At 73.5% G+C, this 40,527-nt stretch carries 34 protein-coding genes and 1 tRNA gene; 17 read left to right on the forward strand and 18 right to left on the reverse strand.

Annotation, left to right across the window (positions count from 1 at the left end; translation table 11 throughout):
* Window positions 1-470: 470 nt before the first annotated feature.
* Complete coding sequence (locus tag ACFWI8_RS30695; protein ID WP_387098253.1) at window positions 471-1,694, reverse strand: pyridoxal phosphate-dependent aminotransferase; 1,224 nt, start codon at window positions 1,692-1,694, stop codon at window positions 471-473.
* 91 nt (window positions 1,695-1,785) lie between these two features.
* Here ACFWI8_RS30695 and ACFWI8_RS30700 point away from each other — a divergent pair, with 91 nt between their 5' ends.
* Window positions 1,786-2,436: a winged helix-turn-helix transcriptional regulator gene (locus tag ACFWI8_RS30700; RefSeq protein WP_387098255.1), complete on the forward strand. Its 651-nt coding sequence runs from the start codon at window positions 1,786-1,788 to the stop codon at window positions 2,434-2,436.
* Window positions 2,437-2,441: 5 nt separating this feature from the next.
* Here the strand turns inward: ACFWI8_RS30700 and ACFWI8_RS30705 are convergent, their stop codons facing one another.
* The gene (locus ACFWI8_RS30705; RefSeq protein ID WP_387098257.1) at window positions 2,442-3,884 is read right to left on the reverse strand and encodes a protein kinase; all 1,443 of its coding nucleotides are present in this window, start codon (window positions 3,882-3,884) and stop codon (window positions 2,442-2,444) included.
* 151 nt (window positions 3,885-4,035) lie between these two features.
* Here ACFWI8_RS30705 and ACFWI8_RS30710 point away from each other — a divergent pair, with 151 nt between their 5' ends.
* On the forward strand, window positions 4,036-5,277 hold the full coding sequence (locus ACFWI8_RS30710) for an amidohydrolase family protein (protein WP_387098259.1): 1,242 nt from the start codon (window positions 4,036-4,038) through the stop codon (window positions 5,275-5,277).
* On the opposite strand, the gene ACFWI8_RS30715 is transcribed toward ACFWI8_RS30710, so the two are convergent.
* The 5 genes from ACFWI8_RS30715 to ACFWI8_RS30735 form a co-directional block, all read right to left on the reverse strand.
* Complete coding sequence (locus ACFWI8_RS30715; RefSeq protein WP_387098261.1) at window positions 5,274-6,437, reverse strand: endonuclease/exonuclease/phosphatase family protein; 1,164 nt, start codon at window positions 6,435-6,437, stop codon at window positions 5,274-5,276. The genes ACFWI8_RS30710 and ACFWI8_RS30715 overlap by 4 nt on opposite strands.
* A 60-nt stretch (window positions 6,438-6,497) precedes the next feature.
* Complete coding sequence (locus ACFWI8_RS30720) at window positions 6,498-6,965, reverse strand: hypothetical protein (protein ID WP_387098263.1); 468 nt, start codon at window positions 6,963-6,965, stop codon at window positions 6,498-6,500.
* Window positions 6,966-6,980: 15 nt separating this feature from the next.
* On the reverse strand, window positions 6,981-7,796 hold the full coding sequence (locus tag ACFWI8_RS30725) for a class I SAM-dependent methyltransferase (protein ID WP_387098265.1): 816 nt from the start codon (window positions 7,794-7,796) through the stop codon (window positions 6,981-6,983).
* Between the two features lie 16 nt (window positions 7,797-7,812).
* Window positions 7,813-8,580, reverse strand: coding sequence for a phytanoyl-CoA dioxygenase family protein (locus tag ACFWI8_RS30730; RefSeq protein WP_387098267.1), 768 nt, complete (start codon window positions 8,578-8,580; stop codon window positions 7,813-7,815).
* 211 nt (window positions 8,581-8,791) lie between these two features.
* The gene (locus ACFWI8_RS30735) at window positions 8,792-9,892 is read right to left on the reverse strand and encodes an alkene reductase (RefSeq protein WP_387098269.1); all 1,101 of its coding nucleotides are present in this window, start codon (window positions 9,890-9,892) and stop codon (window positions 8,792-8,794) included.
* 64 nt (window positions 9,893-9,956) lie between these two features.
* Between ACFWI8_RS30735 and ACFWI8_RS30740 the strand changes: the two genes are divergently transcribed.
* The 4 genes from ACFWI8_RS30740 to ACFWI8_RS30755 all read left to right on the forward strand — a co-directional run bounded on the left by ACFWI8_RS30740 (window position 9,957) and on the right by ACFWI8_RS30755 (window position 13,859).
* Window positions 9,957-10,325: a MerR family transcriptional regulator gene (locus ACFWI8_RS30740; protein ID WP_311596794.1), complete on the forward strand. Its 369-nt coding sequence runs from the start codon at window positions 9,957-9,959 to the stop codon at window positions 10,323-10,325.
* Between the two features lie 87 nt (window positions 10,326-10,412).
* Window positions 10,413-11,381: an aldo/keto reductase gene (locus tag ACFWI8_RS30745; RefSeq protein ID WP_387098271.1), complete on the forward strand. Its 969-nt coding sequence runs from the start codon at window positions 10,413-10,415 to the stop codon at window positions 11,379-11,381.
* A 421-nt stretch (window positions 11,382-11,802) separates the two neighbouring features.
* Entirely contained in the window at window positions 11,803-12,450 is a 648-nt protein-coding gene (locus tag ACFWI8_RS30750) for a PadR family transcriptional regulator (RefSeq protein WP_387098273.1), read from the forward strand.
* A gap of 203 nt (window positions 12,451-12,653) precedes the next feature.
* The gene (locus ACFWI8_RS30755) at window positions 12,654-13,859 is read left to right on the forward strand and encodes an FAD-dependent monooxygenase (RefSeq protein WP_387098275.1); all 1,206 of its coding nucleotides are present in this window, start codon (window positions 12,654-12,656) and stop codon (window positions 13,857-13,859) included.
* 258 nt (window positions 13,860-14,117) lie between these two features.
* Here ACFWI8_RS30755 and ACFWI8_RS30760 read toward each other — a convergent pair whose 3' ends face one another.
* The 8 genes from ACFWI8_RS30760 to ACFWI8_RS30795 all read right to left on the reverse strand — a co-directional run bounded on the left by ACFWI8_RS30760 (window position 14,118) and on the right by ACFWI8_RS30795 (window position 21,495).
* Window positions 14,118-14,546: a hypothetical protein gene (locus tag ACFWI8_RS30760; protein WP_387098277.1), complete on the reverse strand. Its 429-nt coding sequence runs from the start codon at window positions 14,544-14,546 to the stop codon at window positions 14,118-14,120.
* A 298-nt stretch (window positions 14,547-14,844) separates the two neighbouring features.
* A tRNA-Cys gene (locus ACFWI8_RS30765) sits at window positions 14,845-14,919 on the reverse strand.
* 115 nt (window positions 14,920-15,034) lie between these two features.
* Window positions 15,035-15,793, reverse strand: a complete 759-nt coding sequence (locus tag ACFWI8_RS30770; RefSeq protein WP_387098279.1) for a GntR family transcriptional regulator — start codon at window positions 15,791-15,793, stop codon at window positions 15,035-15,037.
* Between the two features lie 20 nt (window positions 15,794-15,813).
* Complete coding sequence (locus tag ACFWI8_RS30775; RefSeq protein WP_387098281.1) at window positions 15,814-16,854, reverse strand: Gfo/Idh/MocA family protein; 1,041 nt, start codon at window positions 16,852-16,854, stop codon at window positions 15,814-15,816.
* Between the two features lie 858 nt (window positions 16,855-17,712).
* Window positions 17,713-18,621, reverse strand: coding sequence for a sugar phosphate isomerase/epimerase family protein (locus tag ACFWI8_RS30780; RefSeq protein ID WP_387098283.1), 909 nt, complete (start codon window positions 18,619-18,621; stop codon window positions 17,713-17,715).
* On the reverse strand, window positions 18,618-19,400 hold the full coding sequence (locus ACFWI8_RS30785) for an ATP-binding cassette domain-containing protein (RefSeq protein ID WP_387098285.1): 783 nt from the start codon (window positions 19,398-19,400) through the stop codon (window positions 18,618-18,620). Before ACFWI8_RS30785 ends, ACFWI8_RS30780 begins: the two co-directional genes overlap by 4 nt.
* Before the next feature lie 5 nt (window positions 19,401-19,405).
* Window positions 19,406-20,473 carry an ABC transporter permease gene (locus ACFWI8_RS30790; protein ID WP_387098286.1) on the reverse strand — a complete coding sequence of 356 codons (1,068 nt, stop codon included), beginning with the start codon at window positions 20,471-20,473 and terminating at the stop codon, window positions 19,406-19,408.
* Window positions 20,474-20,493: 20 nt separating this feature from the next.
* Complete coding sequence (locus ACFWI8_RS30795) at window positions 20,494-21,495, reverse strand: substrate-binding domain-containing protein (protein WP_387098288.1); 1,002 nt, start codon at window positions 21,493-21,495, stop codon at window positions 20,494-20,496.
* Between the two features lie 236 nt (window positions 21,496-21,731).
* Between ACFWI8_RS30795 and iolC the strand changes: the two genes are divergently transcribed.
* The 6 genes from iolC (at window position 21,732) to ACFWI8_RS30825 (ending at window position 28,462) form a co-directional block, all read left to right on the forward strand.
* Window positions 21,732-22,781, forward strand: a complete 1,050-nt coding sequence (gene iolC / locus ACFWI8_RS30800; RefSeq protein WP_387098290.1) for a 5-dehydro-2-deoxygluconokinase — start codon at window positions 21,732-21,734, stop codon at window positions 22,779-22,781.
* Entirely contained in the window at window positions 22,778-23,656 is an 879-nt protein-coding gene (locus ACFWI8_RS30805) for a deoxyribose-phosphate aldolase (RefSeq protein ID WP_311596814.1), read from the forward strand. Before iolC ends, ACFWI8_RS30805 begins: the two co-directional genes overlap by 4 nt.
* A gap of 75 nt (window positions 23,657-23,731) precedes the next feature.
* The gene (gene iolB / locus ACFWI8_RS30810) at window positions 23,732-24,655 is read left to right on the forward strand and encodes a 5-deoxy-glucuronate isomerase (protein ID WP_387098292.1); all 924 of its coding nucleotides are present in this window, start codon (window positions 23,732-23,734) and stop codon (window positions 24,653-24,655) included.
* Window positions 24,652-26,532, forward strand: coding sequence for a 3D-(3,5/4)-trihydroxycyclohexane-1,2-dione acylhydrolase (decyclizing) (iolD, locus tag ACFWI8_RS30815; protein WP_387098294.1), 1,881 nt, complete (start codon window positions 24,652-24,654; stop codon window positions 26,530-26,532). Before iolB ends, iolD begins: the two co-directional genes overlap by 4 nt.
* A gap of 50 nt (window positions 26,533-26,582) precedes the next feature.
* Window positions 26,583-28,079, forward strand: a complete 1,497-nt coding sequence (locus ACFWI8_RS30820) for a CoA-acylating methylmalonate-semialdehyde dehydrogenase (RefSeq protein WP_387098296.1) — start codon at window positions 26,583-26,585, stop codon at window positions 28,077-28,079.
* 191 nt (window positions 28,080-28,270) lie between these two features.
* Window positions 28,271-28,462, forward strand: a complete 192-nt coding sequence (locus ACFWI8_RS30825) for a MerR family transcriptional regulator (protein WP_387098298.1) — start codon at window positions 28,271-28,273, stop codon at window positions 28,460-28,462.
* On the opposite strand, the gene ACFWI8_RS30830 is transcribed toward ACFWI8_RS30825, so the two are convergent.
* Window positions 28,419-28,985: a DedA family protein gene (locus tag ACFWI8_RS30830; RefSeq protein ID WP_387098300.1), complete on the reverse strand. Its 567-nt coding sequence runs from the start codon at window positions 28,983-28,985 to the stop codon at window positions 28,419-28,421. The genes ACFWI8_RS30825 and ACFWI8_RS30830 overlap by 44 nt on opposite strands.
* 188 nt (window positions 28,986-29,173) lie before the next feature.
* Here ACFWI8_RS30830 and ACFWI8_RS30835 point away from each other — a divergent pair, with 188 nt between their 5' ends.
* Window positions 29,174-29,395 (forward strand): heavy-metal-associated domain-containing protein, encoded by a 222-nt coding sequence (locus ACFWI8_RS30835; protein ID WP_387098302.1) that lies wholly within the window; start codon window positions 29,174-29,176, stop codon window positions 29,393-29,395.
* Window positions 29,396-30,332: 937 nt separating this feature from the next.
* Here ACFWI8_RS30835 and ACFWI8_RS30840 read toward each other — a convergent pair.
* Together ACFWI8_RS30840 and ACFWI8_RS30845 are read right to left on the reverse strand one after the other, a co-directional pair.
* Window positions 30,333-31,655 carry a citrate synthase gene (locus ACFWI8_RS30840; protein ID WP_387098304.1) on the reverse strand — a complete coding sequence of 441 codons (1,323 nt, stop codon included), beginning with the start codon at window positions 31,653-31,655 and terminating at the stop codon, window positions 30,333-30,335.
* 140 nt (window positions 31,656-31,795) lie between these two features.
* A complete protein-coding gene (locus ACFWI8_RS30845; protein WP_387098305.1) occupies window positions 31,796-34,060 on the reverse strand; it encodes an ATP-dependent RecD-like DNA helicase in 2,265 nt (754 codons plus the stop codon).
* Between the two features lie 160 nt (window positions 34,061-34,220).
* On the opposite strand from ACFWI8_RS30845, the gene ACFWI8_RS30850 reads away from it, so the two are divergent.
* The 4 genes from ACFWI8_RS30850 (at window position 34,221) to ACFWI8_RS30865 (ending at window position 40,289) form a co-directional block, all read left to right on the forward strand.
* The gene (locus tag ACFWI8_RS30850; RefSeq protein WP_387098307.1) at window positions 34,221-36,605 is read left to right on the forward strand and encodes a PEP/pyruvate-binding domain-containing protein; all 2,385 of its coding nucleotides are present in this window, start codon (window positions 34,221-34,223) and stop codon (window positions 36,603-36,605) included.
* Window positions 36,602-37,540 (forward strand): hypothetical protein, encoded by a 939-nt coding sequence (locus tag ACFWI8_RS30855; protein WP_387098309.1) that lies wholly within the window; start codon window positions 36,602-36,604, stop codon window positions 37,538-37,540. The genes ACFWI8_RS30850 and ACFWI8_RS30855 overlap by 4 nt, the downstream gene beginning before the upstream one ends.
* A 123-nt stretch (window positions 37,541-37,663) precedes the next feature.
* Window positions 37,664-38,332, forward strand: coding sequence for a DUF4142 domain-containing protein (locus tag ACFWI8_RS30860; protein ID WP_387098311.1), 669 nt, complete (start codon window positions 37,664-37,666; stop codon window positions 38,330-38,332).
* 115 nt (window positions 38,333-38,447) lie between these two features.
* On the forward strand, window positions 38,448-40,289 hold the full coding sequence (locus tag ACFWI8_RS30865; protein WP_387098312.1) for a DUF1996 domain-containing protein: 1,842 nt from the start codon (window positions 38,448-38,450) through the stop codon (window positions 40,287-40,289).
* The last annotated feature ends 238 nt before the right edge of the window (window positions 40,290-40,527 follow it).

Below are 40,527 nucleotides of genomic sequence, written 5' to 3' on the forward strand. Positions count from 1 at the left end.
GCCGAGGCCCAGCCGGCCAGCCGGCGCGGGTGGGGCGGAGCCGCTCACCCGGCGGATCAGCCGGCCGCCACCTGCGGCACGGCCGCACGGCCGCCGCTGCGGGCGGGCCCGACGCGGCCGAGGACCAGCGGCCGCTGCGGCGCCCGTGGGCCGCCCCCACCCGACCGGACCTCCGGCCCGATCCCCAGCGAACGCGCCGGCCCCTCGTCCGCGACGCGACTGCCGCCGCAGGCAAGCCGAACGCGGCGGCCGAGGCCCAGCCGGCCAGCCGGCGCGGGTGGGGCGGAGCCGCTCACCCGGCGGATCAGCCGGCCGCCACCTGCGGCACGGCCGCACGGCCGCCAGTGCGGGCGGGCCGACGCCGATCCTGCGGCGCCCGTAGGCCGCGCCCACCCGACCGGCCCTCCGGCGAACACGCCGGCCCCTGGTCCGCGACGCGACTGCCGCCGCAGGCGGGCTCGGCGCGGCGGTCAGCCGGCCGTCGGCTGTCGGTAGCTCGCGAGGAAGCGGCCGATGCGGCTGATGGCGGATTCCAGGACGTCGGCGTGTGGCAGGGTGAGGATGCGGAAGTGGTCAGGGCGGGGCCAGTTGAAGCCGGTGCCCTGGACCACCTGGATCTTCTCGCGGAGCAGCAGGTCGAGCACGAACCGCTCGTCGTCGACGATCGGGTGCACCTTGGGGTCGATCCTGGGGAAGGCGTAGAGCGCGCCCTTCGGCTTGACGCAGGAGACGCCGGGGATCTCGTTGAGCTTCTCCCAGGCCACGTCCCGCTGTTCGCGTAGCCGGCCGCCGGGCAGCACCAGGTCCTCGATGGACTGCCGGCCGCCGAGGGCGGCCTGGATGGCGTGCTGCGCGGGGGTGTTGGCGCACAGCCGCATGGAGGCGAGGGTGGTCAGGCCCTCCAGGTAGTTCTTCGCGTGCTGGCGCGGGCCCGAGACGACGACCCAGCCGCTGCGGAAGCCGGCCACCCGGTACGCCTTGGACAGGCCGCTGAAGGTGAGGCACAGCAGGTCGGGGGCGAGCAGGGCGGCGCTGTGGTGGACGGCGTCGTCGTAGAGGATCTTGTCGTAGATCTCGTCCGAGAACACCATCAGGTGGTGGCGGCGGGCGAGGTCGAGGATGCCCTCCACGATCTCGCGCGGATAGACCGCCCCGGTGGGGTTGTTGGGGTTGATGATGACGACGGCCCGGGTGCGGTCCGTGATCTTGGCGGCCATGTCGGCCAGGTCCGGGTACCAGTCCGAGGACTCGTCGCAGAGGTAGTGCACCGCCTTGCCGCCGGCCAGCGTCGTCACGGCTGTCCACAGCGGGAAGTCGGGGGCCGGGATGAGGATCTCGTCACCGTCCTCGACGAGCGCCTGCACCGCCATGGACACCAGCTCGGAGACGCCGTTGCCGAGGAAGACGTCGTCCACGTCGACGTCCGTCATGCCGCGCTCCTGGTAGTGCTGGGCCACGGCCCGGCGCGCGGGGAGGATGCCACGGGAGTCGCTGTAGCCGTGGGCCTTCGGGAGGGTCCTGATGATGTCCTGCAGGATCTCCTCGGGCGCCTCGAAGCCGAAGAGCGCCGGGTTGCCCGTGTTGAGCCGCAGCACGCTGTGACCCGCCTCTTCCAGGGCGTTGGCGTGCTCGATCACCGGCCCGCGGATCTCGTACAGGACCTGGCTGAGCTTGCTCGACTGCCGGAACTCCATGGCGCCGGACCTCCCTGTGGCGTGTGCGTCCACTTGGTTCTACCAAGTGATGACTTGGAAAGTCCAACCAAAACTTCCTACACTGATCGCCATGCCACGCCGAAGCTACGACCAGTACTGCGCCATCGCCCGGGCTCTCGACACCATCGGTGACCGCTGGACCCTGCTGATCGTGCGGGAGTTGCTGGCCGGCCCGCGCCGCTACACCGACCTGCACGCCGACCTGCCGGGCGTCAGCACCGACGTGCTGGCCTCCCGGCTCAGGGACATGGAGCGCGACGGTCTGCTCACCCGGCGCCGCCTGACCACGGGCGGCGCCGCCACCGCGTACGAACTCACCCCGCAGGGGCGCGGCTTGCTGCCGGTGCTGGGTGCGCTCGCCACCTGGGGCGGACCGGCACTCGACGAGCGCCGTCCCACCGACGCGGTGCGCGCCCACTGGTTCGCCATCCCGTTGATGGACCGGCTCCGCCCGCTCGCCGCGGAGCACCGGGGCGTGATGGAGGTGCGGCTGCCCGAGGGCGTCTTCCACCTGCTCCTCTCCGACGGCCAACTCGCCTACCGTGACGGCCCGGTCGAGTGGGCCGACGCCCGCCTCACGCTGGACACCGACACCTGCCGGGCGCTGGCCGCCGGCTCCCTCACCGCCGAGGACGCGATCGCGGCCGGCCGCCTCGACCTCACCGGCGACACCCCGCTCGCCGACGCGGTGCGCGGGGCGACCGCGTTGACGCGGAGCTGAACCGGTCAGCTCCGCAGGATCCTGCCCTGCCCGTCCGTGGCGTTGCGGCTCGCGAGCAGCACGATCCCGTCGACCAGCGCCCAGATCCCGCAACCGCCGCAGGTGAACAGCTGGGCGAGCCCGATGCCGACGTGGCCCAGGTAGAAACGGCCGATGCCCAGGCTGCCCAGGAAGATCTGCAACAGGCCGGCGGCGATCCGCGACTTGTTGGAGAGCGGCCTGCCGTAGGCGTCGACGCCGAACGGCGCGTACGCGAAGTACCCGCCGGTCACCATCGGGTAGCCCATCCCCTGCAGGGGCAGCGGCCCGGTCGAGCCGCCCGGCACCGGATAGCCGGGCGCCGGCGTGCCGTACGTGTACGACACGGGCTGGGGCTGCGGCTGCGGCTGCGGCTGCGGGTAGCTCAGGGGCAACGCCGGCGCGGGGGCCGGCGGTGGGGTGTGCTGCCGCGGCGGGGGCGGCGGCCCCGAGGAAGCCGTCATCGTCGGCATGTTGTACGGCGTGCCGGACGGCACCGGCGGCCCGGCCTTCGGATCCGCGAGCTCGGGACCGCCGAGCGCGAGCAGCCCGGCAGCCTCCTTGCCGAGCCGCGCGGTGAGCGCGGCCGGCAGCCACACGCCCTCCTCGGCGTCCGGGTCCACGTGCCTGGCCGCCTCCTCCGCCACCTCGCGGGGCGTCGGCCGGCGCGTCGACTCCTTGTCCAGGCAGCGCTCCACCAACTCCCGCAACGGCCCGGTCAGCCCGCCGAGGTCCGGCCGCTCGGCGATCACCCGGTGCATGAGGGTGTGCGCCGCCGAGTCACGGTCGCCGAACGGGCCGGTCCCGGTGGCGGCGTACGCCAGCACCGCGCCGAGACCGAACACGTCGCTCGCCTCGGTCAGCCGCTCGCCGCGCACCTGTTCGGGCGCCATGTAGCCGGGCGAGCCCACCGCGATCCCGGTGCGGGTGGCGACGCTGGCGTCGGCGGCGCGGGCGATCCCGAAGTCGATGACCCGCGGCCCCTCCAGAGTGAGCAGCACGTTGGACGGCTTGAGGTCGCGGTGCAGCACGCCCGCGCCGTGGATCGCGTCCAGCGCGCTCGCCAGACCCTCCGCCAACCGCCACACGGAGAACTCGGGCAGGGCGCCGTGCAGCTCCTCCACCACTCGGGTCAACGCGGGGCCGGGCACGAAGCCGGTCGCCAGCCAGGGCAGTTCGCCCTCGGTGTCCGAGTCGAGCACCGGCATCGTCCACTCGCCCGACACCCGCCGGGCCGCCGCGACCTCCTGCCGGAACCGGCGGCGGAACTCCGGTTCGTGCGCCAGGTGCGGGTGGATCAGCTTGATCGCGACCGTCCGCCCCTCCGGTGTCCGGCCGAGGAACACCTGGCCCATCCCGCCCATGCCCAGGCGTCCGAGCAACCGGTACTCACCCAGCGTCCGCGGATCACCGGTACCCAACGGATTCATGCGTCACCCGCCCTCGTCCCCCAACGCCCCCGCCACACCGTGACGCACATTCTCCATCCGGGCGTTCCACACGGGGGTCCCCGGCACGTCACGGTATGGCGACGGCTACGCTCCGTCGCGCACGCCCCGGAACGTGATAAACCGGGCAGCCATGGAACGTCTGCTGATCCGCACGGCCCTGCTGATCGACACCGACCCCGAGGCCGTCGCCCTCCCGGCCCACGACCTGCTGATCGAGGACGGCCGCATCGCCGCCGTCGGCCCCGGCCTCGCGACGCCGCGCGAGGCCACGGTCATCGACGGCCGCGAGCTGATCGTGCTCCCCGGCTTCGTCGACGCCCACCGCCACGTCTGGCAGGCCGCGCTGCGCGGCGTCGCCGCCGACGACTCCGACCTCGGCGGGTACCTCACCCGCGTACTCGGCGAGATCGCACCCCGCTACCGCCCCTCCGACGTCCACGTCGGCACGCTGGCCGGCGCGCTGGAGTGCCTGGCCTCCGGGATCACCACCGTCCAGGACTACGCGCACATCCTGTTCACCCCGGACCACGCCGAGGCCGCGATCCTCGCCCTGCGCGGCGCCGGCGTCCGGGCCGTACTCGCCCTCGGCCAGCCGCCGTTCGGCGAGGGGCTGACCCCGGACCAGGTCCGCGCCGTCCACCGCGAGCACTTCGCGACGGCCCCCGACGACCTGGTCACCCTGGCGCTCGCGCCCCTGGGCCCCGCCTACTCCCCCATGGAGTCCGTCGAGGAGTACTGGGGGCTCGCCGCCGAGCTCGGCCTCCGCCTCTACACCCACATCGCCAGCGGCCCGGTCGCGGAACGCCCGATCGCCGCCCTGCGCTCGGCCGGCCTCCTCGGCCCGAACATCACCTTCGCGCACGGCAACTCGCTCCCCGACGACGAGATCGCGCTGATCGCCGGGGCCGGCGCGGCCGTCGTCGCCTGCCCCGTCGTCGAGGCCCGCATGGGCTTCGGCCCGCCGCTCCCGGACCGGCTGCGCGCGCACGGCGTCACCGCCGCGCTCGGCGTCGACATCGTCAGCGCCACCGCCGGCGACATGTTCTCGCTGATGCGCGCCGCCCTGGCCGGTGGCCGCCTCTCCCCCGCCGACGTCCTGCGCCAGGCCACCATCGGCGGCGCCACGGCCCTGGGCCTCGCCGACCGCGTCGGCTCCCTCGGCGTCGGCAAGCAGGCCGACCTCGTGCTGCTGCGCGCCACCGACATCAACCTGCTCGGCGGCCGCCACGACCCCGTCGCCACGGTCGTCACGGCCGCCCACCCCGGCAACGTCCACACCGTCCTGGTCGCCGGGCAGCCCGTCCCGCTCGACGTGCCCGCCGACCTCACCACGGCGCTGGCGGCCTCGGCCGCGCACGTCACGGCCGGCTAGCCGGCCGTCGCCCGGACCTCCCGGCACTCCTTCTCGACCGTGCCCTGGTAGAGGCACACCCGCACCACCGGCGAACTCGCGGTCCCGGCGGGCGCGTTGAAGGTGTAGCAGCGGTCGGCGAAGGCCGGGTCGTTGCCGGTGAGGAGGCGGGTGGAGCCGGAGTTCGCGGAGACGTAGGCACGGACGCCCCAGCCGTCGGCGAGGTTGTCGCAGACCCGGAGCCGGACGCTGTTGTCGGCGTAGGCCGTGGCGTTGGCCCAGCCGGCGTCCTGGCCGGCGCCGGCCAACACCGTGCCGGTGGTGGCGAGTCGGGGCTCGTGCACCGCCACGTCGACCACCACCGGGCGGTGGTCGGAGGCCGAGGTCGTCACGGTCCTGGCCGCCGTCACGTCGAACGACGGGGTGGCGTAGACGTAGTCGATCCGCGCGTCGTCCCCGTTGCCGGGCAACGTCACTGTCCCGGCACCCGTGTTGGGGTTGAGCTGCGTCCAGGCGTCGAGCCAGCCGGGGGCGGCGAACCAGGGCCGGATCTCGTTGTCGGGGCGGGCGTTGAGGTCGCCGGTGAGCAGCATCGGCGTGCGCATCGTGGTGGACGCGGAGACCCGGTCGACGACCTCACGCGCCTGCCGGTTGCGTCGTTCGGTCGCCTCCGCGCCGACGCCCGAGGACAGGTGCGTCGTGTAGACCCGCACGTCCGTGCCGCCGACGTCGATCCGCACCCCACCGAGGCTGCGCCGCACGGCGGTCGTGTCCGCCGGGTACTGCGGCAGCAGCGCGGTCAGCCGCTCCAGGATCGGGTACCGGCTGAGGATCAGGTTCCCGGCCGAGCCGCCGAACGCGTTGTCGTCGCTGCGCGCGAAGTGGGCCTGGTAGCCGGGGAAGGCGTCGAGCAGCGTCTGCCACTGGTTCTCGCCGCCGATCGCGCGGTTGTCGTGCAGCTCCTGCAACGTGACGACGTCCGGGTTCTGCTGCCGGATCACGGACACGATCCGGCTGAAGTCCGTGACGCCGTCCGTGCCCTGGCCGCCCTGCACGTTCCAGTTCAGCACCCGCAACGACACCGGGGCGGCCGCCGCCTGGTCCGAGCCGGTCGTGACCACGCCCAGCACGGCGAGCAGGGCCGCCGCCAACGCACCCACGAGTCCACGCCTTCGACGCACGATCGCCTCCACTCGTCGATTGTCATGTCGGCGACAGGATGTGCTACGCGGGTAGCGCGGTCAAGACCGCGAGGCCGACACCGGGGAGACGGACACCGCCGCGGCCTGACGGGCGAGGGCACGCCGGGCGAGGGAGGCACCGGTGAGGCAGGCCAGCGACGCGGAGATCAGGCCGAAGAACACGGGGTTGACCCAGATGGGGACGATCTCCGTGCCGTCGCACACGACACTCAGCGGGATCACGCTCTCGGAGTCGGGTAGGCGCGTGGGGCCACCGACCGCGAAGTGGCACAGGTTGTCAGGTCGGAAGCTGCTCGCGTAGGTCCACTGCGCGTAGAGGAGGAAGAGGACCGAGCCGCCGGCGGTGATGCCGGCGAGGTGGGTGAACGGCTTGGGGCTGGCGAGGCGCGGCCGGCCCCCCTCCCGCAGGCGGCGGACGGTGTGGGCGACGAGGCCGAAGGCGGACATGAGCAGGACCACGGGCGCCGCGTAGACCACGAAGGCCGAGAGGACCAAGAGGATCTCCATGCCGCATTGTGGGCGCTAGGCGCGCCCCCTCGCCAGCAGCGCCGCGTGCGGCAGCAGCAACTCGCCGTCCTCGGTGAGGAATTCCACGGCCAACCGCTCGAAGCGGGATCTGATCTCAGCGACGACCGGCGCTGGTTGGCGGGTGATCAGCTGGCCGATGGTGGCGACGCCGGCGGCCGGTCCTGTCCACCACTCCTCGGGGGTGGTGCGGTGGTCCCAGCGCAGCGTCGCGCAGGAGGCGCGCGTGAGGCCGGCATCGGTCAGCAGCGCCGCGAGGCCCTGCTCGGTGCGCGGGAAGTCGTCCTCGGCCGCCAGCGCCGGCAGGTCGGCGGGGCGGGTGACGCCGGCGGCCTCGACGGCGCGGCCGAGCAGGGTCTGTCCCGGGGCGGCCGGGGCGGCCCAGACGGTGACCGCGAGGCGCCCGCCGGGGCGGGTGACGCGGCGGAGTTCGGCCAGGGCGGCGCGCGGCCGGCCCACGTGGTTGACGACGAAGTTGCCGACGACGGCGTCGAACTCGCCGTCCGCGAAGGGGAGGTTCGGCAGCGTGGCGAGCCGCACGTCGGCGCCCGGCGCGGCGCGGGCGGCCGACTCCACCATGCTGCGCTCGGCGTCCACCGCCGTCACCCGCGCGCCGCGGCCGGTGGCGGCCACGGCGACGGTCCCGGTTCCGGTGCCGACGTCGAGCAGCCGGGTGCCGCGACCGACCTCCGCGGCGTCCAGGAGCCGCGGCACCGGGTGGGCGCAGAGCCGCGCGAAGCCGGCCGCGTAGGCCGCAGCCCGCCCCGCCCAGGCGCGCCGCTCGGACTGGTCGAACGCGGTCGTCGAGGCCATCGCCGTGCCCCCCTTCTCAGCCGGCCGCTCGGCCCAGCGCCTCGACGACGGGGCGGGCCACCGGGCTGGGGGAGGCAGCGTCCAGGTCGAGCGGTGCTGTCGGTTCGAGCGGGGGCTGGGCCATGAACCGGGGGACGGTGCCCCGGTGCGGCTGGGCCGCGTGCACCAGGAACGGGTGGCACAGGAACACGTCGCCGGTCCGGCCCGTCGCGGTGACCTCCGGGCGCCCCTCGCTGGCGACCACCGCGTCACGGCACAGCTCGAACCACTCGCGCCCGGCGTCCCCCGCGTCCGCCAACAGCGGTGGCACGTCCCGGTGTGAGCCCACCCGGATGCGCGTCGGCGCGTCGTCAGGACCCACCTCGGAGAAGAGGAAGAGCATCAGCAGGGCACGCCCCCGGGAGCGCAGGTTGAGCCGGTAGTCGCCCGCCTCGCCGGCGAAGCTGGCCTCCACGTGCCAGCCGTCGTCGCCCGGCTCCTGGTCGCTGGGGAAGCGCACCGGAAAGGTGCCGAGACCTCCCGGCGCCCGCCACCGGCCCGGGCCCACCAGCTGGTCGAACGCCTCGTGCAGCACCGGGGCGTTGGCCGCGGCGCGGAAGGGCGGGGTGGCGAAGCCGCCCAGCCGGATCACCGGCTCGGTCCATGTCGTGGGGTCGTCCCGGTCGCGACCGGTCGCCTCCCACAGCTCGGCCAGGCACCGGTCGGCGATGTCGGCGGGCACGGCGCCGGCCACCCGGACGAAGCCGTTCTCGACGAATTCCTCGATCTCCGTGGGTGTCAGCACGTGGCCAAGTCTCGGCCCGGGCGCGCGGGCACGACAATCGAATTCCGCCCGGGGGCGCCGCCTGGACTCCGCGGGACGGGCCCTTCCGCTTCCGCCCGACCCGCGCTCGCCGACGCCGGACGGACCAGCGAGTCCGGGCACGCCGCCATGGCGCTGCGCGAGCGGCTCGGCCTTCCGCTGCCGCGCTGGGCCGCCCGCGAAGGATCGCCCCTCATGCCGCCAGCGTCGGGTAGTCGGTGTAGCCGGTCGGGCCGCCCACGTACATCAACTGCCCGTCGCGGAGCGGGTTGAGGGGCGCCCCGAGGCGCAGGCGTTCGACGAGGTCTGGGTTGGCGATGAAGGCGCGGCCCAGCGCGATCACGTCGGCGCCCGCGGCCAGCAGCCGTTCGCCGGCCGCGCGGCCGCCGTCGGCGGGCAGTGGGCCGCCCCAGCCCAGGTTGGGGTTGGCCATCAGGGTGCCGGGCCACCGCTTGGTGAGCTCCTGGTACAGGGCGTCGTCCGCATCCGCGAAGACGACGTGGAGATAGGCGAGTTCGAGGTCCGACAGGGCGTCGACCAGGGCCGGGTAGAGCTCCTCTGTCTCGCCCTCGGCGATGCCGTTGACGGTGTTCCGCGGCGAGATCCGCAGGCCGACCCGGTCCTGACCGATCGCCTCGGCGACGGCCCGGACCACCTGCACCGCGAACCGGACCCGGCCGGCGACGGAGCCGCCGTAGGCGTCGGTGCGGTGGTTGGTGTTGGCGGCCAGGAACTGGTGCAGTAGATGGCCGTTGGCCGCGTGCACCTCGACGCCCTCGAACCCGGCGGCGCGGGCGTTGCGCGCGGCGGCGGCGAAGTCGGCGACGGTGGCGCGGATGTCGTGGAGACTCATCTCGCGGGGCGTGACGGACGGTTGGCGGCCGGTCGGGGTGTGGATCGTCTCCGGCAGCGGGATCGGCGACGGGGCGACGGGGACCAGCCCGCTGTTGTCCGGGTGCCCGACCCGGCCGCCGTGCTGGAGCTGCACGAACATCCGGCCGCCGGCGGCCCGCACCGCGTCGGTGACCCGGCGCCAGCCGGCGACCTGGGCCCCGGTGTGCAGCCCCGGGATGTCGGGGTAGGTCTGGCCGGTCGCGTTGGGGGTGGTGGCCTCGGCGATGATCAGGCCGGCCGAGGCCCGCTGCGCGTAGTAGGTGACCATGAGGTCGCCCGGCACGCCGTCCGCTCCGGCGCGGTTGCGGGTCAGCGGCGCCATGACCAGGCGGTTGGGGAGGTCGAGCGGGCCGAGGCGGGTGGGTTCGAGGAGGGCGGCGGATTCCGGTGCGTGCGTCATGCCGGTACGGTAGAACTTGACATCAATGTCAGATTCAACTCCGACTCTTCGCCGAGGGGGCACCATGCGCGTCGGTGAGCTGGCCCGCCGCACCGGGGTGAGCGAGCGTTCGCTGCGCTACTACGAGCAGCAGGGCCTGCTGCGGGCCGAGCGCACCCCGGGCGGCCACCGGGAGTACGGCGACTGGGCCGTGGACCGGGTGGTCCGGATCCAGGCGCTCTACGCGGCCGGGCTGAACAGCGCGACCATAGCGCGGCTGCTCCCCTGCATGCGTGACACGGACGGCGGCCTCTCGGAGCGCGGCGACGAGAAGCTGGTGGCCGAGCTGACCGCGCAGCGGCACCGCATCGACGGCCTCATCAGGGACCTGCTGCGCTCCCGCGACGTGCTGGACGAGGCGATCGACACGGCCTCGGCGGATCTCGCCCGCTGACCTGGCGCCCGACCGTCGCCTCCCTCGGCCCACGGTGCGAGGATGCGGTCGTTGATCGCTGGTGTGCGACGAGGAGGGGTCGGCGGAATGAGGACCAACAGACTGGGCCGCAGCACGGTCGAGGTGACGGAGCTCGGCTGCGGCGGCGGGCCGCTCGGCGGCCTCTTCGCCTCGCTCGACGACGAGACCGCCGCGGCCACGCTGGCCGCGGCCTGGGACGCCGGGATCCGCTACTTCGACACCTCCCCGCACTACGGCATCGGCCACTCGGAGCGCCGCGTCGGCGCCTTCCTGCGCCACATGCCGCGTGCCGAGTTCACCCTCTCCACCAAGGTCGGCCGCCTCCTCGTCCCGCAGGACACGGCGGGGCGCGTCGACGAGTTCAACGTGCCCGCCACCCACCGCCGGGTGTGGGACTTCTCGCGCGACGGCGTGCTCCGCAGCGTCGAGGACTCGCTCGCCCGCATGGGCGTCGACCGCGTCGACACGCTCTTCCTGCACGACGCAGAGGAGCACTTCGACGCGGCGCTGCGCACCGGCTACCCCGCGCTCGCCGAGCTGCGCGAGCAGGGCGTGGTGGGCGCCATCGGGGCCGGCATGTGGCACACCGGCATGCTCACCAGGCTGGTGCGGGAGACCGACGTCGACGCGGTGATGCTCTCCGGCCACTACACGCTGGTCCAACACGGCGCCCTCGACGACCTGTTGCCGGCCTGCGCCGAGCGTGGCGTCTCCGTCCTCGCCGCCTCGGTCTTCAACTCGGGGCTGCTCGCCACCCCACGCCCCACCGAGGCCGCGACCTTCGACTACGCCCCCGTGTCCCCCGAGGTCCTGCGCCGCGCCCACCGCCTCGCCGACGTCTGTGAGGCACACGGCGTGACCCTGCCGCAGGCGGCGATGGCCTTCCCGCTGCGCCACCCCGCGGTCGCGGGCGTCGTGGTCGGCATGCGCTCCCCCGAGGAGGTCGGGCGGAACGCCGCCCTGTTCGCCGCGGACGTGCCCGAGGCGCTGTGGGACGACCTGCGCGCCGAGGGCCTCATCGACGAACGGGCGTAACGCCGCCAGGAGGGCCGCCCCGCGAGCAGGCACGCGCGCAGGGCCCTCCGCGATGCCACCGGCCGGAACCGGCCCACGATCCGAGGACCGAAGGAACGCGGAGGGACGTCCAGCGGTAGGGCTGCTCGTCTCCTCGTCCGTTGTCTGCTCGTCGTTCGCACGGGCTTCGCTGGCGAACCGGGTCAGCCGGTCCACCAGGTCACGTAGCACATCCGTCGGGCACCGAACGTGTGTATCGCGTCGGAGGTCCCCACCGCACGGTCCCCGAGGGTTCCCGCGATCAGTCGGTGCCCCTTCCTCCCCTCAGCCAGTCCCCGCATGGCTCACGAGGCCGGACAGATCACACCACGACGACTCGCCCCGCGCGGCGATGCGCCGCGGCGGTATACTCGTTGACAAGTACTCGCCTACGAGTGGAGGCATGGTGGCCAAACGACGCAAGGTGGGCAATCTGCTCGCGCTCGCGGTGCTCTCCACCGTCGTGCAGCGGCCCATGCATCCGTATGAGGTGATGTCGCTACTCAGGGCCCGGGGCAAGGAAGCCGACATGGAGATCAAGCTGGGCTCCCTCTACACGGTCATGCGAAACCTGGCCAAGCACGGCTTCGTCGAGGTCGTGGGCACCACACGGGAGGGGGCCCGTCCGGAGCGTACGGTCTACCGGATCACGAAAGCCGGGCAGGCGGAGATGGTGGACTGGGTCCGCGAGCTGGTCTCGACGCCGCAACCGGAGCCGCGGCGATTCACGGCCGGCCTTTCGGTACTCGCGGCGCTCAGCCCCGAGGAGGCCACCGCCCTGCTGCGGCAGCGGCTCGCGCTGCTGGAGCGGGAGTGCGCCGCCCGCCGCGAGTCGCTGACCCACGATCTCCAGACCGTGCCGCGCCTGTTCCTGATCGAGGACGAGTACGAGCTCGCCACCCACGAGGCGGAGGCGGCATGGGTGCGCTCGCTCCTCGACGACCTCAGCTCGGGTACCTTCCCCGGCCTCGCCGAGTGGCGACGCTGGAAGGCCACTGGCGAGATGTCCCCCGCGATGGCCGAGTTGGCGGAACGTGGGGCCGAGGAGTGACCCACAGGCCCGGCGGGGTGTTGCAGCACCGCCGCCGGGCCCTTCGATCCCGAACCGACCGCGCGAGGCGAATCCGGCCGCGAGATGGACACGCGCAACGATACGGAGTCCCCCGCGTAACGGTTCACCGCGCCCTCGGGCGCGAATCAGCCGGCCGGCGCCGCGACCTCGCGGCCCGACCAGAATCCCGACAGGGGGAAACCATGGAGAAGGCAGAGAACGCGCTGGTCATCGGCGGCGGAGTCACCGGCCCCGTGACAGCGATGGCGCTGCGCAGGGCGGGCGTCGACGCCACCGTCTACGAGGCGTACCCACGCCGGTCGGAAGGCATCGGCGGCACCCTCTCGATAGCGCCGAACGGGCTGGCCGCCCTGGAGCTGGTCGGCGCCAGGGCGGCGGTGGAGGCGGTTTCCGAGCCGATCCCGTGGACGGCCATGTCGTTCGGCCGCCGCAAGGTCCGGTTTCCCCAGTTGGAGGACGTGCCGGCGCAGCGGCAGATCCTCCGCGACGACCTGCACCGCGTGCTGCATGACACCGCCGTCGCCGAGGGCATCCGCATCGAGCACGGCAAGCGTCTTGAGTCCGTCGAGGAGCACGCCGACGGCGTCACGGCGCGGTTCGCCGACGGCACGACGGCCACCGGCGACATCCTCGTCGGCGCCGACGGCGTCCACTCCACGGTCCGCGGGCTGATCGATCCGGCGGCCCCCGGCCCCGAGTACACCGGGGTCCTCGGCTTCGAGGCCCTGGTGGACCGGCCGGTCCCGGCCGAGGCTGGCGTCATGCACTTCACCTTCGGCCGGCGCGCCTTCTACCTCTACTGGAAGACCCTTGACGGCCGTACCCGTTGGGCGGCGAACCTGCCGCACGCCGAGCCGCTGCGGCTGACCGAGGCGCGCGCGGTGCCGGCCGAGGAGTGGCTGAAGGTGCTGCGCGAGACCTACGGCGACGACGACCCCGCCGGCGACCTGCTCCGGCATATCGACGCCGACCGACTCCACATCACCGGCGCGACCCACATCATGCCGCGCGTGCCGCGCTGGCACCGCGGCCGTCTCGTCCTGGTGGGCGACTCGGTGCACGCGCCGTCCAACAGTTCGGGCCAGGGCGCCTCGCTGGCCATGGAGAGCGGTATCGAACTGGCCCACTGCCTCCGGGACCTGCCGAACCCGGACGCGGCGTTCGCCGCCTACGAGCGCAGCCGTCGACCGCGGGTCGAGAAGATCGCCGCCGACGCACGGCGGATCAACCAGGCGAAGGCGCCGGGCCCCCTGACGCGGATGGTGATGCCGGTGGTGATGCGGCTGCTCGTGCGGTTCGCGATGAACCCGGAGCGTAGCCTCGGTCCGACGCACCGCTACCGCATCCGCTGGGAGGAGTCCGCCGCCGCGCCGACCGCCGCGCGATGATCACGCGCCGCGCCAGAAGGAGTGGTTGAACTCCACAGCGAGAAGCGGATACCGCCCTGCGCACTCCCCGCGGTGTCCGACCGATCCTGCCGTCCTCCGGCCAGGACGCGCCGTGAGGGGAGGGCCCGGCGACCCAGCCCTACGCGCCTCGAAGGCCACCATCAGCACGGACATCCCTGTTGACAGAAGCCATCAGCCCGCGACCGCATGGCCTTGCGCGAAGGGTCCCGGACCGGTGACGGTCCGGGACCCTTCCGCCTACGCGTCGGTCGCCCAGCGCCAGGTTCCGCCCCGGCAGGACACGACGACGCCGCCATCCCGTACATGCAGGACGTCGTCGTCCTCGTCCCACGTCATGCGCAGGACCTCGTCCTGCGGGTCCCCGCGAAGCACCCTCCTCCACAGCGGATCGGAGGACGCTCCCGGCGTGTGCAGCGCGATGGACCGTACGTCGTCGAGCGTCAAAGTCGCCGGTCCCAGAGGGCGGTACGGCGCTGTCTCCGACTCGGCGTACGCGGCGGCGAAGGCCAACTCCACGCGCAGGGTCTCGCACGTGGGCAGCACGGACAGCCGAAAGCCCTCGGACTCGACGTCGATCTCACCGACGCCGGGAACTCTCCACCCCGAGATCTCCCGCCCGGCCGGGCCGGGCTCGTCGTCGAGGACCGGTGTGCAGCCAACCCACATGGGTGCACCCTCCACTTCACAGCACTCGGGGAGCGCGGGGTGGGAGAGGTCCCGCCCCTCCTGCCCCACGCTCCCCGAGTCTCATGTCAGCTGATGTCGGCTCTCGGCTCTGGGCGGAGCGTCACAGGGGTCGGTCCATCCAAGCACCTCGCCGACCAGGAGGGGAGCGGGATTCTTCGCACCGATCGCGCGTACGACCATCCACTGCGCCAAGGGGGCCGCGGTCGTCTCCGTCGTGCATGGACGGTGCCACCCGCCATACGTCCATGCCTTGCGGAGGGGACGTCGCGGTGGCTCGTGGAGGCCGTGACGAGAATCGAACTCGTGTAATTCGCTTTGCAGGCGAATCCCTGAACCACTCGGGCACACGGCCGGGCGCTTTCGCGTACTCACGACTCTGCCGCCCCACCGGTGGGGGGTCAACGGATCCGGGTGATCCGCAACGGGAACGGCACGGTGGTACACGCGCCGTTCATGAACGCCCCGGCTCAGGGTCGGATCAGGAGCTGGAGTTCGAAGGTGTAGCGGGACGCGCGGTAGAGGTGGGTGCCGTACTCGACGGCGCGGCCGGTGTCGTCGAAGGCGGTGCGCCGCATGCTGAGCAGCGGCGCGCCCGCGGACTCGCCGAGGAGACCGGCCTCCTCGGCGGTGGCGGCGCGGGCGCCGATGGACTGGCGGGCGCTGTGCAGGGCGGTGCCGGCGGCGCGCATCAGCCGGTAGAGGCCGGTGGCCTCCAGGTCCTCGCGGCCGAAGTCGTACAGCTCGCGGGGCAGGTAGTTGCACATGTGCGCCAGCGGCTCGCCGTGGGCGAGGCGGAGCCGCTCGACGCGCTTGGTCTCGGCGCCCTCGGCGATGCCGAGGGCGGCCGCGACCTCGGCCGGCGCCGGGACGGTGGCGACGTCGAGAACCCGGGTGGCCGGCCGCTGCCCGGCGGCCTCCAGGTCCTCGTACAGGCTGCTCAGCTCCAGCGGCCGCCGCACCTGGCTGTGCACCACCTGGGTGCCGACGCCGCGGCGGCGAACCAACAGACCCTTGTCGACGAGGGCCTGGATGGCCTGGCGGACGGTGGGCCGGGAGAGGCCGAGCCGCGCGGCCAGGTCGATCTCGTTGCCGAGGCGGGTGCCGGGCGACAGTCTGCCCTGCTCGATCGCCGCCTCCAACTGCTGCGACAGCTGGTAGTAGAGCGGCACGGGGCTGTTGCGGTCGATGCTGAAACTCACGTCCACCGCGGTTCCCTCCTCGGTCATCGGGTGCTGAATATACGACCTCAGCGGTAGAAGGCCGGGCGGTCGACCATCTCCACGGCGACGCGCTGCCCGGTGCGTTGGGCCGCCACGCCGGCCTCGCAGGCGGCGGCGACGGCGTAGCCGTCCCAGGCGCTCGGCCCGGTGACCTCCCCGCGCCGGGTCGCGTCGACCCACTCCTGCACCTCGCGGTCGTAGGCGTCGGCGAACCGCGCGATGTAGTCCTGCGCGATGGGTCCACCCCAACGGCCGGCGGTGTTGGTGAGCAGGCCGTGCGCCTCGCCGATGCGGGCGGTGCCGTTCTCACAGACGGCCTCGGCCTGCACCTGGTAGCCGAAGCCGGCGGCGGCGAAGATCTCGACGTCGACGAGGACGCCGGCGTCGGTCTCGAAGACGACGAGCTGCGGGTCGCCGATGCCGGGGGCGGCGTGCCGGCTCGGGGTGGGCCGCAGCACGGTGACGGCGGCGATCTCCTGGTCGAGCAGCCAGCGGGCGGCGTCGAACTCGTGCGCCACCGAGTCGTTGATCAGCATCGGCTCGGTGAAGTAGGAGTGGACCGAGACGTTGCGGTGCCGGCAGTGCAGCATCAGGGCCCGGCCGAGCTCGCCGGCGGCCAGTACCTGCTTCAGCTGGGCGTACTCGGCGTCGTAGCGACGCATGTAGCCGACCTGGATGCGGCGGGTGCCGTGCGCCTGCTCGGCTTCGAGGACGCGGAGGGCGCCGGCGGTGTCGGGGGTCATCGGCTTCTCGCACAGCACGGGCAGCCCACGGTCGAGCGCGGCGAGCAGCGTCTCCTCGTGGGCCGGCCCCGGCGAGGCGATCAGCACCGCCTCGACGCCGGGCGCGTCCAGCGCGGCGCTGGCGTCGGCGTGCGCGGTGCAGCCGTCGATGCCGGCGGCGAGTCCCTTGGCCCTGGCCTCGTCCGGGTCGGCGACGGCCGCCACGCGGGCCCCGCTGACCACCTGGTCGATCCGGCGGACGTGATCCGCGCCCATGGTTCCCGTGCCGATGACGGCGACGCCGAGCGTGTTCCTGGCCGTGGCGGTGGTGGTGGTGCTGGTCATGCGCTGTGCACTGCCTTCTTCTCTAGAGATCCCATGAAGTATCCGCGAGCCGGGCCGTAGGCCCGGAAAAAACCGCCCTCCCCGGCCCCGTGCCGGGCCGGCTCCGGCGCGGGGGCTTCGCCCGGACCCCGGCCGGCGCCATCCCGCCGGGCACGGGGCGGAGCCTGGCGGGCCCTTCGGACCAGCCGGCCCCACAGCCCTCCCTCGGGTCCGGGCGAAGCGCCACAGGCCGCCCGCCCGCCCCGGCGGCCGGCGCGAGCCGAGCCTCCGATCCCCGGCCCACCGGGATGCAGGGCGAAGCCCCGCAGGCCCGTCCGGGCCCCAGGCGCTGCCCGGCCGGCGCCGGCCCCCGGGCACGGGGCCGCTGCCCCGCCCCCGGGCTGAAGCCCCGCGCACCCGGCCCGAGCCGGCCCGCAGGCCCCGGTGTGCCTGGCGCACACCAGGCCGCCAGGCGCGGGGCGTAGCCCCGCACACCCCTCGGACCAACCGGCTCCGCACCCCCACGAGGCCCGGGGCGAAGCCCCGGCGAGCCTGGCGGGAGCCCACCGGCCCGGGGCGGACGCGGACGTCCCGCGCGAGCCGGCCCGCAGGCCCGGTGTGCCTGTGCGCACACCAGGCCGCCAGGCGCGGGGCGGAGCCCCGGCGAGCCGCGCGGGCCAGCCAGCTCCGCAGCGCCACGGAATCCGGGGCGCAGCCCCCGGCGAGCCTGGCGGAGGCCCACCGAGCCCGGGGCGGACGCGGGCGTCCGGCGCGAGCCGGGTGTCCGGTCCGAGAACCGGGCGCCCGCCGGCCGGGGTCCGGGGCGGAGCCCCGGGGAGCCGGCGCGGGCCGCCGCGCCGAGGCTTCGCGCCGCCGCGCCTAGGCCCCGCAGGAGGCCAGGAAGCGGCGCGTGCGGTGGGCGATGGGGAGTGGCTGGTCGGGTGGGCAGGGGTACATGTCCTGTTCGACGATGGCGAAGAGTTCCGTGCCGAGGCGTTGGGCCGCCGCCAGGACCGGTGGGAGGGCCGGGACGCCGGTCGGCGGTTCGCACATGACGCCGCGTTTCACGGCCGGCCCGAAGGGGACCTCGTCGGCGATGACGTCGGCGAGGATCGCGGGGTCGACCTGCTTGAGATGGAGGTAGCCGATCCGCTCGCCGTAGGTCTCGATGAGCTTGACGCTGTCGCCGCCGCAGTAGGCGTAGTGGCCGGTGTCGAGGCACAGGTTGACGGCCGAGGAGTCGGTCGCGTCGAGGAAGCGGGTGACGTGCTCCTCGGTGGCGAGGTGGGTGTCGGCGTGCGGGTGGACGACGATGTCGAGGCCGAACTCGTCGCGTACGGCGCGGCCGAGGCGTTCCATGCCGGTGGCGAGGTCGGCGAAGCCGGCGGCGGTGAGCTCGGGTTCCTCGGTGCGTTCGCCGGTCACCGGGTCGCGCCAGAACTCGGGGATGACCACGAGGTGGCCGGCGCCGACGGCCCGGGTGAGGGTGGCGACCTTCGCCACGTGGGCCCAGGTCTCGTCCCAGACGGCCGGGCCCCGGTGCAGGGCGGTGAAGACCGTGCCGGCCGAGACCCGCAGCTCGCGGCGGCTCAACTCGTCGCGCAGCACGGCGGGGTCGGTGGGGAGGTAACCGTAGGGGCCGAGTTCGATCCACGGGTAGCCGGCCTCGGCGACCTCGTCGAGGAAGCGGTGCCAGGGCGTCTGCCGGGGGTCGTCGGGGAACCAGACGCCCCAGGAGTCGGGGGCCGAGCCGACCCTGATCCGGTCCAGTACCGGCGCGTCGCTCATGGTGCGGAGTCTCCTGTCAGTTCGTGGCGCAGCTCGTCCAACTCGGCGCCGCCGGCCATCTGGTGGGTGAGGTGGTCGAGGTCGACGTCGACCCGGTCGGCGCTGAGTTCGACGGTGCCGAGCCGCAGCACCGTGAAGTGGTCGCCGACGAGGTACGCGTGGTGCGGGTTGTGGGTGATGAAGACGACGCCGAGGCCGCGTTCGCGGGCGGCGGCGACATAACGCAGCACGACGCCCGACTGTTTGACGCCGAGCGCCGCGGTCGGTTCGTCGAGGATCAGGACCCGGGCGCCGAAGTGGACGGCGCGGGCGATGGCCACGGACTGCCGTTGGCCGCCGGAGAGCGAGCCGACGGGCTGGTCGACGTCGTCGAGGACGATGCCCATGGCGCGCAGTTCGGCGTCGGCGACGGACCGCATGCGGGGGATGTCGAGACGCTGGAACGGCCAGCGGCCACGGGTGAGTTCGGAGCCGAGGAAGAAGTTGCGCCAGACCGGCATCAGGGTGACGGTGGCGAGGTCCTGGTAGACGGTGGCGATGCCGCGGTCGAGGGCGTCGCGGGGCGTGGAGAACCGGGCCGGTTCGCCGTCGACGAGGAGTTCGCCTGTGGTGTGCCGGTGCAGCCCGGAGATGATCTTGATGAGGGTGGACTTGCCGGCGCCGTTGTCGCCGAGGACGCAGGAGACGCGGCCCGCGTGGACGGCGAGGTCGACGTCGCGCAGGGCGTGGATGTTGCCGTAGGACTTGCCGACGGCACGGAGTTCAACGATGGGAGCCATGGTCGTCACCTCCGGGTGGCCTGGCGTCGGACCCACAGGTTGAGCAGCACGGCGAGCAGCAGCATCGCGCCGAGGAAGAACATGAACCAGTCGGGGTCCCAGTTGGCGTAGACGATGCCCTGGTTGGCCATGCCGAACAGGAAGGCGCCGATGGCCGGTCCCGCGATGGAGCCGTAGCCGCCGGTCAGCAGGCAGCCGCCGATGACGGCGGCGGCGATGTAGAGGAGTTCGTTGCCGATGCCGCCGTTGGACTGGACGGTGTTGAACGCGAACAGCTGGTGCATGCCGACGAACCAGGCGGCGAGGCCGACGGTCATGAAGAGGCTGATCCGCACGAACGCCACGGGCACGCCCACGGCGCGGGCGCTCTCCGGGTTGCCGCCGACCGCGAAGACCCAGTTGCCGTAGCGGGTGCGCAGCAGCACCCAGGTGGCGAGGGCGGCGAAGCCGAGCCACCACAGGACGGTGATCCGCAGTTGGGTGTCGCCGATGGTGAGGGTGGCGGCGAAGACGGCGCGGGCCTGGTCGAAGCCGTCCATGTCGCGGATGGAGTCGGTGGCGACGTTGCCGGTGATTCCCTTGGTGACGGCGAGGTTGAGGCCCTGGAGCATCAGGAAGGTGGCCAGGGTGATGAGGAAGCTGGGCAGTTTGGTGCGGACCAGCAGGACGCCGTTGAGGGCGCCGATGGCGAGCGAGAGGACGAGCGCGACCAGCACCCCGGACCAGACGTTCAGGGTGAGTTGGAAGGCGAACATGCTGGCGGTGAGCGCGGAGGTGGTGACGGCGACGCCCGCCGACAGGTCGAACTCGCCGCCGATCATCAGCAGGGCGACGGCGACGCCCATGATGCCGAGGGTGGACGCCTGGTAGAGGACGGTGGAGAGGGAGTCGAGCTGCCGGAAGGTGGGCGCGACGGCGTAGAAGAGCGCGTAGACGGCGGCGGCGCCGACCAGCGCGCCCATCTCGGGGCGGCCGAGGAGCCGGCGGAGCGGGGAGCGGCGGGTGGTGCGCCCGTCGGCGTCGCCGCGCCGCCGGGGCGCGGCGGCGGGTTCCACGGTGGTGTCAGCGGTCATGTCGTGGCTCAACTCCCCGCTCACCTGGTGCCGTTGGCTGCGAACTCGGCGACGTCGGCGACGTTGTCGCGGTCGACGAAGGCGGGTCCGGTGAGGACGGGTTCGACGCCGCCGCCGCTGACGTTGCCGTTGGCGGCGTACAGCCAGAGGGCGTCGACGGCCAGGTAGCCCTGGAGGTAGGGCTGTTGGTCGACGGCGAACTCGATGTCGCCGTCCTCGATGGCGGTGACCAGTTCGGGGTTGAGGTCGAAGGTGGCGATCGCCGCGTCGCTGCCGGCGCCGGACACGGAGTCGACGGCGGCGAGCGCGTAGGGGGCGCCGAGGGTGGCGACGTAGTCGATGGAGCCGTCCTGGCGGAGCTTGGCCTCGATGGTGGAGCGGACGGCCGGCAGGTCGGCGCCGTCGACGTACAGGGTCTCGGTCTCGCCCTCGAAGGTCTCGGCGAGGCCGCCGCAGCGCTGTTCCTGCGAGATGTTGCCCTGTTCGTGGATGACGCAGACGGTGTGCCGGGAGTCGAGTTCGTTGAGCCGGTCGCCGAAGGCGCGGCCGGCGACGCCCTCGTCCTGGCCGAAGTAGGAGAGGAGGCCGGCGTCCTGCCAGGCGGGGAGGCCGGAGTTGAGGCCGACGACGGGGATGCCGGCGGCCTGCGCCTCGGCTATGGCGTCGGCCAGCGCCTCGGGGTCGGCCATGGTGAGGGCGATGCCGTCGACGTCCTGGTCGACGGCGTTCTCGATGAGGCTGGCCTGGCCGGCGGCGCTGGGGTCGGACGAGTAGATGAGCTCGGCGTTGTCCTTGCTCGCGGCGTCCTCGGCTCCCTTGCGGACGATGTCCCAGAAGGTGTCGCCGCGTCCGCCGTGGGTGATCATGGCGATCCTGATGCGGGGGGTGTCGGCCTGGCCGGCGGCGAGCCCGTCCGCCTCCTCCTGGGCGCGTCTGCCGCCGGACTCGCTGGAGCACGCGGCGACGAGCAGCAGGGCCGTGGCGCAGCCCGCCGCGAGCAGGGGGCGACTGATCCGGTTCATCGTTCCTACCTCACTTCGGTGTGAGCGTGGAGGGTTGGTGGAGGCGGGTCGCAGTGGGGAGCAAACCGCCGGGTGGCCTCGCCTGTCAATGGATTGTCAGGACAACACTTCATCTTTACGTCTTCGAGATGTCCATATGTAAAGACAAACCATTGACAGGCGAGGCCGACTGGGCCGACGCTGGGGGCGGCGCGAACACGGCGACCACACACCGGGACGGCGGAGGGAGAGCGCGGATGACGACGGTCGGGACAGCACTCGACGTCATCACCATGGGGCGCATCGGGGTCGATATCTACCCGCTGCAGACGGGCGTGCCACTGGCGGAGGTCGAATCGTTCGGCAAATTCCTCGGCGGCTCCCCGACCAACGTGGCCGTCGCCGCCGCCCGCCTCGGCCGGGCCGCCGCCGTGATCAGCCGGACGGGGGACGACCCGTTCGGCGAGTACTGCCACCGCGCGCTGCGGGAGTTCGGCGTGGACGACCGGTGGGTGACGGCGGTGCCGGAGTACCCGACGCCCGTCACCTTCTGCGAGATCTTCCCGCCCGACGACTTCCCGCTCTACTTCTACCGGCTGCCCAAGGCACCCGATCTGGTGATCCACGCCGACGAACTCGACCTGGCCGCCGTCCGGTCGGCGCGGATCTTCTGGATGAGCGGCACCGGCCTGTGCGAGGAGCCGAGCCGGAGCGCGACGCTCGCCGCGCTCGCCGCCCGCGCCGAGGGCGGCCGGGCCGCCGACCAGGTCGCCACGGTCTTCGACCTGGACTGGCGGCCCATGTTCTGGAGGAGCGGGGCCCGGAAGGGCGGGGCCAGGGGGGACGGCTCGCCCGAGGCCGCGCGCCCGGTCTACCGCGAGGCGCTGGCCCACGCCACCGTCGCCGTGGGCAACCTGGACGAGTGCGAGGTGGCCACCGGCGTCCGCGAGCCGCGTGCCTGCGCCGAGGCGCTGCTGGCGGCCGGCGTGGAGCTGGCCGTCGTCAAGCAGGGGCCCGCCGGGGTGCTGGCCGTGCACCGGGACGGCACCGTGGTCGAGGCCCCGCCGCACCCCGTCGAGGTGGTCAACGGCCTCGGCGCGGGGGACGCGTTCGGCGGCGCTCTCTGTCACGGGCTGCTGGCCGGCTGGGACCTCCACCGGCTGACCGGGTTCGCCAACGCGGCGGGCGCCCTGGTCGCCGGCCGGCTCGCGTGCTCGTCCGCCATGCCCCACCCCCACGAGGTCGAGGAGTTGCTCGGCGGCGGCCCGGCCGACCGCGGCACCGACCGGGAAGGAATCCTTCCGTGAGCATCAGCATCTCGGAGCTCGTCACGGTACGCAGCCGACATCCCGAGGCCATCGCCGAGGCCGCGGCGCGCCGGGCCCGCCGCCCGCTGCTCGGCGAGAGCGGCCGGCTGATGATCATCGCCGCCGACCACCCGGCGCGCGGCGCACTCGCGGTCGGCGGCCAGCGGCTCGCCATGGCCAACCGGGTGGAGCTGCTGGAGCGGCTCACGCTCGCGCTCGCCCAACCGGGCGTCGACGGGGTGCTGGCCACCGCCGACGTCCTGGACGACCTGCTGCTGCTCGGCGCGCTCGACGGCAAGGTGGTGCTGGGCTCGATGAACCGCGGCGGCCTCGCCGGCGCCTCGTTCGAGCTCGACGACCGGTTCACCGGGCACCGCCCCGAGGACATAGCGCGCCTCGGCTTCGACGCCGGCAAGCTGCTGCTGCGCGTGGACTACTCGGACCCCGGGTCGCTGGAGACGCTGCACAGCACGGCCCGGGTGATCGACGAGATGGCGCGCCGCCGGCTGCCGGTGTTCGTCGAGCCCTTCATATCCCGCCGAATAGCGGGCAGGTTGACCAACGACCTGAGCGCCGAGGCCGTCGCCACGTCCATCGCCATCGCCTCGGGCCTGGGCGGCACCTCCGCCTACACCTGGCTGAAGGTGCCGGTCACCGCCGACCCCGACGACATGGCGCGGGTGATGGAGACCTCGACGCTGCCGGCGGTGCTGCTCGGCGGCGAGGTGACCGGCGACCAGGACGGGCTCTACGAGAAGTGGCGCAAGGCGCTGCGACTGCCCACCGTCCGTGGCCTGGTGGTGGGCCGCTCGCTGCTCTACCCGCCGGACGGGGACGTGGCCGGCGCCGTCCGCACCGCCGCGGGGCTCCTCTAGGAACCTGTCCGACGCCCCAGCCGTTCCGCACAACCCGACAGCCATGGACAGCCATCGAAGGAGAGGTCGTCGACGGTGACACCCCCGAGCGCCCCTTCCCCACGCCACCACCTGCCGGCCGGCAGCGCCGCCGCCGGCCCCTACACCCTGGACATCAGCCCGGAGTCGGCCGGTTGGGGCTACTCCAGCCTGCGCGTGCTGCCGCTCGCGCCCGGCGGCACCCACCGCTTCGCGACCGGCGACAGCGAGTGGATCGTGCTGCCGCTGGCCGGCGGCTGCGTCGTGGAGGCCGACGGCGAGCGGTTCGAACTGCGTGGCCGCAGCGGCGTGTTCGCCGGCCTGACGGACTTCGCCTACGTGCCGAAGGACGCCCAGGTGTCGGTCTCCTCCACCGCCGGCGGCCGGTTCGCGCTCACCGGCGCCCGCTGCGCGCGCCGGCTGCCGGCCCGGCACGTCACGGCCGACCGGGTGCCGGTCGAGCTGCGCGGCGCCGGCTCGTGCAGCCGCCAGGTCAACAACTTCGCGGCGGCCGACGTGTTCGAGGCCGACCGGCTGATCGCCGTCGAGGTGCTGACGCCCGGCGGCAACTGGTCCTCGTACCCGCCGCACAAGCACGACGAGTCGCGTCCCGGCGAGGAGTCGGAGCTGGAGGAGATCTACTACTTCGAGATCGACGCCGCCGAGGGGAACCCGGCGGCCGAGGGCCTCGGCTACCAGCGGGTCAGCCCCTCGGGGCACGGCCGCGGCACGGACGTGCTCGCGGAGGTCCGCACCGGGGACGCGGTGGTCATCCCGGACGGCTGGCACGGCCCGTCGATCGCCGCGCCCGGGCACGACATGTACTACCTCAACGTGATGGCCGGGCCCGACCCCGACCGCGCCTGGCTGATCCGCGACCATCCGGAACACGCCTGGATCAGGGGCAGTTGGCACCACCAGGAGACCGACCCCAGGCTCCCCAGGTACCGCGCGCAGGAGAACGGGGAGGCCGCCCGATGAGCGGAACCGTCCGACTGACCGTCGCCCAGGCCCTGGTGCGGTTCCTCGCCAGGCAGTACACCGAGCGTGACGGCCGCAGGCACCGGCTCGTCGCCGCCTGTTGGGGCATCTTCGGGCACGGCAACGTGGCCGGCGTCGGGCAGGCGCTGGTGGAGAGCGGCCAGGGCCCCGGCGCCGAACTCCCCTTCTTCCAGGGGCGGAACGAGCAGGCCATGGTGCACGCCGCGGTGGGCTACGCGCGGCAGCGCGACCGGCTCTCGGCGCACGCCGTCACCACCTCCATCGGCCCGGGCGCCACCAACCTGGTGACCGGCGCCGCCCTCGCCACCATCAACCGGCTCCCCGTGCTGCTGCTGCCCGGCGACACCTTCGCCACCCGGCCGGCCGACCCGGTGCTCCAGCAGCTCGAACACCCGGGCGCGGGCGACGTGTCGGTCAACGACGCGCTGCGGCCCGTCTCCCGCTGGTTCGACCGGGTGCACCGCCCGGAGGCGCTGGTCCCGGCCGCCCTCCAGGCCATGCGGGTGCTCGCCGACCCGGTGGAGACGGGCGCCGTCACGCTGGCGCTGCCGCAGGACGTGCAGGCCGAGGCCTTCGACTGGCCCGAGGAGTTCTTCGCCGAGCGGGTGTGGCGGGTGCCGCGTCCGGCACCCGACGCGGACGCGCTGGCCGAGGCGGTCACCGCGATCCGGGCCGCCCGCCGGCCGCTGATCGTCGCCGGCGGCGGCGTGCACCACAGCGAGGCCGAGGAGGCGCTGCGGTCCCTGGCCGAGGCCACCGGCATCCCGGTGGCCTCGACCCAGGCCGGCAAGGGCTCGCTGCGCCACGACCACCCGTGCGACGTGGGCGGCATCGGCCACACCGGCACGGCCGCCGCCAACGAACTGGCCCGCGCCGCCGACCTGGTGATCGGCGTGGGCACCCGCTACTCGGACTTCACCACCGCCTCCGCCACCCTGTTCGCCGACCCCGGCGTGCGCTTCGTCAACCTCACCATCGCCCCGTACGACGCGCACAAGCTGGCCGGCCTGCCCCTGGTCGCGGACGCCAGGGCCGGCCTCACGGCGCTCACCTCGGCGCTCGCCAGGCACCGCGTCGAGGACGGGTACGCGGCCGGCTACCGGGCGGCCAAGGCGCGCTGGGAGACGGTCGTCGGCGCCGCGTTCGCCCCGGAGAAGGAGAGCGACCGGCCGACCCAGACCCAGGTGCTCGGCGCGCTGGACGCGGTCGTCGGGGACGACGACGTGGTGATCAACGCGGCCGGCTCGATGCCGGGCGACCTGCACAAGCTGTGGCGGGCCAGGTCGCGCCGCCAGTACCACGTGGAGTACGGCTACTCCTGCATGGGATACGAGATCCCGGCCGCGCTCGGCGTGAAGCTGGCCGCGCCGGAGCGCGTGGTGTGGGCGCTGGTCGGCGACGGCACCTACCTGATGGGGCCGACCGAGCTGGTGACGGCCGTGCAGGAGGGCCGGCACCTGGTCCTGGTGCTGGTGCAGAACCACGGCTACGCCTCGATCGGCGGGCTGTCCGAGCTGACCGGCGCCGAACGCTTCGGCACCGCCTACCGCTTCCGGACGCCGGACGGCACCTTCACGGGCGAGCCGCTCCCCGTCGACCTGGCCGCCAACGCCGCCTCCCTCGGACTCACGGTGCTGCGCGCCACCACGTACGCCGAGCTGCGCGCGGCGCTGGCCGAGGCACGCGAGGCCAGGGGCCCGGTCTGCGTCCACGTGGAGACGGACCCGGCGGACACCGCGCCGCCGGCCCAGGCGTGGTGGGACGTGCCGGTGGCGGCCGTCGCGGACCGGCCGGCGGCGCGCCGGGCGCGGGAGACGTACGAGCGCGGCGCGGCGGCGCGCCGCCGGCACCTGTAGGCCACCGGATCCAGGCCACCGGATCGACTCGGAGCGAGGGAAGGCACCACGTGAGGACCATCGGACACTTCATCGACAACAAGCCCGTGCCGGGCGCCTCGGGGCGGTTCGGCCCGGTCTGGGACCCGGCGACCGGCGAGCAGGCGGGGCGGGTCGCGCTGGCCTCGGCCGCCGAGGTGGACGCGGCGGTGGCGGCGGCCGTCGCGGCGCACCGGTCGTGGGGCGGCTACTCGTTGGCCAGGCGCACCGCGCTGCTGTTCCGCTACCGGGAGCTGCTGGTGGCGCGGCGTGACGAGTTGGCGGCGCTGATCACCGCCGAGCACGGCAAGGTCCACGGCGACGCGCTGGGCGAGGTGGCGCGCGGCCTGGAGATCGTCGAACTGGCCTGCGGCATCCCCGAGAAGCTCAAGGGGGAGCTGTCCACGCAGGTGTCGACGGGCGTGGACGTGGCGTCGATCAGGCAGCCGCTCGGCGTGGTGGCGGGCATCACGCCGTTCAACTTCCCCGCGATGGTGCCGCTGTGGATGTTCCCGGTGGCGATCGCCTGCGGCAACACGTTCGTGCTGAAGCCGAGCGAGAAGGACCCGTCGGCGGCGCTGCTGTTGGCCGAGCTCGCGGCCGAGGCCGGCTTCCCCGAAGGCGTGTTGAACGTGGTCAACGGCGACCGGGAGGCCGTGGAGCGGCTGTTGGCGCACCCGGACGTGGCGGCGGTCAGCTTCGTCGGCTCCACGCCGGTGGCGCGGGCGATCCACCGCGGCGCGGTGGAGCACGGCAAGCGGGTGCAGGCACTGGGCGGCGCGAAGAACCACATGCTGGTGCTGCCGGACGCCGACCTCGACGTGGCGGCGGACGCGGCGGTCAGCGCGGCGTACGGCTCGGCCGGCGAGCGCTGCATGGCGGTGTCCGTGGTCGTCGCGGTGGGCGAGGAGACCGCCGACGCGCTGGTGGCGCGGATCGCGGAGCGGGCGCGCGCGCTGGTGATCGGTCCGGGCGACGACCCGGCGTCCGAGATGGGCCCGCTGATCACCGCGGAACACCGGGAGAAGGTGGCGTCCTATGTGCGGGGCGCGGCCGCGCAGGGCGCCGAGGTGGTGGTCGACGGCACGGGGTTGACGGTGCCAGGGCACGAGGCGGGCTTCTTCCTCGGGGTGTCGCTGCTCGACCGGGTGTCGCGGGAGATGGACGCCTACCGGGACGAGATCTTCGGCCCGGTGCTGTGCGTGGTGCGGGCCGGCGACTACGAGGAGGCGATCGGGCTGATCAACTCCTCGCCGTGGGGCAACGGTTCGGCGATCTTCACCCGGGACGGCGGGACCGCGAGGCGGTTCCAGCTGGAGGTCGAGGCCGGCATGGTCGGCGTGAACGTGCCGATCCCGGTGCCGGTGGGCTACCACTCGTTCGGCGGCTGGAAGGAGTCGCTCTTCGGCGACCACCACGTCTACGGCGAGGACGGGGTGCGCTTCTACACGCGCGGCAAGGTCGTCACCACCCGCTGGCCGGAGCCGGCGGAGAGCGCGGTCAACCTCGGCTTCCCGAGCCACACCTGATGAGCTTGTCGGTTCAGCGGTTCATCGGCTTCATCTAGGGAACGCGACAGCCGTCACCGTTACGCGCCTTACCCGTCACAGATGATCAACAGGCCCGGCCCCGGCGTCACCGTGCGTCGTTCTCGGGGGCAGTGGCCCACTGGTTATCCACGGAGCCCCGCCGGACGGCGGGGCCAGGGAGGTGCGTAGAGATGGCGGACCGCGAACTCTGGTCGTACAGGGAGATCGCCGCCCACATCCAGGTGCAGCCGGACACCGTCCGTTCCTACCGGAAGCACGGCCTGCTGCCCCCGCCCGACGTGGTGGAGGGCGGCCGGCCCTTCTGGTACCCGGACACCGTCAGGGAGTGGGTGCGGCGGCGTCCCGGGAACCGGCGCCGCTGAACAACCGGGCGACGCAGGCGACCAGGACCGAGATCCCACAGGCGATCAGCACCGAGGGCAGCGTGCCGCCGAGCGCGCCGGCGCCCCAGTAGCCGAGGGCGACGGAGTAGGAGGCCCAGACGGCCTGGGCGATGCCCATGCCCAGCAGGTAGCGGCGGGCCGGGAAGTCGACGAGCGCGGCGGTCAGTCCGCCGATGACCCGGCCGCTCGGCAGGAACCGCGCGCCCACCACGAACGGCAGCCCGTGCGCGTGCATCCGCTCCCCGGTCCACTGGAGCGCGGCCCGTCGCCGGGCCGAACGGCCGAGCCAGGCGAGGGCCCGGCCGCGGGCCAGCCGGCCGACGGCGAAGATCACCGCGTCGCCGGCGAGCGCACCCGCCGCGGCCGCCAACACCACCAGCGGCAGACTGAGTTCCCCGGCGTGGACCATGGCGCCCGCGGAGGCGATCAGCGCGGCGTTGGGCAGATAGGGCGGCGCGCTGGTGAGTACCAGCAGCGCGTACATCCACAGAGCGCCATCCATCCCGCGTGTTCCTCCCGCCGTGCAACCTGTCAGTAGAAGTTGACATGTGTCGGCGGCGGGAGGGAAGAGCGCCAGGAGCGTTCCCGGGACGATGCCGGGTCCCCCTTAGGGGCACCCCCGATCGCTATACCCCAGGCGGGTATATAGTCGGAGCCGGACCGACAGTCGTTGGAAGCGAGGCGATCGCCGTGAGCGAGACCATCACCTACCGGGTCTCCGGGATGAGCTGCGGACACTGCGAGAAGGCCGTCTCGGCCGAGGTCGGCGCCCTGCCGGGCGTCACGAACGTCTCCGCGACCGCGGACACCGGCCTGGTCACCGTGGTGACCGAGACCCCCGTCACGGACGACGCGATCCGCACGGCCGTGGACGAGGCGGGCTACGAACTCGTCGACCGCGTACAGGGGTAAGCCAGGCACCGGGGGCCTGGCGGCCCCCGTGCCGGCGCGCTGCGCTCGGCCCGGGCGGGGCGCCGAGGCCCGGCGGCCTCGGGCCACGACGCGACGTCAGCCCGGTCCGGGCGCGCCTCCCAACCGTCGGCACGAGCCAGACACCGGAGCCCGGGGGCCCTCGCACCGGTGCACCGCACTCGGCACCGACCGGGGGCGTCGGGGCCCGCCGACCCCGGACCGCAACGTGACGCGCCAGCCCGGCCGCGCCACGGCCCGGCACCCCTGCGCCACTGCGGCGCGCTCGGCTCGGGCGGGGCGCCGAGGCCCGGCGGCCTCGGGCCACGACGCGGCGCGTCAGCGCGCTACGGGCGCGCCCGCCCGACCCGTCGGGGCCAGCCAACACCGGGGGCCCGCGCCCCCGCGCCGGCGTGCCAGGCAGCCGCGCTCGGCATCGGCCGGGGGGACACCTCTGGTCGCGACGCGGCGTCCAGTGCGATGCAGTACTCCACTTGACCGGGAGGTGCGGCCTCTGGCCGCACAACGGGCGGCGCCGCGACTGCGGAAGTGGGCCCGCATGACTGTCAACAGCCCCGCCCCGGGCGGGCGGAGCCCGGCCATGGGCGGCGGCGGCCGCCCAGGCCCAGCGCCGCGGTCCGGCACGGGGCCGCCAGGCCCCGATGCCGTCGCCCAGGCCGAGCGCAGCGGTCCCGCCTCGGCGGAAATGAAAAGCGCCCCGCCGACGGGTCCCCCCACAGGGCCCGGCGCGGGGCGCTTCCTGCCGCCCGCTCAGAGCGTCCCCCCACGGGACCCCGGCTGGACGGCCGCCGGCGTGGATCCAGCCGAATCCGCGCCAACGTCGACGGGTTAGACCGACGAGACCGTGGAAAGTTGCACGACCGGATATGTGACCTGCGTCACATATCCGCGTCGCGCCGCCACGTCACAGCGACCAGCGTCACCGCTGCTCGACCGGCAGGTAGTCCCGCTCGACGACGCCGGTGTAGACCTGCCGGGGACGGCCGATCCTGGTGGTCGGGTCGGTGATCATCTCGTGCCACTGCGCGATCCAGCCCGGCAGCCGGCCCAGCGCGAACAGCACGGTGAACATGCTGGTCGGGAAGCCCATGGCCCGGTAGATCAGGCCGGTGTAGAAGTCGACGTTCGGGTACAGGTTGCGCGAGACGAAGTAGTCGTCGCTGAGGGCGTGCTCCTCCAGCTTCAGGGCGATGTCCAGCAGTTCGTCGGACTTGCCGAGCGCCGAGAGCACGTCGTGCGCGGCCGCCTTGATGATCTTGGCGCGGGGGTCGAAGCTCTTGTAGACGCGGTGCCCGAAGCCCATCAGGCGGACGCCCTGCTCCTTGTTCTTCACCCGGCGGATGAAGGCGTCCGCGTCGCCGCCGTCGGCCTGGATGGCCTCCAGCATCTCCAGCACCGCCGCGTTGGCGCCGCCATGCAGGGGGCCCCAGAGCGCGTTGATACCGGCGGAGATGGAGACGAACAGGTTGGCCTGCGAGGAGCCCACCATGCGGACGGTGGAGGCGGAGCAGTTCTGCTCGTGGTCGGCGTGCAGGATCAGCAGCTTGTCCAGCGCGTTGGTGACCACCGGGTCCAGCTCGTAGTCCTCGGCCGGTACGGAGAACGTCATCCGCAGGAAGTTCTCCACGTACCCGAGGTCGTTACGCGGGTAGACGACGGGCTGGCCGACGGCCTTCTTGTAGGCGTAGGCGGCGATCGTCGGCAGCTTGGCGAGCAGCCGGATGGTGGAGATGTGGCGCTGCCGCTCGTCGAACGGGTTGTGGCTGTCCTGGTAGAAGGTGGACAGCGCGCTGACCACGGAGGTCAGCATGGCCATCGGGTGGGCGTCCGTCGGGAAGCCGTCGAAGAAGCGCTTCACGTCCTCGTGGAGGAGCGTGTGCTTGGTGATCTCGCCCTGGAAGGTGGCCAGCTCGTCCACCGTCGGAAGCTCGCCGTTGATGAGCAGGTAGGCCGTCTCGATGAACGAGCCGCGCTCCGCGATCTGCTCGATCGGATACCCACGGTAGCGAAGGATGCCCTTCTCACCGTCCAGGTACGTGATCTCCGATTTACACGTGGAGGTGTTACCGAAGCCGGAGTCCAGGGTCACCAGACCGGTCTGGGCCCGCAGCTTGCTGATGTCGAAGCCACGGTCACCCACCGTGCTCTCTACCACCGGGTAGCGGTACTCGTCTTTTCCGTACCGCACGAACACTGCGTCGTCCGCGTTGCCTGCGCTGTCGCTGATGCGGTTTTCGCTCACGTCATCCCTCACCGACGTTGTGCCTCTTCTTCGAGGTGCCCTGACTCCCTCCTACTGTCCCCCATCTGGGCGCAGAATGTGCACTCGGGGTCGGCCAAGTGGCCATTTTCTGGCACGGCGTGCCGCGCGAATGCGGATTTTTACGGGCGCTCCGGACGAAGAATTTTTCCCGCGAGGCGGGCGTCGAGGGCCGTGCAGCGGCTGCCGGCCGAGACCGAGCGCACTGCCTGCCCCAGGGCACGCCGCGAGCCCACGAGCACCACGAGCTTCTTGGCGCGGGTGACGGCCGTATACAGCAGGTTCCGCTCCAACATCATCCAGGCACTCATCGTGACCGGAATGACCACGCAGGGGTACTCGCTGCCCTGCGAGCGGTGGATGGTGACGGCGTACGCGTGGGAGAGCTCGTCGAGCTCGGCGAAGTCGTAGGGGACCTCCTCGTCCTCGTCGGTGAGCACGGTCAGCCGCTGCTCGTCCACGTCGAGACCGGTGACCACGCCGACCGTGCCGTTGAAGACGCCGTTGCGCCCCTTGTCATAGTTGTTCCTGATCTGGGTGACCTTGTCACCGACGCGGAAGACCCGGCCGCCGAAGCGCTTCTCCGGCAGGCCGGGCCTGGCCGGGGTGACGGCCTGCTGGAGCAGCCCGTTGAGCACGCCGGCGCCGGCCGGGCCGCGGTGCATCGGGGTGAGCACCTGGACGTCGCGGCGCGGGTCGAGCCCGAACTTCGCCGGCACCCGGCGGGCGGCCACGTCGACGGCGAGCCGCCCGGCCTCCTCGGTCTCCTCCTCGACGAAGAGGAAGAAGTCGGCCAGGCCCGAGGTGACCGGCGGGATCCCCGAGTTGATCCGGTGGGCGTTGGTGACCACGCCCGACTGCTGGGCCTGCCGGAAGATCCTGGTCAGCCGAACGGCCGGCACCGGGCTGTCGGGGGCGAGCAGGTCGCGCAGCACCTCGCCGGCGCCCACCGACGGCAGCTGGTCCACGTCCCCGACGAGCAGCAGGTGGGCGCCGGGTGCCACCGCCTTGACCAGCTTGTTGGCCAGCAGCAGGTCCAGCATGGACGCCTCGTCCACCACCACCAGGTCGGCGTCGAGCGGGCGGTCCCGGTCGAAGGCCGCGTCCCCGCCGGGCTTGAGCTCGAGCAGCCGGTGCACCGTGGACGCCTCGGCTCCGGTGAGCTCGGCGAGCCGCTTGGCGGCCCGGCCGGTGGGCGCGGCGAGCAGCACCTTGGCCCGCTTGGCGCGGGCCAGCTCGACCACCGAGCGGACCGTGAAGGACTTGCCGCAGCCGGGGCCGCCGGTGAGCACCGCGACCCTGCGGGTGAGCGCGAGCCGCACCGCCTCCTCCTGCTCGGGCGCGAGCTCGGCGCCGGTGCGGCCGGCGAGCCAGGACAGCGCCTTGGCCCAGTCCACGTCCTGGAAGGCGGCGAGCCGGTCCTCGTCCGCCGCGAGCAGCCGGCGCAGCTGCCCGGCCAGCGACAGCTCGGCGCGGTGGAAGGGCACCAGGTAGACGGCGGTGACCGTGCCGTCCTCGTCCTGGCCCTCGGGGTGCGGCACCTTCTCGCGCACCAGGCCCTCCGGGTCCTCGGCGAGCTCGCCGAGGCACTCGATGACGAGGCCCGTGTCCACCTGGAGCAGCTTCACCGCGTCCGAGATCAGCCGCTCCTCGGGCAGGTAGCAGTGGCCCTGGTCGGTGGCCTGCGACAGGGCGTAGGACAGGCCGGCCTTGACCCGCTCCGGGCTGTCGGCCGGTATGCCCACGGCGCGGGCGATCCGGTCGGCGGTGAGGAAGCCGATGCCCCACACGTCGGCGGCGAGCCGGTAGGGCTGGTTCTTCACCACGGAGATGGAGGCGTCGCCGTACTTCTTGTAGATCCGCACGGCGATGGAGGTGGAGACCTCCACGCTCTGCAGGAAGACCATCACCTCCTTGATGGCCTTCTGCTCCTCCCAGGCGGCGGCGATCAGCGCGGTGCGCTTGGGGCCGAGCCCGGGCACCGCGATCAGCTTGCGCGGGTCCTCCTCGATGACGTCGAGGGTGGCCGTGCCGAAGTGGTCGACGATCCGCTCGGCGGTCTTCGGGCCGATGCCCTTGATGAGGCCCGAGCCGAGGTAGCGGCGGATGCCCTGCACGGTCGCCGGCAGCACCGTGGTGTAGTTCTCCACCGTGAACTGCCGGCCGTAGCTGGGGTGCGAGCCCCAACGGCCGGTCATCCGCAGCGACTCGCCCACCTGGGCGCCGAGCAGCGAGCCGACCACCGTCAGCAGCTCGCCGCTTCCCCGGCCGGTGTCCACCCGGGCGACCGTGTAGCCGTTCTCCTCGTTGGCGTACGTGATGCGCTCCAGGACCCCTTCGAGCACCACCGCGCCGTGTGACACGCCCTGCGACACGCCTTGCGACATGGCCCCGACGGTAGCCGCCGGCGGTGACACCGTGCGGCCGGCCGTCCACAGCCGAGACGAGTTGGACTATTTTCCGACACATCCCGTCTTTCTGTCAGGTGCCTGACGTTTTCCGGCGTCTGTCCCTGGGGTGGCCGCGCAGAACGTCTTGAGGTGGGCGATGGACATCAGGGACATCGAGATCAACGGCGAAGAACCACGCACGATCCAGGCGGAGACGACCCTCTCGCTCGACGACCCGCGCGCCTGCCGGGCGGCCCTCACCGGCGGCAAGGCAGCGGCCCTGGCCCGCGCCACCCGGGCGCGGCTGCCGGTGCTGCCGGGCTTCGTGGTGCTGCCGCCGGGCGCCGGCGGCGGCCACGGGGGCCGCGACCTGTGGCCGGCGTGGCGGGAGTTGAGCGGCGACGGCAGCCGGCCGCTGGTGGTCCGCTCGTCCTCGGCCGCCGAGGACACCGAACAGTCGTCGATGGCCGGCCGGTTCACCTCGGTGCTCGACGTGCGCGGCTGGGCGGCCTTCCGCGACGCGCTGGGCGTCGTGCGGGAGTCGTCGGCCGAGTCGCCGGCACACGAGATGGCCGTGCTGGTGCAGCCGATGGTGCGCTCCCGGATCGGCGGGGTGCTGTTCGGCGTCGATCCGGTGGCGGGACGCACCGACCGGATGCTGCTGAGCGCCGTGCGCGGCGGCCCCGACCGGCTCGTCAGCGGCGAACTGCCCGGGTCCGACCTGCGGTTGACGCGGCGCGGCCGGCCGGTGCGGGACGACCGTGAGGCGGCGGACCCGACCCTGCTGACGGGCGGTGAACTGCGCCGCCTCACGGCGCTCGCCGCTCGCGCCCGGTCGGTCCTCGGCGGCGCGCAGGACATCGAGTTCGGCTTCGACGAACTCACAGGCCGGCTCTGGCTCTTCCAGTCCCGGCCCGTCACGGCGCTCGCCTCGCGGCCACGGCCGCCGCGCCGCGCCCGGCTGCTGGGCCCAGGACCGGTAGCGGAGACCCTGCCGGGACCGCTGCTGCCGCTGGAGGAGGACCTGTGGGTGACGCCGATGGCACACGGCCTGGCCACCGCGCTCCACCTGGCCGGCGCGGCGGGCCGACGCCGGCTGCGGACGACGCCGGCCGTGACGACGGTCGGCGGGCAGGCGGTGGCCGACCTGCGGCTGCTCGGCGTCGAACCGCCAGGGCACCGGCTGCTCGCCCTGCTCGACCCGCTGCCCGGCGCCCGCCGGCTGGCCGCCGCCTGGCGGGTGGGCCGGCTGCGGGCCGCCCTGCCCCGGCTCGCGACGGCGCTCTGCGCCGAGGTGGACCGCGCCCTGTCCGAGGTGGCACCGCCGGCCCGGTTCTCGACGGCCGAACTGCTGGCCGCGCTGCGGTGGAGCAGGTCATCGCTGGTCGCCCTGCACGCCCAGGAGTCGCTGGCCGGCGCCCTGCTGCCGCCCGGCCAGGCCGCCGGCACGGCGGCCGCCGCGGCCCTGGCGGCCCTGCGGGCCGGCCGCGCGGCCGGCCTCCCCGACGACGAACTGGCCGCCACCCACCCGGAGGCCCTGGCCCTCACCACCCCGGGCCTCACCCACCCACTCCGGCTCCCCACCGAACCACCTCCCGACGAGGCAGGCCACGTCCCCCTCTCCCCCCGCGAGTCCCTCCGCCTCCGCGTCCGCTGGGTACAGGAGTTCCAGATCCGCCTCGTCCACGAGGCGGCCGCCAGGATCCAGCCGGCGGCGCCGGCGGCACCAGCGGCGCCGGAGGAGCCACGCACGACCTCCCCCGCCGCGCGCGACAGCCGGCACGCCGAAGCCACGGCCCTGCCGGCGCCTGCGGCGGCGCAGGCCGGTCCGACCGTTCCGGCCTTCACCGAGGGCCGGCAGGCCGAGCCGCCCAGCTCCCGACCCGGCAGGCCCGCCGCGCCGCCGGCGCCCACGGCGCCGAACGCGCCGCACACGTCTCGGCCCACGCCGCCTGACCCGCGGGCAACGCCCCCGACACCCGGCCGGCAGGCCGAGCCGCTCGGCTCCCGGTCTGCCGAAGCCACGGCCCTCCCGGCGCCCACGGCGCCGCACGCGGCGCACGCCGGTGGCTCCGTCGGGCTGTTGCGGTGGGGGGAGTTGGTCCGGGTGCTGGAGGGCGGGGCCGGCCCGGCCGACTGGTGCGAGCGGAGCGGGCCGCCGGCCGGCGTGCCGGTGCCGGACCGGTTCCGGGTGGCGGACGGCGGCGTCGTGGTCGCCGAGGGCGACCGACGCACCGGGCGGGGCGTGTCCGGCGGGCGGGTCGCCGGCGTAGCCTGGGACGGCGCCCCGGGATCCCGCCCGGCGGACGCCGTGCTGGTGGTCAGGCACCTCGACCCGTCGTTGGCGCCGCTGTTGCCGTCCCTCACCGGGCTGGTCGCCCAGACCGGCAGCCCGCTCTCCCATCTGGCGGTGCTCGCACGGGAGTTGGGCCTGGCCACGGTCACCGGCGAGGCCGATGCCGTGCGCCGGTTCCCGCCCGGCACGCCGCTGCTCGTCGACGGCTCCACCGGCGAGGTGGCCGAGCTCGGCGGGCGGCCGTGAGGGGCGCGCGGCTCGCCGCCTACCTGTTCGGCGGCGCCGCCGCGTTGGGCGCCGCCGCCTACCTGGTGATCTACCTCTACCGCTGGCAGTGGCAGCGCGCGATCCTCTGCGGCGTGCTGCTGCTGGTCGTGGAGGTGCTGTTGCTCGGCCTGGCCCTGCTGGACCGCGTCGGTCGCCTCGAACGGCGGCTGCGCGACGGCGACCGGCGGCAGGAGGAGGCGCGGGAGCGGCTGCGCGCCGAGCTCCTGGGCGAGGTGCGCGGCGCCGCCGCCGAGGCCGGGGCGCGGCCGCCGGGGCCCCGCTTCGGCTGGCTGCTCGACGACCGCCGGGACGCCGGCCGGACCTTCGTCTTCGTGCCGGTGCTGATGGCCACCGGGGTGGCCCTGTCCGGCCTCGCGTGGCTGGTGGAGCGGGTCGCCGGGGCGACCGTGCGGCCGGCCGCGGACCGCAGGCTGGCCGGCAGGCTCGCGCCGCTCGCGGCGCCGCCGGGTGGCCCGACGGCCGGCGCCCCCGAGCTGCCGCGCGAGCCGCTCGACGCGCCCCGCCGCTGGCCGCGCGTCGCCGGCCTGCTGCTCGCCGCCCTGGCCGGCCTCGGACTCTTCGAGGCGCTGGCCGAGTTGACCGAAACCCGTCCCCCGGAACGCGGCGACGAGACCGCCACCTCGGTACTGTTCCGGGTCGAGGGCAACGGCGTCGACGGCGACCGCGCCGCCCTGGCGGCGCGCCAACAGTGGGAGCGATGCCGGGACTCCACCGCCGTTCCGCTCGAACGGGCGGGTCTCGCCGCGCTCGGCGACGGCCTGTTCGCGGCGACCGTGCACCCGTCGCTGAGCGACCACGACACGCACCGGCTGCTCGGCTGTCTCGAGGACGCGGGCGTCGACCGCGTCCGACTGCGGATCGTCGGCGACGGATCCATCGGAGCCAGCGGATAGTAGCAGCAACTCCCAAGGCCGGGTTGGACTTTGTCGGTTGGTGATGATTCCGGTAGCGGGTCGAGCCACCGCCACTAGCGTCCACCGCACTCCCCCGTAACCGGCCTGGAGGGCGCAGTTCGCATGGCTAAGAGACGATCCGGCATCGCTGGCGCGTTCACGTCCGCTCACACCCTGGGCACCGCGCTCGTGATCGGCGCGTTGGCGCTCACGTTGGCCGCCCTGCTCATCCCCGTCAGCCTGTTCGAGCGCGTCGCCAACGCGGGCCCGTCCATCGAGGTCGGCCCGCCGGCCACCTTCACGGACGACGGCCGGGGCACCCTCGACACCCAGTACGGGCCGCTGACCCCGCTGGACCGCGACTTCGTGCGCCGGGTGCGGCTGGCCGGGCTCTGGGAGGGGCCCGCCGGCCGCCAGGCGATCGAGCGCGGCAGCAGCGAGGAGATGCGGACGGCCGGGGAGCACCTGGTGGACGGGCACGCGCTCCTCGACGAGATGTCGGTGAACGCGGGCCGCGAGCTCGGCATCGACATGCCCACCCAGCCGAACGAGCAGCAACAGGGATTCCTCAACCAGTTCTCGGCCGCCAGCGGCGCCGAGTACGAATACCTGTTCGCCAACATCCTGCGCCGGGCGCATGGCCAGGTATTCGGCCTTGTCGCCGCCGTGAGGCATTCGACCGAGAACTCCATGATTCGGGAGCTTGCGGATCAGGCCAACGAAACCGTGCTCGACCACATCACACACCTGGAGTTGACGGGACTGGTCGACTACGCGCTGCTGACCGATTAGCCCCGATTGCCTTGAGGGCTGTAATTCCGGATCCCAAATCGCTGGATCCCTGTACGAGACGGAGTAATTCATGAGTCGTCAGACACACAAACGCTCACGAGGCAGAACAAAAGTCGTGGCGTTGGTGACCGCGCTGGTGGTCGGGGGCGGTGGAGCGGTGGTCATCGCCCAGCAGGCGTCGGCCGGTTGGGGTCGGGGCGGCGACGGCCAGAACCAGGGCTGGTCGCGCGGCCACCAGGCGGCGTGGCAACCCGGCGGCACGATCCAGTGCCCCGACGTCGGACAGAACATGGAGGAACTGCCCGAGGAGGCCAGGACGGACGTCGGCCAGTTGCTCGCCAACCTCGACCAGCAGGTCGCCGACGCCTACGGTCAGATACCGACCGACGAGGCCGAGGTCGCCGAGGCCGAGCCGGGCGACTCCAGGCAGGTGCTCAGCGAGTTGGAGAGCCAGCGCGAGGAGACCATCGAGGGCATCGTCCAGGCCACCGGGGTCGAGGGCGGGCAGGCCGAGCGGCTGCGCCGGATGAGCCCCTGCCAGGTGATGCCGCCGGCCAACCCGGTGGACACGGCGCCGCCGGCGGACGGCGAGTCCGGCGGCGGGGGCGGATCCGTCGAGTGCCCCGAGGTGCAGGTCTCGGACGTCCCGGCGGCCGCTCAGGCGGAGGTGGACCGGGAGCTGGCCAACCTCCAGCGGCAGATCGAGGAGGCCAACGAACGGCTGGCGAGCTCGGCCGGCGAGGGCGGCCCGAACTTCGTGGACAACGCGATCCTCGGCCCGCTGCAGAGCAAGCGGAGCGCGGCGCTCGACCGGATCAGGATCGCGATCGAGCGGCAGGGCGGCACGGCCCCGGCCGGGCTCCAGGACCTCTCCGCGTGTGAGGTCGGCGAGGGCGGCGACGCGCCCGTCGACACCCCGCCCGAGGAGGGCGGCGGCGAGGAGGGCGGCGGCGAGGAGGAGGCTCCCCCGCCGGTGTCCGGCGGCCCCTTCCCCGAGGACTTCGTGGACATCACCACGGTGACGCCCAACGTGACCCCGCCGCCCGCCAACAACGGGGCCGGCTCGACCGGCACGTTCTCGGTGGACTGCGGCACCAACGAGGAGGGCCAGTTCAACTCCGACAACGTGATCGTGGCCCCCGGCGTCAGCAACGGCGCCCACCACCTGCACGACTACATCGGCAACATCGGCGTCGACGCCTTCGCGACGGACGAGAGCATGGCGGCCGCCGAGACCACCTGCACCAACGGTGACCAGTCGACCTACTACTGGCCGGTGCTGCGCGTCCTGGACGAGGACGGCGACGGGAGCATCGACGCCGCCGGCGGTCACAACGGCGACCACAACGGCGGCGGCGCCGGCGACGACGCGGGCCAGATCGGCCGGGACGACGTGCCGCCGATCGACGACCCGCTGGACAACGCCCACAACAGCGGCCGCGTGCTGGAGCCCGTCGAGGTCAGCCTGACCTTCCAGGGCAACGCGACAAGCCCGGTGGTCGACATGCCGCGCTTCCTGCGGATCATCACCGGTGACGCCAAGACGCTGACCAACGGCACGGCCAACGCCAACGCCTCCTGGAGCTGCACCGGGTTCGAGGACTCGGTCCAGCTGACCGACAAGTACCCGCTCTGCCCGGAGGGCAGCGACCTGGTCCGCACCTTCGACTTCCAGAGCTGCTGGGACGGTGTGAACTCGGACAGCGCCAACCACCGCACGCACGTGGCGTTCGCGCAGGCGGACGGCTCCTGCCAGGAGGGCTTCCAGGCCATCCCGCAGCTGGTGCAGCGGATCGTCTACGACGTCCCGCAGGGCCCGGTGTTCGCGGTGGACAGCTTCCCCGAGCAGTTGCACAACCCCTCGACCGACCACGGTGACTTCATCAACGTGATGAACGAGCAGCTGATGGCCGAGGCCGTGGCCTGCATCAACGAGGGCCGGGAGTGCGGCCCCTGACCCGGCGGCGCTAGCCGCGCCGCCCACCGACTGACGGGCACCGCCGGGGCGCCAAGCGCCCGCCCCGGACGGTGCCCGTCCTGCTGTCCGTCCGTCCGCACGCACGACGCGGGCCACGACGGTCGCGGGCACAGAGCACAACGAGGAGGGCCAGCCGGGCGTGTCGCCCCGCCGGCCCCCCGCCTGCGCCAACGCCCGGGCCCCGTCCGGGGGGCGGTTCCCCCGGTTGCGATCCCGG

The organism is Streptomyces sp. NPDC127098 (assembly GCF_042722465.1).
Taxonomy (GTDB): domain Bacteria; phylum Actinomycetota; class Actinomycetes; order Streptomycetales; family Streptomycetaceae; genus Streptomyces; species Streptomyces millisiae.

Coding starts and splice junctions, on each gene's coding strand:
- ACFWI8_RS30710 (WP_387098259.1), top strand. CDS start 4,036: ATGGAACGTCTGCTGATCCGCACGGCCCTGCTGATCGACACCGACCCC.
- ACFWI8_RS30735 (WP_387098269.1), bottom strand. CDS start 9,892: ATGACGCACGCACCGGAATCCGCCGCCCTCCTCGAACCCACCCGCCTC.
- ACFWI8_RS30785 (WP_387098285.1), bottom strand. CDS start 19,400: ATGGCTCCCATCGTTGAACTCCGTGCCGTCGGCAAGTCCTACGGCAAC.
- ACFWI8_RS30695 (WP_387098253.1), bottom strand. CDS start 1,694: ATGGAGTTCCGGCAGTCGAGCAAGCTCAGCCAGGTCCTGTACGAGATC.
- ACFWI8_RS30755 (WP_387098275.1), top strand. CDS start 12,654: ATGGAGAAGGCAGAGAACGCGCTGGTCATCGGCGGCGGAGTCACCGGC.
- ACFWI8_RS30790 (WP_387098286.1), bottom strand. CDS start 20,473: ATGACCGCTGACACCACCGTGGAACCCGCCGCCGCGCCCCGGCGGCGC.
- ACFWI8_RS30740 (WP_311596794.1), top strand. CDS start 9,957: ATGCGCGTCGGTGAGCTGGCCCGCCGCACCGGGGTGAGCGAGCGTTCG.
- ACFWI8_RS30760 (WP_387098277.1), bottom strand. CDS start 14,546: ATGTGGGTTGGCTGCACACCGGTCCTCGACGACGAGCCCGGCCCGGCC.
- ACFWI8_RS30780 (WP_387098283.1), bottom strand. CDS start 18,621: ATGAGCGACGCGCCGGTACTGGACCGGATCAGGGTCGGCTCGGCCCCC.
- ACFWI8_RS30825 (WP_387098298.1), top strand. CDS start 28,271: ATGGCGGACCGCGAACTCTGGTCGTACAGGGAGATCGCCGCCCACATC.
- ACFWI8_RS30850 (WP_387098307.1), top strand. CDS start 34,221: ATGGACATCAGGGACATCGAGATCAACGGCGAAGAACCACGCACGATC.
- ACFWI8_RS30745 (WP_387098271.1), top strand. CDS start 10,413: ATGAGGACCAACAGACTGGGCCGCAGCACGGTCGAGGTGACGGAGCTC.
- ACFWI8_RS30770 (WP_387098279.1), bottom strand. CDS start 15,793: ATGACCGAGGAGGGAACCGCGGTGGACGTGAGTTTCAGCATCGACCGC.
- ACFWI8_RS30750 (WP_387098273.1), top strand. CDS start 11,803: ATGGTGGCCAAACGACGCAAGGTGGGCAATCTGCTCGCGCTCGCGGTG.
- ACFWI8_RS30830 (WP_387098300.1), bottom strand. CDS start 28,985: ATGGATGGCGCTCTGTGGATGTACGCGCTGCTGGTACTCACCAGCGCG.
- ACFWI8_RS30795 (WP_387098288.1), bottom strand. CDS start 21,495: ATGAACCGGATCAGTCGCCCCCTGCTCGCGGCGGGCTGCGCCACGGCC.
- ACFWI8_RS30720 (WP_387098263.1), bottom strand. CDS start 6,965: ATGGAGATCCTCTTGGTCCTCTCGGCCTTCGTGGTCTACGCGGCGCCC.
- ACFWI8_RS30705 (WP_387098257.1), bottom strand. CDS start 3,884: ATGAATCCGTTGGGTACCGGTGATCCGCGGACGCTGGGTGAGTACCGG.
- ACFWI8_RS30845 (WP_387098305.1), bottom strand. CDS start 34,060: ATGTCGCAAGGCGTGTCGCAGGGCGTGTCACACGGCGCGGTGGTGCTC.
- iolC (WP_387098290.1), top strand. CDS start 21,732: ATGACGACGGTCGGGACAGCACTCGACGTCATCACCATGGGGCGCATC.
- ACFWI8_RS30860 (WP_387098311.1), top strand. CDS start 37,664: ATGGCTAAGAGACGATCCGGCATCGCTGGCGCGTTCACGTCCGCTCAC.
- iolD (WP_387098294.1), top strand. CDS start 24,652: ATGAGCGGAACCGTCCGACTGACCGTCGCCCAGGCCCTGGTGCGGTTC.
- ACFWI8_RS30725 (WP_387098265.1), bottom strand. CDS start 7,796: ATGGCCTCGACGACCGCGTTCGACCAGTCCGAGCGGCGCGCCTGGGCG.
- ACFWI8_RS30775 (WP_387098281.1), bottom strand. CDS start 16,854: ATGACCAGCACCACCACCACCGCCACGGCCAGGAACACGCTCGGCGTC.
- ACFWI8_RS30700 (WP_387098255.1), top strand. CDS start 1,786: ATGCCACGCCGAAGCTACGACCAGTACTGCGCCATCGCCCGGGCTCTC.